General features: G+C 61.8%; 55 protein-coding genes and 2 pseudogenes (2 of these 57 only partly in view). 27 read left to right on the top strand and 30 right to left on the bottom strand.

Annotated elements, in window-relative coordinates:
• Positions 1 to 196, top strand: partial view of a Cd(II)/Pb(II)-responsive transcriptional regulator gene (cadR, locus tag ACPW74_RS05040; RefSeq protein ID WP_004364961.1) — the final stretch only. It extends 212 nt beyond the left edge of the window; 196 of the gene's 408 nt are visible here — the last part of the coding sequence; its start codon lies beyond the left edge, outside the window; its stop codon occupies positions 194 to 196.
• Positions 197 to 301: 105 nt separating this feature from the next.
• Positions 302 to 628, top strand: a complete 327-nt coding sequence (locus ACPW74_RS05035) for a hypothetical protein (RefSeq protein WP_425858619.1) — start codon at positions 302 to 304, stop codon at positions 626 to 628.
• Here ACPW74_RS05035 and ACPW74_RS05030 read toward each other — a convergent pair.
• Positions 584 to 1,327, bottom strand: a complete 744-nt coding sequence (locus ACPW74_RS05030; protein ID WP_229038580.1) for an IS3 family transposase — start codon at positions 1,325 to 1,327, stop codon at positions 584 to 586. The genes ACPW74_RS05035 and ACPW74_RS05030 overlap by 45 nt on opposite strands.
• A gap of 74 nt (positions 1,328 to 1,401) precedes the next feature.
• The gene (locus tag ACPW74_RS05025) at positions 1,402 to 1,716 is read right to left on the bottom strand and encodes a transposase (protein WP_039026396.1); all 315 of its coding nucleotides are present in this window, start codon (positions 1,714 to 1,716) and stop codon (positions 1,402 to 1,404) included.
• Between the two features lie 54 nt (positions 1,717 to 1,770).
• Here ACPW74_RS05025 and ACPW74_RS05020 point away from each other — a divergent pair.
• A pseudogene (locus tag ACPW74_RS05020) lies at positions 1,771 to 1,920 on the top strand (H-NS family nucleoid-associated regulatory protein); the annotation flags it as partial.
• A gap of 241 nt (positions 1,921 to 2,161) precedes the next feature.
• Here the strand turns inward: ACPW74_RS05020 and ACPW74_RS05015 are convergent.
• Positions 2,162 to 3,142: an IS5-like element IS5 family transposase gene (locus tag ACPW74_RS05015; protein ID WP_026141181.1), complete on the bottom strand. Its 981-nt coding sequence runs from the start codon at positions 3,140 to 3,142 to the stop codon at positions 2,162 to 2,164.
• A 160-nt stretch (positions 3,143 to 3,302) separates the two neighbouring features.
• On the opposite strand from ACPW74_RS05015, the gene ACPW74_RS05010 reads away from it, so the two are divergent.
• The 4 genes and pseudogenes from ACPW74_RS05010 to ACPW74_RS04995 form a co-directional block, all read left to right on the top strand.
• The gene (locus ACPW74_RS05010; protein WP_411597808.1) at positions 3,303 to 5,210 is read left to right on the top strand and encodes a hypothetical protein; all 1,908 of its coding nucleotides are present in this window, start codon (positions 3,303 to 3,305) and stop codon (positions 5,208 to 5,210) included.
• A gap of 64 nt (positions 5,211 to 5,274) precedes the next feature.
• Positions 5,275 to 5,499, top strand: coding sequence for a hypothetical protein (locus tag ACPW74_RS05005; RefSeq protein ID WP_134695860.1), 225 nt, complete (start codon positions 5,275 to 5,277; stop codon positions 5,497 to 5,499).
• A 12-nt stretch (positions 5,500 to 5,511) separates the two neighbouring features.
• Positions 5,512 to 5,676, top strand: a complete 165-nt coding sequence (locus ACPW74_RS05000) for a hypothetical protein (RefSeq protein WP_157835327.1) — start codon at positions 5,512 to 5,514, stop codon at positions 5,674 to 5,676.
• A gap of 54 nt (positions 5,677 to 5,730) precedes the next feature.
• Positions 5,731 to 6,170: pseudogene (locus tag ACPW74_RS04995) on the top strand (DDE-type integrase/transposase/recombinase); the annotation flags it as partial.
• Positions 6,171 to 6,186: 16 nt separating this feature from the next.
• Here ACPW74_RS04995 and ACPW74_RS04990 read toward each other — a convergent pair.
• Positions 6,187 to 7,482, bottom strand: a complete 1,296-nt coding sequence (locus ACPW74_RS04990; RefSeq protein WP_017781097.1) for a methyl-accepting chemotaxis protein — start codon at positions 7,480 to 7,482, stop codon at positions 6,187 to 6,189.
• Between the two features lie 423 nt (positions 7,483 to 7,905).
• Between ACPW74_RS04990 and ACPW74_RS04985 the strand changes: the two genes are divergently transcribed.
• The gene (locus ACPW74_RS04985; RefSeq protein ID WP_425858617.1) at positions 7,906 to 8,937 is read left to right on the top strand and encodes an IS630-like element ISAhy2 family transposase; all 1,032 of its coding nucleotides are present in this window, start codon (positions 7,906 to 7,908) and stop codon (positions 8,935 to 8,937) included.
• A gap of 260 nt (positions 8,938 to 9,197) precedes the next feature.
• On the opposite strand, the gene ACPW74_RS04980 is transcribed toward ACPW74_RS04985, so the two are convergent.
• The 5 genes from ACPW74_RS04980 to ACPW74_RS04960 form a co-directional block, all read right to left on the bottom strand.
• Positions 9,198 to 10,550, bottom strand: coding sequence for a tyrosine-type recombinase/integrase (locus tag ACPW74_RS04980; protein WP_029303620.1), 1,353 nt, complete (start codon positions 10,548 to 10,550; stop codon positions 9,198 to 9,200).
• A gap of 454 nt (positions 10,551 to 11,004) precedes the next feature.
• Positions 11,005 to 12,000: a sulfate ABC transporter substrate-binding protein gene (locus tag ACPW74_RS04975; protein ID WP_104453163.1), complete on the bottom strand. Its 996-nt coding sequence runs from the start codon at positions 11,998 to 12,000 to the stop codon at positions 11,005 to 11,007.
• 329 nt (positions 12,001 to 12,329) lie between these two features.
• Entirely contained in the window at positions 12,330 to 13,745 is a 1,416-nt protein-coding gene (locus ACPW74_RS04970) for an efflux transporter outer membrane subunit (RefSeq protein ID WP_104453164.1), read from the bottom strand.
• Complete coding sequence (locus tag ACPW74_RS04965; RefSeq protein ID WP_104453165.1) at positions 13,738 to 16,887, bottom strand: efflux RND transporter permease subunit; 3,150 nt, start codon at positions 16,885 to 16,887, stop codon at positions 13,738 to 13,740. Before ACPW74_RS04965 ends, ACPW74_RS04970 begins: the two co-directional genes overlap by 8 nt.
• Positions 16,888 to 16,904: 17 nt before the next feature.
• Positions 16,905 to 18,086, bottom strand: coding sequence for an efflux RND transporter periplasmic adaptor subunit (locus ACPW74_RS04960; protein WP_104453166.1), 1,182 nt, complete (start codon positions 18,084 to 18,086; stop codon positions 16,905 to 16,907).
• Positions 18,087 to 18,240: 154 nt separating this feature from the next.
• Between ACPW74_RS04960 and ACPW74_RS04955 the strand changes: the two genes are divergently transcribed.
• The 3 genes from ACPW74_RS04955 (at position 18,241) to ACPW74_RS04945 (ending at position 20,876) form a co-directional block, all read left to right on the top strand.
• Positions 18,241 to 18,876, top strand: a complete 636-nt coding sequence (locus ACPW74_RS04955) for a TetR family transcriptional regulator (protein WP_010673709.1) — start codon at positions 18,241 to 18,243, stop codon at positions 18,874 to 18,876.
• 90 nt (positions 18,877 to 18,966) lie between these two features.
• A complete protein-coding gene (locus ACPW74_RS04950) occupies positions 18,967 to 19,530 on the top strand; it encodes a class I SAM-dependent methyltransferase (protein WP_223929906.1) in 564 nt (187 codons plus the stop codon).
• A 167-nt stretch (positions 19,531 to 19,697) separates the two neighbouring features.
• Entirely contained in the window at positions 19,698 to 20,876 is a 1,179-nt protein-coding gene (locus tag ACPW74_RS04945) for a dicarboxylate/amino acid:cation symporter (RefSeq protein ID WP_104453167.1), read from the top strand.
• 63 nt (positions 20,877 to 20,939) lie between these two features.
• On the opposite strand, the gene tesB is transcribed toward ACPW74_RS04945, so the two are convergent.
• From tesB to rnm, 7 genes are all read right to left on the bottom strand, one after another.
• Positions 20,940 to 21,803 (bottom strand): acyl-CoA thioesterase II, encoded by an 864-nt coding sequence (gene tesB / locus ACPW74_RS04940; RefSeq protein WP_043155558.1) that lies wholly within the window; start codon positions 21,801 to 21,803, stop codon positions 20,940 to 20,942.
• A 181-nt stretch (positions 21,804 to 21,984) separates the two neighbouring features.
• Positions 21,985 to 22,356 (bottom strand): endonuclease domain-containing protein, encoded by a 372-nt coding sequence (locus tag ACPW74_RS04935; protein ID WP_104453168.1) that lies wholly within the window; start codon positions 22,354 to 22,356, stop codon positions 21,985 to 21,987.
• A gap of 213 nt (positions 22,357 to 22,569) precedes the next feature.
• Positions 22,570 to 23,493 carry a 23S rRNA pseudouridine(2605) synthase RluB gene (gene rluB, locus ACPW74_RS04930; protein WP_010673705.1) on the bottom strand — a complete coding sequence of 308 codons (924 nt, stop codon included), beginning with the start codon at positions 23,491 to 23,493 and terminating at the stop codon, positions 22,570 to 22,572.
• The gene (gene scpB / locus ACPW74_RS04925; protein WP_104453169.1) at positions 23,486 to 24,178 is read right to left on the bottom strand and encodes an SMC-Scp complex subunit ScpB; all 693 of its coding nucleotides are present in this window, start codon (positions 24,176 to 24,178) and stop codon (positions 23,486 to 23,488) included. The genes rluB and scpB overlap by 8 nt, the downstream gene beginning before the upstream one ends.
• Positions 24,179 to 24,219: 41 nt before the next feature.
• Positions 24,220 to 25,095 carry a segregation and condensation protein A gene (locus tag ACPW74_RS04920; protein WP_199770494.1) on the bottom strand — a complete coding sequence of 292 codons (876 nt, stop codon included), beginning with the start codon at positions 25,093 to 25,095 and terminating at the stop codon, positions 24,220 to 24,222.
• A complete protein-coding gene (locus ACPW74_RS04915) occupies positions 25,088 to 25,708 on the bottom strand; it encodes an L-threonylcarbamoyladenylate synthase (RefSeq protein ID WP_104453171.1) in 621 nt (206 codons plus the stop codon). Before ACPW74_RS04915 ends, ACPW74_RS04920 begins: the two co-directional genes overlap by 8 nt.
• Positions 25,709 to 25,840: 132 nt before the next feature.
• Complete coding sequence (gene rnm, locus ACPW74_RS04910; protein WP_104453172.1) at positions 25,841 to 26,722, bottom strand: RNase RNM; 882 nt, start codon at positions 26,720 to 26,722, stop codon at positions 25,841 to 25,843.
• A 430-nt stretch (positions 26,723 to 27,152) separates the two neighbouring features.
• Here rnm and ACPW74_RS04905 point away from each other — a divergent pair, with 430 nt between their 5' ends.
• The 6 genes from ACPW74_RS04905 (at position 27,153) to trpA (ending at position 34,093) form a co-directional block, all read left to right on the top strand.
• Positions 27,153 to 28,787, top strand: a complete 1,635-nt coding sequence (locus tag ACPW74_RS04905) for an anthranilate synthase component 1 (RefSeq protein WP_104453173.1) — start codon at positions 27,153 to 27,155, stop codon at positions 28,785 to 28,787.
• Positions 28,780 to 29,379: an aminodeoxychorismate/anthranilate synthase component II gene (locus ACPW74_RS04900; protein WP_039039194.1), complete on the top strand. Its 600-nt coding sequence runs from the start codon at positions 28,780 to 28,782 to the stop codon at positions 29,377 to 29,379. Before ACPW74_RS04905 ends, ACPW74_RS04900 begins: the two co-directional genes overlap by 8 nt.
• Positions 29,380 to 29,389: 10 nt before the next feature.
• Positions 29,390 to 30,403 (top strand): anthranilate phosphoribosyltransferase, encoded by a 1,014-nt coding sequence (trpD, locus tag ACPW74_RS04895; protein WP_010673697.1) that lies wholly within the window; start codon positions 29,390 to 29,392, stop codon positions 30,401 to 30,403.
• Positions 30,403 to 31,908 carry a bifunctional indole-3-glycerol-phosphate synthase TrpC/phosphoribosylanthranilate isomerase TrpF gene (gene trpCF / locus ACPW74_RS04890; RefSeq protein WP_102948673.1) on the top strand — a complete coding sequence of 502 codons (1,506 nt, stop codon included), beginning with the start codon at positions 30,403 to 30,405 and terminating at the stop codon, positions 31,906 to 31,908. Before trpD ends, trpCF begins: the two co-directional genes overlap by 1 nt.
• 188 nt (positions 31,909 to 32,096) lie before the next feature.
• Entirely contained in the window at positions 32,097 to 33,290 is a 1,194-nt protein-coding gene (trpB, locus tag ACPW74_RS04885; RefSeq protein WP_041214833.1) for a tryptophan synthase subunit beta, read from the top strand.
• Complete coding sequence (gene trpA / locus ACPW74_RS04880) at positions 33,287 to 34,093, top strand: tryptophan synthase subunit alpha (protein ID WP_102948674.1); 807 nt, start codon at positions 33,287 to 33,289, stop codon at positions 34,091 to 34,093. The genes trpB and trpA overlap by 4 nt, the downstream gene beginning before the upstream one ends.
• A gap of 572 nt (positions 34,094 to 34,665) precedes the next feature.
• Here the strand turns inward: trpA and ACPW74_RS04875 are convergent.
• On the bottom strand, positions 34,666 to 34,938 hold the full coding sequence (locus ACPW74_RS04875) for a hypothetical protein (RefSeq protein ID WP_425858610.1): 273 nt from the start codon (positions 34,936 to 34,938) through the stop codon (positions 34,666 to 34,668).
• A gap of 120 nt (positions 34,939 to 35,058) precedes the next feature.
• On the opposite strand from ACPW74_RS04875, the gene ACPW74_RS04870 reads away from it, so the two are divergent.
• From ACPW74_RS04870 to ACPW74_RS04860, 3 genes are all read left to right on the top strand, one after another.
• Positions 35,059 to 35,205 carry a hypothetical protein gene (locus ACPW74_RS04870; protein ID WP_158656315.1) on the top strand — a complete coding sequence of 49 codons (147 nt, stop codon included), beginning with the start codon at positions 35,059 to 35,061 and terminating at the stop codon, positions 35,203 to 35,205.
• A 45-nt stretch (positions 35,206 to 35,250) separates the two neighbouring features.
• Positions 35,251 to 36,231 carry an IS5-like element IS5 family transposase gene (locus ACPW74_RS04865; protein ID WP_026141915.1) on the top strand — a complete coding sequence of 327 codons (981 nt, stop codon included), beginning with the start codon at positions 35,251 to 35,253 and terminating at the stop codon, positions 36,229 to 36,231.
• 790 nt (positions 36,232 to 37,021) lie between these two features.
• Complete coding sequence (locus ACPW74_RS04860; RefSeq protein ID WP_010673692.1) at positions 37,022 to 37,264, top strand: DUF3297 family protein; 243 nt, start codon at positions 37,022 to 37,024, stop codon at positions 37,262 to 37,264.
• Between the two features lie 272 nt (positions 37,265 to 37,536).
• Here the strand turns inward: ACPW74_RS04860 and ACPW74_RS04855 are convergent, their stop codons facing one another.
• A complete protein-coding gene (locus tag ACPW74_RS04855; RefSeq protein WP_045524056.1) occupies positions 37,537 to 37,971 on the bottom strand; it encodes a DMT family transporter in 435 nt (144 codons plus the stop codon).
• A gap of 98 nt (positions 37,972 to 38,069) precedes the next feature.
• On the bottom strand, positions 38,070 to 38,558 hold the full coding sequence (locus ACPW74_RS04850; protein WP_102948677.1) for a DMT family transporter: 489 nt from the start codon (positions 38,556 to 38,558) through the stop codon (positions 38,070 to 38,072).
• Positions 38,559 to 38,658: 100 nt separating this feature from the next.
• Between ACPW74_RS04850 and ACPW74_RS04845 the strand changes: the two genes are divergently transcribed.
• The 6 genes from ACPW74_RS04845 to tauD all read left to right on the top strand — a co-directional run bounded on the left by ACPW74_RS04845 (position 38,659) and on the right by tauD (position 44,631).
• Complete coding sequence (locus tag ACPW74_RS04845) at positions 38,659 to 39,552, top strand: LysR family transcriptional regulator (protein ID WP_102948678.1); 894 nt, start codon at positions 38,659 to 38,661, stop codon at positions 39,550 to 39,552.
• A gap of 149 nt (positions 39,553 to 39,701) precedes the next feature.
• Positions 39,702 to 40,805, top strand: a complete 1,104-nt coding sequence (locus tag ACPW74_RS04840; RefSeq protein ID WP_069785308.1) for an ElyC/SanA/YdcF family protein — start codon at positions 39,702 to 39,704, stop codon at positions 40,803 to 40,805.
• A gap of 309 nt (positions 40,806 to 41,114) precedes the next feature.
• Entirely contained in the window at positions 41,115 to 42,089 is a 975-nt protein-coding gene (tauA, locus tag ACPW74_RS04835; RefSeq protein ID WP_042014206.1) for a taurine ABC transporter substrate-binding protein, read from the top strand.
• 16 nt (positions 42,090 to 42,105) lie between these two features.
• A complete protein-coding gene (gene tauB / locus ACPW74_RS04830; RefSeq protein WP_042014207.1) occupies positions 42,106 to 42,873 on the top strand; it encodes a taurine ABC transporter ATP-binding subunit in 768 nt (255 codons plus the stop codon).
• Positions 42,870 to 43,700 (top strand): taurine ABC transporter permease TauC, encoded by an 831-nt coding sequence (gene tauC / locus ACPW74_RS04825; RefSeq protein ID WP_102948679.1) that lies wholly within the window; start codon positions 42,870 to 42,872, stop codon positions 43,698 to 43,700. Before tauB ends, tauC begins: the two co-directional genes overlap by 4 nt.
• A 79-nt stretch (positions 43,701 to 43,779) precedes the next feature.
• Positions 43,780 to 44,631, top strand: coding sequence for a taurine dioxygenase (gene tauD / locus ACPW74_RS04820; RefSeq protein ID WP_052815882.1), 852 nt, complete (start codon positions 43,780 to 43,782; stop codon positions 44,629 to 44,631).
• 139 nt (positions 44,632 to 44,770) lie between these two features.
• On the opposite strand, the gene ACPW74_RS04815 is transcribed toward tauD, so the two are convergent.
• The 9 genes from ACPW74_RS04815 to ACPW74_RS04775 all read right to left on the bottom strand — a co-directional run bounded on the left by ACPW74_RS04815 (position 44,771) and on the right by ACPW74_RS04775 (position 52,616).
• A complete protein-coding gene (locus ACPW74_RS04815; RefSeq protein ID WP_102948680.1) occupies positions 44,771 to 45,139 on the bottom strand; it encodes a DUF1428 domain-containing protein in 369 nt (122 codons plus the stop codon).
• An 83-nt stretch (positions 45,140 to 45,222) separates the two neighbouring features.
• Entirely contained in the window at positions 45,223 to 46,584 is a 1,362-nt protein-coding gene (locus ACPW74_RS04810) for an MFS transporter (RefSeq protein WP_102948681.1), read from the bottom strand.
• Positions 46,585 to 46,749: 165 nt separating this feature from the next.
• Complete coding sequence (gene cyoE, locus ACPW74_RS04805; RefSeq protein WP_010673685.1) at positions 46,750 to 47,643, bottom strand: heme o synthase; 894 nt, start codon at positions 47,641 to 47,643, stop codon at positions 46,750 to 46,752.
• Positions 47,644 to 47,651: 8 nt separating this feature from the next.
• On the bottom strand, positions 47,652 to 47,981 hold the full coding sequence (locus ACPW74_RS04800; protein WP_010673684.1) for a cytochrome o ubiquinol oxidase subunit IV: 330 nt from the start codon (positions 47,979 to 47,981) through the stop codon (positions 47,652 to 47,654).
• Positions 47,982 to 48,677, bottom strand: coding sequence for a cytochrome o ubiquinol oxidase subunit III (locus ACPW74_RS04795; RefSeq protein ID WP_080560441.1), 696 nt, complete (start codon positions 48,675 to 48,677; stop codon positions 47,982 to 47,984).
• Complete coding sequence (cyoB, locus tag ACPW74_RS04790) at positions 48,598 to 50,574, bottom strand: cytochrome o ubiquinol oxidase subunit I (RefSeq protein WP_102948682.1); 1,977 nt, start codon at positions 50,572 to 50,574, stop codon at positions 48,598 to 48,600. Before cyoB ends, ACPW74_RS04795 begins: the two co-directional genes overlap by 80 nt.
• A gap of 3 nt (positions 50,575 to 50,577) precedes the next feature.
• Positions 50,578 to 51,666, bottom strand: a complete 1,089-nt coding sequence (gene cyoA / locus ACPW74_RS04785; protein WP_102948683.1) for a cytochrome o ubiquinol oxidase subunit II — start codon at positions 51,664 to 51,666, stop codon at positions 50,578 to 50,580.
• Positions 51,667 to 52,172: 506 nt separating this feature from the next.
• Positions 52,173 to 52,355: a hypothetical protein gene (locus ACPW74_RS04780; RefSeq protein WP_223929938.1), complete on the bottom strand. Its 183-nt coding sequence runs from the start codon at positions 52,353 to 52,355 to the stop codon at positions 52,173 to 52,175.
• Between the two features lie 36 nt (positions 52,356 to 52,391).
• Positions 52,392 to 52,616 carry a carboxymuconolactone decarboxylase family protein gene (locus ACPW74_RS04775; protein ID WP_223929937.1) on the bottom strand — a complete coding sequence of 75 codons (225 nt, stop codon included), beginning with the start codon at positions 52,614 to 52,616 and terminating at the stop codon, positions 52,392 to 52,394.
• Positions 52,617 to 52,735: 119 nt separating this feature from the next.
• On the opposite strand from ACPW74_RS04775, the gene ACPW74_RS04770 reads away from it, so the two are divergent.
• Positions 52,736 to 53,644, top strand: a complete 909-nt coding sequence (locus tag ACPW74_RS04770; RefSeq protein WP_039039206.1) for a LysR family transcriptional regulator — start codon at positions 52,736 to 52,738, stop codon at positions 53,642 to 53,644.
• Between the two features lie 90 nt (positions 53,645 to 53,734).
• Here ACPW74_RS04770 and ACPW74_RS04765 read toward each other — a convergent pair whose 3' ends face one another.
• Together ACPW74_RS04765 and ACPW74_RS04760 are read right to left on the bottom strand one after the other, a co-directional pair.
• Positions 53,735 to 54,064 (bottom strand): DUF3634 family protein, encoded by a 330-nt coding sequence (locus tag ACPW74_RS04765; protein ID WP_039039207.1) that lies wholly within the window; start codon positions 54,062 to 54,064, stop codon positions 53,735 to 53,737.
• A gap of 95 nt (positions 54,065 to 54,159) precedes the next feature.
• Positions 54,160 to 54,403 carry the 3' end of a nucleoside hydrolase gene (locus ACPW74_RS04760; protein ID WP_425858603.1) on the bottom strand. 728 nt of this gene lie beyond the right edge of the window, so 244 of the gene's 972 nt are visible here — the last part of the coding sequence; the start codon falls outside the window, past its right edge — the gene reads right to left on this strand; the stop codon is at positions 54,160 to 54,162.

Genomic DNA, 54,403 nt, shown 5'->3' with positions numbered 1-54,403 from the left:
CGACCCTCATCAGCCTTGTACCGCCGTCAACGCCTTGCTCGATGATCACATCTCTCATGTGCGGTCGCAGATAACCGCTCTGCAAGCGCTTGAGAAACAACTCGTTTCACTGAGAGCGAGTTGCAACGATGACCGGGAAGTTGAGGCGTGTGGGGTTCTTGCTGGAATTAGCGAAGGAAACATGCACCAGCAGTAGGTGAAGCATCAACCAGATAATCCGATGAGATGCCGGTCTGTCTCACTCTCATGCAAAGGTAAGATCAACCATTTAATCCGCTTACCCTTTAATTTAAGGATATCTATGAGTGAATTTCTGAAAGTGCTGTTGAACATCCGTAGTCTACGTGCAGCAATGCGTGAGTTGTCTCTGGAACAACTCCAAGAAGCCCACGAGAAGATTGAATCGATTTATCTGGAGCGTCTGGAGCACGCAGAGAAAGAGCAAGCAGCCAATGCAGAACGTCAGCAAAAGCTGGCTGAGTTCCAAGCGATGTTGGCTCAGGCTGGTATTGACCCGACTGAGTTGGTAGGCTGTGCCCCAGCAGCAGCGACTGCGTGTAATGACCCAGCCGTTCCTGCACAACTAAGCGGCTTCGGCATAGGCCTGCGCCGGTGTTTTCATCTTTAGCGCCTGGTGAGGACGCTTCTGGTTGTAAAACTGGATCCAGTCGCCAATCACCCGACTGGCATGCTGCAAGGTCTCGAACCTCTGCCGATGGGCACACTGCTCCTTGAGCGTTCTGATCACCCGCTCGACCATGCCGTTTTGTTCCGGCGTGTACGGCGTGATGAACTCCTGCTGCAACCCATAGCTCTTCACCAGTGCTGTGTAGTTGCGGCTGGTAAACACCAACCCATTGTCGCTACGTAACAAAAACGGCGATGCAACTCGTCCCAAGCTGCCGAAGCGAGCAATTAAGGCTTGCTCCAGCGCTGCCTCGGCCGTTTTCGATTTACCACTGCGCGAGAGATGCCATCCCAGTAGTTCACGGGTATGGCAATCAATCACCAGCGCCAAGGAACACCAGCCATCGCGACCAGCCCAGATCCGGCATAGGTCCGTCGCCCAGCGTTGGTTAGGCGCTGAGGCCACCGAAGGCAGGGCCTGGATCCGGGGGCGAAACCCAACCGGACGCTTGCGAACTTGCCAGCCCTTGAGCTGGAAGATGCGCTGTACCGTGTTCTTGTTGAACCCCAACAGGGCTGCAACCGTCCGGTAACCGAACGATGGGTTCTCCTCAATCATGTTTTTGATCGGGGTGACCAGATGCTCCTGAAGCTTGGGCGCGGCCTTGACGCTGCGGTAGTACCAACTACGACGCGGCAGGCCAAACCAGCGGCAGAGCTTGCTGACGGAGACATCAATACCTTCTGCGCGTAATCCCTGCTGAACATCGGCGACTATCTGTCGTCCTCGCCCAGCAGGGAGGCCAGCTTTTTTCTGGCGCGTAACTCCAGCATGGCCTCGCCATAAGCTTCCTGGAGTTCCTTGAGCTGCTTCTCGTACTGCTCGCGAATATCCAGTGGCTTGGCCCGTAAGGCGTTTTCCATGCCCCGTTTGGCGTCATCTACCCATTCTTCAATCTCGGAGGGCGGCAAATCAAAGGCTCGAGCCGCTTCGGCGACGGTGGTCTTGCCCTGAATGATTTCCATGACCAAGGCGGACTTGCGCTTGGCCGTCCAACGTTTGATTTCTTCGTCCATCGTGATGCTCATGTCTGTGATCTCCACTCATTATGACCTGAGCAGGATTTCAGTGGGTCATTACATGCGGCTAAAGCGAAACGAGCACCTCGGCCCCCGAAATACCGTTATGTTGAAAATGGCGTAGAGAAAACCTGGACCGGTCAGGGCCGTACACCCAAGTTCTTGGCTGAGCAACTCGAGCAAGGTCGTCAGCTGGATGACTTCCTCATCTAAATAGACAAGGCCATGCCCTCACGGTGTGGCCTTCCTTTTTACGTGCTTCGTGGCTAATTAGTGCCAGCTCTCGTTGTGACGAACCAGGAATACTAGGGAAGGTGCGAATAAGCGGGGAAATTCTTCTCGGCTGACTCAGTCATTTCATTTTTTCAGTTTGAGCCGATCTTTTCTCCCGTAAATGCCTTGAATCAGCCTATTTAGACCGTTTCTTCGCCATTTAAGGCGTTATTCCCAGTTTTTAGTGAGATCTCTCCCACTGACGTATCATTTGGTCCGCCCGAAACAGGTTGGCCAGCGTGAATAACATCGCCAGTTGGTTATCGTTTTTCAGCAACCCCTTGTATCTGGCTTTCACGAAGCCGAACTGTCGCTTGATGATGCGAAACGGGTGCTCCACCTTGGCCCGGATGCTGGCTTTCATGTATTCGATGTTGATGGCCGTTTTGTTCTTGCGTGGATGCTGTTTCAAGGTTCTTACCTTGCCGGGGCGCTCGGCGATCAGCCAGTCCACATCCACCTCGGCCAGCTCCTCGCGCTGTGGCGCCCCTTGGTAGCCGGCATCGGCTGAGACAAATTGCTCCTCTCCATGCAGCAGATTACCCAGCTGATTGAGGTCATGCTCGTTGGCCGCGGTGGTGACTAGGCTGTGGGTCAGGCCACTCTTGGCATCGACACCAATGTGGGCCTTCATGCCAAAGTGCCACTGATTGCCTTTCTTGGTCTGATGCATCTGCGGATCGCGTTGCTGCTCTTTGTTCTTGGTCGAGCTGGGTGCCTCAATGATGGTAGCATCGACCAAGGTGCCTTGAGTCATCATGACGCCTGCTTCGGCCAGCCAGCGATTGATGGTCTTGAACAATTGGCGGGCCAGTTGATGCTGCTCCAGCAGGTGGCGGAAATTCATGATGGTGGTGCGGTCCGGCAAGGCGCTATCCAGGGATAACCGGGCAAACAGACGTATGGAGGCGATTTCGTACAGAGCATCTTCCATCGCGCCATCGCTCAGGTTGTACCAATGCTGCATGCAGTGAATGCGTAACATGGTTTCCAGCGGATAAGGTCGCCGGCCATTACCAGCCTTGGGGTAAAACGGCTCGATGACTTCCACCATGTTTTGCCATGGCAGGATCTGCTCCATGCGGGACAAGAAAATCTCTTTTCTGGTCTGACGGCGCTTACTGCTGAATTCACTGTCGGCGAAGGTAAGTTGATGACTCATGATGAACCCTGTTCCATGGCTCCAGATGACAAACATGATCTCATATCAGGGACTTGTTCGCACCTTCCCTAGGTTATACCCGGATTAACTTGGCCCCCGGGATGGGGGCGTATTTTTTACATTTGTTCGGGTGATAAAAATGAAAAAGAACGTGTTGAGTATGGCTGTGGCTTGTGTGTTGTCCGGTGTCATGTTGACCGCTTGCGGGGGCGGTGGTGACGATAACGGGGGCGGCAGCAATGGTGGCAACAATGGTGGTGGCACCGACACCGGCAGCAAACCTCTTCACACCGCCGTCTTCCTGGATTCCGTCGTGGGTGGCCTCGACTATCGGTGCAACGATTACACCGGTGTCACCAATGCAAACGGGGAATTCCTGTTTGATGATGGCGACACCTGCGAATTCGCATTGGGCAACCAACGCCTGGGGGCGGTGACCCTCAAGGCGGGCAACTCGCTGGTGACCCCTTACACCCTGGCGGGTGACGACAAGGAGAAAGCGATCCGCATTGCGGCATTGCTGCAGACGCTCGACAGCGACAGCAATCCGGAGAACGGCATCACCCTCGACAAGGCGCAGGTCGCGCAACTGGGGATCGTCGAACTGGGTAGCGATGACGCCTTCAACACCTCCCTGGTCGAGGCGCTGAAAACAGCGGGCCTCACCAAGGCCATCGTCTCTCTGGCTGCGGCGAAAGCCCACCTCTCCGCCACCCTGGCTGGCGTCAATGGCCGCTCCGTGGCGGTCGACAAGGTGCTGAGCGATCTGCAGGGACTGACCGATCTGAAAAACCTGGACGTCGAGAGCAAGTTCAAGGAGTACAAGGAGACCCTGCAGGCCGAGACCGGCGAGAGTGGCAAGGTCGATCGCCAGATCGTGCTGGCCATGCTGACCATGCTGGAGGTGACCAACAACCCCGTGGTGGCTGAACGCCTGGGCTTCACCTCGTCCGCCATTGGCAGTGGTTACAGCACCAGCCTGGCCAAGGTGATGGATGTCATCATCCACACCCCCGGCACCGCCTCCGTGGCACTCAAAGGTGGCAAGGGATATACCCGTAACGTGGCCAAGCTGATGGGCGCCTATGCCGACAGCCTGGAAAACGTCGCGGCTGCCCTGGCCGATATCCAGGATCCGGATTACAGCGCCACCTATGGCGATGACGATACCGTCACCCTCAACCTCGACGGTGCCAAGGCACTGCGGGCGTCGGCGATGGCGATGGCATCGGCCCTCAATATCGCCGCCTCCTACCAGTACGGTCCGGACAGCGCCTATGTCACCCAGCAGGAAGAAGTGACCTTGCCGCGTATGCACATCAAGGACACCTGGGGCATGCAGCCGACCACCAACTATGAAGAGAGCAGCAGCACCTTCGAGACCCAGTTCAGTCAGCAGGAAATCGAGCCGGATGCGCTGGTGGCGCACGCCGATTTCTTCCGTTTGACCGACGATGCCAAGGCACGGTTGGCCAAGGCCAAGTCGCAGTTGAAGGATGCGGTGAGCCTCGCTCTGACCATCGATCAGAGCAAGCTGGACGAGTCGTTGACCCAGGATGAGATCGAGGCCAATGCCGCGACCCTCAAGGAGCTGGCGAACCACTTTGCAGGCACTGTGCCCACTATCCAGTGGGAAAGCGTCGAGACCCGATACGTCAATACCGGCATGGGCTGGCAGCCTCAAGAGGTGGGGGTGAAGTACAACATCAATGTGCTGCCGTTCTTCGATGAGATGCTGGATCGCAGTGACATGACAATCAAGGTGACCGGCGGCTGTGATGGCGCCGTGGGGGCGCGGGATGCCGAGCTGTCCAAGGCCATGGGAGAGCCCATGTGTCTCATCACGAGCGACGAGTTCAAGGCACTTGCCCAGAGCGATCGCGGCGCACTGAAGTACATCGGCTGGATGCAGGAAGATCAGGAGAGCCACACCGCCATCTATGCCAAGGGGGTGGGTTATGACTGGTCAACCCAGATGACACCGGTGGCCGGGTCGACCTTTGACAAGGTCTTCGTCTCCTGTACCGACCTGGATGACAACAAGGTCAGCTGTGCTGATCAGCTGTAAACCAGTGGGAGCGCTCCTGACGGGGGCGCTCCTGTTGTGGATGCCGGTGGCACAGGCTGCCGGCATGCTGACGCGCTACACCGATTATCGGGAGCGTGTCTTCGATCGTCAGGGTCAGTTGCAATATCAATTGACCACCCACGAATACTTACAGCGGATGCCCAGCGGGCGTCCGTCATTGTCCAGTCTGTTTGCGTTGCGAGAGATGCAACGAGCATCACTGCAGCTCAAGCAGGGCACCTTGATGGTGAATGACGTCATCGTGCGCTTCGAGCATGGGCATTATTAGGACGGCATGCTGATGATGGGGAACACGGAAGTGACCCTGCCTGAGGGCCGCATGCTGGCCGACTCTCTTCGATTTGATCCCGTCCATCATGTACTGGATGCTCCCCGCGCCCGGCTGCTCAGCTTTTCCGGTGAGGTTCTGGGCCAATACCGGGACTATCACCGCCCCCTTCGTTGACCCTGCAGAATGGTCTACGACGCCTAAGACCGTGTGCATACTGATGGAGCCTGAATCGTCGCGGTACTCGACCTTCATACCCGGCGAGCCATGGGCTGGGCGATGTCTGACAAACCTGATGCAGAGCTGGCAATAAAAGCGCTCGATATGCCCTATCAGCAACGAGGTTGCCTATCAGGCGTGCTGTTTCACTCCGCTCAGGGCAGCCAATATGGCAGCCGTGCGTTTCGGCAGCGGCTGTGGCGCTATAGCATGACCCAGAGAATGAGTTGATGTGGCAACTGCTGGGATACGCCCCGATGGAGCGGTTGTTCAGGAGTCTGAAGACTGAGTGGCTCCCGACAACGTGATACGTGAGCCTGCGGGAAACGAAGCAAGATATCAGTTACTACCGGATGGATTACTACAACTGGCGGCGTCCACATCAATACAATGACGGGATGCCGCCAGCAAAAGCCGAGATTCGGCCTAACCAAGTGTCTGTATTAAGTTGACCACTACATCACTTGCTCAGATGGAGAGTGCCGAGACCGTCTGCGAGACCCGGCTCGCCTCCCGGTGGATGTCGCTCATCAGCTTGTCCACCTCGCTGATTTGCTGCTTGCCGAGTTCGGCGCTGCCCGCCACCCCGGCCATGTCGTCGGTCACCCTGGCGGTCAGCTCGCGGTTCTTCTGCACCACCTTGGCTATCTCGCCGGTGGAGAGGGAGGTGCGGGCCGCCAGTTGGCGCACTTCGTCGGCCACCACCGCAAAGCCCCGTCCCTGCTCCCCCGCCCGTGCCGCCTCGATGGCCGCGTTGAGGGCCAGCAGGTTGGTCTGATCGGCAATGGCACTGATGGTCGAGACGATGGCCTCGATGCTCCTGGACTGCTCGTTGAGCTGAGCTATGAGGGCGATGGCCTGATCCACCTGGGCGGCGATCAGAGAAGAGGTATCGACCACGGCGCGCAGCAGCTCGGCACCGGCCTCGGCGCTGCTCAAGGTCTCCTGCGCCGTGCTGTGGGCGAGGTGGGCCGCTTCCCGGGTGGCGTGGTTCTGCTCAATGCGGGCCGTGATGTCGCTGGCGAACTTGACGACCTTCACCACCTTGCCGCTTTGATCCCGAATGGGGTTGTAGGTGGCCTCCAGCCAGACCGACTCCCCCCGGCTGTTGTGGCGCATGAAGAGGCCGGACTTGAACTGGCCGCGGGCCAGCTCCTCCCAGAATCTGGGCTGCTCGCGCAGGAAGGCCTCATCGCAGAAGATCCTGTGATGCTTGCCCACGATCTCGTTCAGGCGATAGCCCATGGCGTCGAGGAAGTTGGCGTTGGCGCCGATGATCTCGCCGCTCGGGGTAAACTCTATCATGGCCCGGGAGCGGTCCAGCGCCTGGGAGAGCGCCTCCAGGTGTTGCAGCCGCTGATGGCGGGCCGTCACGTCGCTGGCCAGCTTCACCACCCGGGTCACCCTGCCCTGGTTCTTCACCGGGAAATAGCTCGCCTCCAGCCAGCGCGTCTCCCCCTGTCGGTTGACCCGCTCGAAGGTGCCGGACTGCGCCTCCCCCTGGGCGAGGCGGCGCCAGAACTGCTGATAGTCGGTGGAGCCGGTCCAGCCTTCGGGGCAGAGCCGGCTGTGGGGCTGACCCGTCAGCTCACCCGCCTCATACCCCATCAGGCTCAGGAAGAGGGGACTCGCCTCCAGGATGATCCCCTCCGGGCTGAAGGTGATGGTCGCGGCACCGCCCTTGATCCCCTGGGCGAAACCCTGCTCTTCATCGAGCCGGGTCTGACAGGCCTGCAGCTGCGCCTTGAGTTTGTGATTGAACATGACACTCCTACCTCGTTGACGATCCGGATCGGCACCACAGCCTCACCCACAGAGGGTATCGGCACCGCCAGCCCCGATATGAGTATTTAGATGACTTTGGGCCATGGGGCGCGCAGTGTATAAAAAGCCACTATGCTGCCAAATATCGCCAGTACGTAAAATATTTTATCCCTGCTTACCCTGGTATCAATGCTCAAACCAAGTAAAACAACTCGCAGTGATGATGGTTTATGTGAGTTCGATGAACAAACTGAACACCCTTGGCCTGCCGGTCAGCAAGCCCCAAGTGTAACCGGCACTTGGGGTTGGGGAAGCTAAATAGCTGTTCCGAATAGTAGATCACTGGAGGAAGGGAACTCAGTCCAGTTTGTGCGATCTCATTAGTCGCCAAACAAAACAAGCCACACCCAAAGGACTGAGTTGATGCCTATCCTACCACCCCTGCCACGACCACAACGGCGCCGCATTCACAAAATCATCCATGCCACCCGTGATAAAGGGCATGCTCGTCGCTTGATGGCCATCTTGCTGTTACATGAAGGACGCACGATCACCGATGTTCATCACCTTACCGGCGCTGCGCGCTCGACCATCGGTCGTTGGCTTCGGTGGTATCGAGATGAAGGCATAGATGCGCTAGAAGCCTTACCGGCTGGCCGTGCCCCAGTCTTACCTATCGCCAAGATTGTCACCTTACTGGTGCTGCTCATGCAGTTTTCTCCGCAAGATTTTGGTTATCAGCGCAGCCGTTGGTGTACTGAACTATTGGCTATAAAAATCAATCGGTTAACAGGGCTCAATGTGGCAGCCTCCACGCTCCGCCGATGGTTACCTCGTATGGGCATTGTCTGGCGCAGGCCCGTGCCGACCTTGCGGATAAAAGACCCAGCCTATCAGGAAAAAATGGCGAATATCGACGCCGCGCTGGCCCGCTGTGATGCCGATAATCCGGTGTTTTATGAGGATGAAGTCGATATAGACCTCAATCCCAAATTAGGAGCCGACTGGATGTTCAGAGCGCAGCAAAAGCGGGTTGTCACACCGGGGCAGAATGCCAAGCATTATCTGGCAGGCGTTCTCCACGCAGGCAACGGAAGGGTACTTTACGCCAGCGGGATCAAGAAAAACTCATCGCTGTTTATTGCCATGCTGGAAAAGCTGCGCCACCACTACCGACGAGCCAAAACCATCACGTTGATCCTCGATAACTACATCATTCACAAAAGCAAACAGACCGAGCGATGGTTGAAGAAGAATCCCAAGTTCTGCCTGGTGTTCCAGCCAGTTTACAGCCCTTGGGTTAATCACATAGAACGGCTATGGCACAAGTTACATGAAACCATCACGCGCAATCATCAATGCAGAGGGATGGCAAACCTGCTGGCCCGAGTGAAACACTTCATGGATACCGTGTCTCCTTTCCCGGGGAATGGCTATGGCACAGCGAAGGTGTAGCACTATTGGGATCAGTTATTTAGGGTTTGCTCCCGGTGGGTATGTCGAGGTGTTTTTAACCAATCCTAACAATTGGTATGATTGTACAGATCTAGTTATCACCAGCAACAGACCACCTGACAGGCAAGGCTAATGGCTAGGGAAGGCGCCGCATCAGCTATATGCCCATCAGGTGGCTGCGTAGCATATCAGGCTAAACAGGCTCATAGAAGGAAGCGGCAATCGGCCGCTTCCTTCTTAGGTCTGATTGAGCTGAAAACTCAGCGTTTACCGAATGTCCCTTGGATTACGTTCCCCATAACATCAGATGATTTTTCTACTTCATATTGGGCTATTTGATGTTTCACAATATCCCCCCACCGAAGAAATAAACTCCTCAGTTTTTCAGGGTTACGTAAAGCACCCGCCTGATAAGTTCGCAGGAGTTTGTCACTGATCTGGTGGTTCAGCATATGCTCTATCTCTAGAGGTCCTGCACCAAGTTCAATTCCACAGCAGTTTGCAACACTGCGCCGCAGGTCGTGTACGCTAAAAGGCTCAAGTTCAGCCAGCTTACGCTTCTGTAGCCGGTCAAGGGCGCGCATAAGTGCGTCACCGGTGATGGCATGACCCAGCTTCGTCGTCGATTCGAACACATATGGACTGGTAGAGGAGGTTATCATTCGCTGCTCTGAAATGATTTCCTGAGCCAAAGGCGACAAGGTCACCACATGCGGGCGCCCATTTTTGGTTTCCGGAATCGTCCAGCGATCACCATCCAAGTGTGCCCACTGCATCGATATCACTTCACCTCGACGAACCGCGCTCAATATGACGATTTTAATTGCATTGGCGACACTTCCAGAAAGAACAGAAGTCGTAGCAATGCCACGGCCACCAGCTGTTAACGCTCCGCCACCTTCAACGCCCTCTTCTAATGCATGCCACAAGGCTCGTAATTCAGAGATTGGTAGCCAACGCTCTCGAGGTGGATTGGGGGTCGCATTGTAAACTTTGGGTTTGAGTGCCAACGTGGGACTAATCTCGATAAGCTGTCGTCGCATAGCCTCCTCCATCACCTGGTTCATTATCCCCATTGCTTTACGAAGTCCTTCAAGAGAGACCTTCTGTAGCTTCTGATAGTGTTGGTGGAGGACGGCCATGGTGATATCGCAAACTCGATATTTACCAAGGACCTTTTGCAAGTGTGTTTGGTAGATTCGACGATAATCAGTGACGGTTCGAAGGCTAATCTCTGATCGAACGCCATCACGGCGTTTTACGCTGGCTTTGTGGCTAAGCCATTGCTCAAACAGTTCATCAAGCACGAGCATCTGTTCGTTCTTTTGTTTAGCTTCTGCAACAACCTGACGGGGATCGATGCCCTGTTTGACTTGCCCCACCGCAACACAATGTCGCTCACGAGCTTGAGCAAGTCCCATCGCAGGGTATAGTCCAAGTACCATGGTTTGTTGCTTGCCAAGTAGCCTAAATCTATACACGAAGCGTTTTTGCTTACCGGCCCGAACCTCGAGTGATAACCCGTTACCATGTTTAGAGCTGATAGCAAATCGGGTTGCGGTTGCACCTTCTTTAAGCTCTGCTGCCGCGACTTGTCGATCTTGAGAAATCATCCTAAAACCTCGTATTGGGGTACCACATGGGGTACCACATTTGGCATCGTATAGGGTTGTATGTCGTTGGACAAGAGTGAATTTGACATGTGCTTAAGTTATTGAATTTAATGTAAATGAATTTGTTTATTGGATTTATCAAGACAGGATTAAACGTGAGTTTATTGACTTCGTAATGCGAAGGTCGTAGGTTCGACTCCTATTACCGGCACCAGACAGACGAAGGGTTGGCCTCAGTGCGAGGCCAACCCTTCGTGCCTTTTGTCCCGGGTCTCGGGCCAAGACGCCGGTGTAACTGCGCCAGAACACCCTCCCCTTCCAGGACACCACCATCCGCGACGGTCCTGTTCATCTTTCAGAGCCTGACGCACCAACCTGGCCCCACCATCAGAGAGGGCAGCCAGGCAGCCACGCCCCGGCTGCACCTGGGTGAGCATCGTTATCCCGGGGCCCCTCAGCGCTGGGCATAGATCTGGTCGAACACCCCGCCCTCCTTGAAGTGAGTGCGCTGGATCACAGGCCACTCGCCGAAGGTCTTCACCACGTCGAGGAAGGTGGCGTTCGGGAAACGGTCTGCAAACTCGGCGAGGATCGCCGGGTTGCGCGGGCGTAGATAGTTGCTGGCAGCAATGCGTTGGCCTTCGTCGGACCAGAGATAGGCCAGATAGGCTTCGGCCTCCTTGCGGGTACCCTGCTTGTCGACCACCTTGTCCACCACTGACACCGGCAGTTCGGCCACGGCAGTGACGCTCGGATAGACCACCTCGAAGCTGCCACGACCGAACTCCCGGGCAATCATCTCGGCTTCGTTCTCGAAGGTGACCAGCACGTCGCCTATCCGGTTCTGGATGAAGGTGGTGGTGGCGGCGCGGCCGCCGGTGTCGAGCACGGGAACCTGCTTGAACAGCTTCCCGACAAATGCCCTGGCCGCATCTTCATCGCCCCCCTGCTCCAGCACATACCCCCAGGCAGACAGGTAGGTGTAGCGGCCGTTCCCCGAGGTCTTGGGGTTGGGCACGATGACCTGTACCCCCTCCTTGAGCAGATCAGGCCAATCCTTCAACCCCTTGGGGTTGCCCTTTCGCACGATGAACACGGTGGCCGAGGTGAAGGGGGCGCTGTGATCCGGCAGGCGATCCGCCCACCCCTTGGGCACCAGGCCCCCATGCTCGGCGAGGGCGTTGATGTCGGTGGCCATGTTCATGGTGATGACATCGGCGGGCAGGCCGTCGATGACGGCGCGCGCCTGCTTGCTCGATCCGCCGTGGGACATGTTGATCTGCAGTGGCTCCCCGCCTTCTGCCTGCCAGTGCTTCAGGAAGGCTCCGTTGTACTCCTTGTAAAAATCGCGCATCACGTCATAGGAGGCGTTGAGCAGGGTGGCCGCCTGGGCCAGCGGGGCGAGAGCCAGTCCTGCAACAAGCAGGGTGGCGGGCACGAGTCGTTTCATTTCACATCCTTGGAATGAGGGGCGAGTGACTGACTATAAGAGTCGACCATTTATTCTTTGAAAGAATAATTACGGCACAGCTTATGCGATAAATGGCATCGCCTGGGTCCGTCGCAACGGATGACGGCGATGAGGTGGTCACCTCCAGGCGGGTCATGATGGTTGCCGAGGGCGGCGCCCATGAACGTGGGGCTCCTTCTGCCCGCTCCCTGCCCCGGACAGGGAGCGCCGTTGTCACCTGCCTCAATTTGGCTTCTCGACATGACAGATAAAAAACGGGGCGAACCTAATGGTTCGCCCCTGATGCTTTTTACGTCAACCCCGAGGGGTCAACCCTGTTTGTCTGATGCCGGCTCTGCGTCCTTCGGCGCCTGCCAGCCGCCACCGACGGCCTTGTAGAGGGCGACCTGGTTACTCAGCTGGGCGAGCCGGGTGCTGATGAGCCCCTGCTTGGCGCTGAACAGGGAGCGCTGGGCATCGAGGCGGGTCAGGTAGCTGTCCACCCCTTGCTCGTAACGCACCTCCGCCAGCCTGAAGTAGGTCTGATTGGCATCCACCAGCGCCTGTTGCGCCTGCAGTTGCTGCGCGTAGTCCGCCTGGGCACCGAGGGTGTCCGCGACCTCCTTGAAGGCGGTCTGGATGCTCTTCTCGTAGCTGGCCACCGCCTGCCTGGTCCCCACCTCGGCCACGTCCAGATCCGCAACGCGCTTGCCGCCATCGAAGATGGGCAGATTGATCTGGGGCATGAAGGTCCAGGTGCCGGTGCCGCCGTCAAACAGACCGCTCAACTGGTTGCTGGCGGTGCCCGCCGTCGCGGTGAGCGAGATGGTCGGGAAGAAGGCTGCGCGGGCCGCTCCGATATTGGCGTTGGCCGCCTTCAGGTTGTGCTCCGCCGCCAGGATGTCCGGGCGTTGCTGCAACAGGCTGGAGGGAGCCCCCACCGGGATCGGCGCCAGTTTCACCTCGGCCAGGGTGGCCGGTTGTGCCGCCAGCACCGGAATATCGGTGCCAAGCAGCAGGGCCAGACCATTTCTGTCCTGCTTCACCAGACGCTGGTATTGCGCCTGGCTGACCTTGGCGTTTTCCAGTGCCGTGCGCCCCTGGGCCAGCTCCATCTCGGAGGCGGCGCCCAGGCGGTATTTGTGCTCGGTCAGGGCATAGCTCTCCTGCTCGGTGGCGAGGGTCGCCTGGCTCAGGGCCAGCAACTCCTGATCCGCCAGCAGGGTGAAGTAGGCATTGGCCACCGAGGCCACCAGCGCAATCTGGGTGCTGCGCTGGGTGTCGATTTGCGCCAGATAGGTCTCAAGGGCCTGATCTTTCAGGCTCTGGATCCGGCCAAACAGATCCAGCTCATAGGCGGTGATGCCGATGTTGGCGCCGTACTGGCTGCTGATGGTGCCCTGCCCCGTACTACTGAGATCATCGGATCCCTGCTGGCGGGTACCGCTGCCACTGGCGGCCAGGGTCGGCAACTGGGCCGCCCGCTGGATACGGTATTTCGCCTCGTAGGCCTCGACGTTGAGGGCTGCCAGGCGCAGATCCCGGTTGCTCTCAAGAGCGGTGCCGATCAGCGTCTGAAGGGCCGGGTCCTGGAACTGCTGGCGCCAGGGGGCAAGTTCCCCCTTGGCGGCCAGGTCAGCTTGCCAGGAGGCGCCTTGGGGCAGCTCGGGGCGCTGGTAGTCGGGGGCCATGGAGCAGCCCCCCATCATCAGGGTCACGCCCAGGGCGATCAGGGTCTTAGTCATGGTTGATCTCCTTGGTGTGGACACTCTCTTCCCCGGCATGCTTGCGTTCGGTGAAATAGCGCATCACCAGCACAAAGAACAGCGGCACGAAGAAGATGGCGAGCACGGTGGCACTGATCATCCCCCCCATAACGCCGGTCCCGATGGCGTTTCGGCTGCTGGCGCCCGCCCCGGTGCTGATCACCAGGGGCAGTACCCCCAGGATGAAGGCGAGCGAGGTCATCAGGATGGGGCGCAGGCGCTGACGCGAGGCCTCCACCACCGCATCCCCGAGCCTCATCCCCTTGTCGTGCAGCTCCTTGGCGAACTCGACGATGAGGATGGCGTTCTTGGCCGACAGCCCGATCGTGGTGAGCAGGCCTACCTGGAAGTAGACGTCATTCTCAAGCCCGCGCAGGGTCGCGGCCAAAATGGCCCCCAGCACCCCGAGCGGCACCACCAGCATGACCGAGAACGGAATGCTCCAGCTCTCGTAGAGGGCCGCCAGACAGAGGAAGACCACCAGGAGCGAGATGGCGTACAGGGCCGGCGCCTGGGAGCCTGCCTGACGCTCCTGGAAGGAGAGGCCGGTCCACTCGATGCCGATCCCTTCCGGCAACTGTTTCACCATCTCCTCGATGGCCGCCATGGCATCACCCGTACTCTTGCCCGGGGCCGCCTCACCGACGATCTCCATGGCGGAGACACCGTTGTAGCGCTCAAGACGGGGCGAGCCGAAGCTCCACTCCGTGCTGGCAAAGGCGGAGAAGGGCACCATCTGGCCCGCGCTATTGCGCACGTACCACAGCTTCAGATCTTCCGGGTTCATCCGGAAAGGGGCATCTGCCTGCAGATAGACCTTCTTGACCCGGCCTCTGTCGACGAAGTCGTTCACATAGGAGGAGCCCCAGGCAGCCGACAGGGTGTTGTTGATGTCGGTGATGGAGAGCCCCTGGGCCAGCGCCTTCTCGTAATCGATCTTGATGTCGAGCTGGGGCGTGTCTTCCATCCCGTTCGGGCGTACCCGCACCAGGTTGGGATCCTGCGCCGCCATGCCGAGCAACTGGTTGCGCGCCTGCATCAGCTTCTCGTGACCCAGACCGCCGCGGTCTTGCAGGAAGAAGTCGAAGCCGGTGGCCGTGCCGAGTTCCGGAATGGGGGGCAGGTTGAAGGCGAAGACCTGGGCTTCCTTGATGCTGAACAGGAACCCCATGGCGCGGCCGATGATGGCATTGGCGCTGCGATCTTCTCCCTTGCGCTCGCTCCAGTCCTTGAGCTTGATGAAGGCCATGCCGCTGTTCTGACCGCTACCGGCGAAGCTGAAGCCCGCCACCGTCAGCACGGAGTCCACGTTCTCCTTCTCGTTCTCGAGGAAGTAGTCGCGCATCTCCCCGAGCACCACCTCGGTCCGCTCCTTGGTCGCCCCCACCGGGAGCTGCACCATGGACATGATGACCCCCTGATCCTCTTCCGGCAGGAAGGAGGTGGGCATGCGCATGAAGAGCACCGCCAGCACCGCCAGCATGGCCAGATAGATGATGCCGTAGCGGGTGCCCTGCTTGATCACCTTGCGCACGCCGTTCTGGTAACGGTTGGCGTTGGTGTCGAAGAAGCGGTTGAACCAGCCGAAGAAACCGCGCTGGGCGCCGAATTCACCGTGCTTCATGGGTTTGAGCAGGGTGGCGCACAGGGCCGGGGTCAGGATCAGGGCCACCAGCACCGAGAGCACCATGGCCGAGACGATGGTGAGGGAGAACTGGCGATAGATGGCACCGGTAGAGCCACCGAAGAAAGCCATGGGCACGAACACCGCCGACAGCACCAGAGCGATGCCCACCAGGGCGCCGGTGATCTGGGTCATGGACTTGCGGGTCGCCTCGAGGGGGGAGAGATCCTCCTCGCTCATCAGACGCTCCACGTTCTCCACCACCACGATGGCGTCATCCACCAAGAGGCCAATGGCGAGCACCAGACCGAACATGGTCAGGGTGTTGATGGAGAAGCCGAAGGCCGCCATCACCCCGAAGGTGCCGAGCAGGACCACGGGCACCGCGATGGTCGGAATCAGGGTTGCCCGGAAGTTCTGCAAGAACAGATACATGACGCAGAAGACCAGGAAGATCGCCTCGATCAGGGTCTGCACCACCTCCTCGATGGAGATCTTCACGAACGGCGTGGTGTCGTAGGGATAGACGATCTCCATGTTGGCCGGGAAGTACTCGGAGAGTTCACCCAGCTTGGTCCGCACGTGCTCGGCGGTGTCCAGGGCGTTGGCACCGGTCGCCAGCTTGATGGCGACGGCGGCGGTGGCCTGGCCGTTGTAGAGCGCGGTCGCGTCGTAGTTTTCACCGGCAAGTTCGACCCGGGCCACGTCCTTGAGCTGGACCTTGGATCCGTCCTGGTTCACCCGCAGCAGGATGTTGTTGAACTCCTCCACGGTGGAGAGCCGGGTCTGGCCCATGATGGTGGCGGTAAATTGCTGATCGCTCACCGCAGGGGTCCCCCCCAGCTTGCCGAAGGCAACCTGGGCGTTCTGGGCCTTGATGGCGGCCTGAATGTCGGCCGGGGTCATCTGCACCCGGTTGAGCTTGTGGGGATCGAGCCAGACGCGCATGGAGTACTGGCTGCCGAACAAGGTGATGTCACCGACCCCATCCAGACGGCTCAGGGGCTCCTTGATGTTGGCTACCACATAGTCCGCCAGGTCATCGTTGGTCATGGCGCCATCGGTGGAGATGAAGGCGGCCACCATCAGGAAGCTGCTGGAGGTCTTCTGGACCCGCACGCCCTGTTGCTGCACCTCTTGGGGCAGGAGCGACATGGCCTGTTGCAGCTTGTTTTGCACCTGCACCTGGGCGATGTCGGGATCCGTGCCCGGCTTGAAGGTGAGGGTCACGCTGACGTTCCCTGACGAGTCGGATTGCGCCGACATGTAGAGCAGGTGATCCAGCCCGGTCATGTTCTGCTCGATGATCTGGGTCACCGAGTCTTCCACCGTCTTGGCGGAGGCCCCCGGGTAGCTGGCGGAGATGCCAACCGCCGGCGGGGCGATGGTCGGGTACTGGGCCACCGGCAGGCCGATGATGGCCATGGCCCCGGCCAGCATGATCACCAAGGCGATCACCCAGGCGAAAATGGGTCTATCTATGAAAAAACGTGCCATGAGGCGACTACTCCATCCTACTGCTTGGTTGCCGGGGTCTGTTGTGCGCTGTTACCGGCACGTTCAGTGGGCGCCACCACGACCCCGGGTTTGACTTTCTGCAGACCGGCGACGATCACCTTCTCGCCAGCCTTGAGACCGGACTCCACCACCCAGCTGTCGCCGGACATGCGGCCGACCTGCACTTCACGCAGTTCCACCTTGTTGTCCGCCGTCACCACCATGACGGTGGCACCGCCCTTGGGGGTACGGGTCACGGCAGTCTGGGGCACCAGCAGGCCTTGCGGGCGCTCGCCCTCCTGCAAGGTGGCGCGCATGAACATGCCGGGCAGCAGCAGTTGATCCGGGTTGGGCACGATCACCCGCAGGGTCACCATGCCGGTCGCCTCGTCCACGGTCACGTCGGAGAACTGGAGGGCTCCTTTCTCGCCATACTGGCTGCCATCTTCCAGCTGGAAGCTGACACCGGCCCCGTCCTTCTCCCCCTGGGTCAGCTTGCCCTCGGCCACCAGGCGCTTGAGGCGCAGCAGGTCGGCGGTGGACTGGCGCACGTCCACGTACATGGGATCGAGCTGGGAGATGGAGGTGAGGCTGTCCGCCTGCTGGGCGGTGACCAGGGCACCCTCGGTCACCGCCGACTTGCCGATGCGGCCGCTGATGGGGGCCGTGATGCGGGTGTAGGCCAGGTTGATGTTGGCGGTCTGCAATGCGGCCTTGGCGGCCCCGATCTCGGCCAGCTGCTGTTTCCAGGCCGCGTCGGCGTCGTCATACTCCTGGCTGCTGATGGCTTTCACCTTCACCAGCTCGGCGTAGCGCTGGGCCTTGAGGCGGGCGCTGCGCTCGTTGGCCTCGGCCTTGGCGAGGTTGGCCTTGGCGGAAGCCACTTCGGCCTGATAGACGGCGGGATCAATCTGATAGAGCAGCTGACCGGCCTTGACGTCGCTCCCCTCGGTGAACAGGCGCTTGAGGATGATGCCGTTCACCTGGGGACGCACCTCGGCCACCCGCAGGGGGGCGGTGCGGCCGGTGAGCTCGGACAACAGTTGCAGGGGGGCCGTATGGAGGGTGACCACGTCCACGGCGGCGGGAGGCATCTCCCCCATGGCCTGCTGGGCCCCGTCCTTGTCACCACAGCCAGCCAGCAGGCTGCTTGCCAGCAAGGCAAGGCCGACCGAACGTGCGAGAATATGTTTATGCATCAAGTCTCTGAACCTCAGTTTCAATCAAAAAGAAGTGACAAAACCACAGGGTTTATAAGGCCCCTGTTGGTAAAACGGCGAAGATGAGGCAATATACATACATTCATGAATGTATGTAAGAAACTTTTTTCACTTTTAAACAGGACCGGAGTCAATGGCCAGACGCACCAAAGAAGAGGCGCAGCAAACCCGCTGCAACATCATGAGCACGGCCCTGGATCTCTTCTGCCAACAGGGGCTGGCACGCACCAGCCTGACCGATATCGCCAAGGCGACGGACCTCACCCGGGGCGCCATCTACTGGCACTTCAAGAATAAAGAAGAGCTGTTCGTCACCCTGTGGGAGGAGCTGTGTGCCCCCCTCTCCCACCAGCTCGATGCCTGCGTCGACGAGGCGGAGCCGGATCCCCTGGGCAAGCTGCGCAGCTTTCTCAAAGAGGTGATGCTCAAGATCAGCACCGAGCCCGCCCACCAGCAGATGTTCACCATCATGTTCAATCTGGAATCCATGGAGGGAGAGGCCGCCGTCATGCGCGAGCACATGCACCTGCAATCCATGAATTTCTTCCGGGATCTGGAGATCACCCTGGCCAATGCCGTGCGTCGCGGCCAACTGCCCGAGGGGCTGGATCTGCGCCGCGCCGCCACCCTGCTCCACTGCACCCTGGACGGCTACATCATCAACTGGCTGCACTTCCCGGATCGCATCGATCTGATTGAGGAGTCGGACTTTCTCCTCGATACCCTGTTCACCCTCATCGCGAGCCCCACCCTTCGCCGCCACCCCTGAGTCTGCAAGACGCGCCGCCCCCGCCCATGCTCAACAGCCGGGGGCAAACCTGCTAGAGTAACGCCCCCCACCACGATGAGCCCGACACCCTTGCCACACGCCCCCGCGCCGGCGCACGACGCCGCCCCTCGCCCCGCCCTCGTGGCAGGCGCCCATGCCCTCTTCCTGGCCCTGCTGGGCAGCGGCCGTCATCTGCTGGAGGCCGGTTGCGGGGCAGGAGAGGATCTGCGCCTCTTTCGCCAGCAAGGCCTCACCGTGACCGCCTTCGATGCGAGCCGGGCGCAGGCCGCCGCCGCCTCGCGCCTGTGCGGCCAGCCGGTGCGAGTCTGCCGCTTTGAGCAGATGCAAAGCGTCGTTCCCTATGACGGCATCTGGGCCAGCGGCTCCCTCCCCTGTCAGCCCGAACACGAGATAGTCCCGGCGCTCGGTCATCTGGCCACCCTGCTCAAGGCCGGGGGCCCCCTCTACGCCTCCTTCCCCCACGGGAAAGGCGAACCGCTGCCACGGTCGGGGGAATATCCCCTGCAGACCCGGCTCGACGAGGCGGGGCTGCGACGCCTGATCGCTCCCCTCCCCTTCACCCTGCACCATGGCTGGGTGGGGGAAGATGAGGTGAACGGCCCCTGGCTGCACGCCTTGCTGGTGCGGCGCTGATCCGCGACCCCCCCGAGGGCAGTGACACCTCACGGCATTCAGCCCATTAACAATATTTAACCCTGAGTTAACCACCATAAAGCAGACAAGATGCGGTGTTTGTGTTAAAAAGCGGCATTAAAATCAAAATTAAATAACAAATCAGACACCAACACCTGGATTCCCCCATGAAACTCGTTCTCAATCTGGTTGCCGGTATCCTCGCCGGCCTGCTGCTCGGTCTCTATGCCCCCGAATGGGTCGCCCGCGTGCTGTTCACCGCCAAGACGGTGATCGGCCAGCTCATCACCTTCACCATCCCGCTCATCATCCTCTTCTTCATCATGAGCGGCATCGCCAGCCTGCCGAAGAACTCCGGCAAGCTGCTGGGCAAGACGGTGGGGCTCTCCTACTGCTCCACCATACTGGCGGGCCTGTTCGCCTTCACCGTGGCGAGCCACCTGATCCCGCACCTGACCACGGCCGCCGAGCCCACCGCCGAGGCAGCCACCAAGCTCGCTTCCTATATCAACCTCGAGATCCCGCCCCTGTTCGGGGTGATGTCGGCCCTGGCCGCCGCCTTCGTGTTCGGCATCGGCATCAGCGCCACCCAGGCCACCGACCTGCGCCGGGTCGCCGATCAGGGCCGTGACATCATCGACCGCCTGCTGGCACGCGTGATCATTCCCCTGCTGCCCTTCTACATCGCCGGCGTCTTCGTCGAGATGACGGTGGAAGGCACCGTCTTCGCCACCCTCAAGACCTTCGGGGTAGTGCTGGTGATGGCCATCGTCATGCACTGGATCTGGCTCTGCGTCCTGTTCGTCGGCACCGGCCTCGCCCAGGGGCGCTCCCCCGTCATGCTCATCAAGAACATGCTGCCCGCCTACTTCACCGCCCTTGGCACCATGTCCAGCGCCGCCACCATTCCGGTGGCCCTGCAAGCCAGCAAGCGCAACGGCGTGAGCGACGGCATCGCCAACTTCACCGTGCCCCTGTGCGCCACCATCCACCTGTGCGGCTCCACCATCACCCTGGTGACCTGCGCCACGGCGGTGATGTTCCTCTCCGAGCACCTGGCCATTCCGGGCTACGGCACCATGGTGCCCTTCATCATGATGCTGGGCGTCATCATGATTGCCGCGCCGGGCGCACCGGGTGGCGGTGTCATGTCCGCGCTCGGCCTGCTCACTTCCATGCTCGGCTTCGGTGAGGCCTCCATCGCCCTGATGATCGCCCTCTACCTGGCCCAGGACAGCTTCGGCACCGCCTGCAACGTCACCGGTGACGGCGTCATCGCCCTGTGGGCCGATCGTTTCGCCCAAAGTGGCGAGCCAGCACTCAGCACCGAGCAGGACGCAGCCTGATAGCGCAGACAATAAAAAACGGGAGCCATCGGCTCCCGTTTTTCGTTGGCGCAAGGGGGCGTCTCAGCCCCGGCGACGGATCACCCCTTCCTGCATGGTGCTCGCCACCAATACCCCATCCCGGGTGAAGAACTGGCCGCGCACCAGACCCCGACCGCCGCTGGCGCTCGGGCTGTCCACCACGTAGAGCAGCCAGTCGTCCAGCCGGAACTCCCGGTGGAACCACATGGAGTGATCGATGGTGGCCACCTGCATGTCCGGCTCCCAGTAGGAGACCCCGTGGGGCTGCAGGGCGGCGAACAGGAAGTGGAAGTCGGAGGCATAGGCCAGCAGGTAGTTGTGGACCCGCTGATCGTCCGGCACCGGGCCATTGGCCTTGAACCAGGTGTAGCGAAGGGGCTCGTGGACATCCGGGCGAATGGGGTCCACCAGGGTCACGGGGCGAATTTCGATGGGCTTCTCGCACAGGATCTTGTCCCGCAGGGCCGCCGGGATCATCTGCTCGTAGGGACGCACCAGCTCCAGCTCGCTCTTGAGCTGCTCCGGGGGCGTGATGCTGGCCGGCATCTTCGCCTGGTGCTCGAAGCCCTCGGCTTCCACCTGGAAGGAGGCGTTGAGGTAGAAGATGGGCTTGCCATTCTGGATGGCCTTGACCCGGCGGGTGGAGACGGTCTGGCCGTCGCGGATGTTCTCCACGTCGTAGACGATGGGCTTGTTGGCATCCCCGGGGCGCAGGAAGTAGGAGTGGAAACTGTGGACCTGGCGGTCGCTTGCCACCGTCTGCTTGGCGGCTGACAAGGCCTGCCCCATCACCTGTCCGCCAAACACGGATCGCAACCCGAGATCCTGGCTCTGGCCCCGAAACAGGCCCTCCTCGATCTTTTCGAGCGCCAGCAACGCCAGCAGCTCATCCAGTACCTTGCTCATTGGTTTCTCCTGTCTTTGTGCGCGAAAGGCTAACAAGCCCGTCCCGACAGGGCAACCATCCTGATGCACATCCCCGTCTGCAACCACCTCCCCTTCAAAAAAGGGAAGTGTATGACGCTTTCCAGCCCGTACAGAGGGCACTCTGGCCCCCTCCCCTGGCAAGGGGAGGGCTGGGGTGGGGTCAGACGCGATCAAGCCATGCCCGAATAGAGACAACCACCCCGGGTAGATTTTCCATCACCTCCCTGTTGCTAAATCTCAGTACCGTCAGCGACAGGGCCGCCATGTAGGCATCCCGTCGCTTGTCATGACGCAGACCCCGCATGTCGAAATGGCTGTTGCCATCAACCTCAATGACCAACAACCGCCCGGGGCAGTAAAAATCCGCAATGTATGGGCCTATACCTTGCTGACGGCGAAACTTGACTCCGAGTTGCCCAGCCCGAAGCGCCTGCCACAATCGCCGTTCAGGCTCTGTTGGATTGTTTCGTTGTTCACGCCGTTTATCCAGCGTGGCCTCGCGGTTGAAAACACGAACTGGCTTCTCGTTCATGACAGTATTCCTCCGACTATGACCCTTGTCAGCATAACAACTACTCACCCCCTCCCAGCCTCCCCCTTCAAAAGGGGGAGGAGCTTGTCTGGCCCTTTCTCTCCCCTGTGCGATTCAGTCTCAAGGAGCCCGGCAGGAGCAGAAAACAAAAAAGCCCGCACCTTGGGGTGCGGGCTTGTGGCGTGTCCGGGGCGAGCGGCCCGTGGTGGCGGCTTACTTGCTGCCGGTGCCGGAATTGCGGGTGGAGGAGGTCGGCTTGCGACGGGCGGTGGTGGCACGGGCGCGCGGCTCCTTGCCCTGCATCTCCTTGTGGCGCTTCACGGCGCGACGGATCTGGGCGGCCTGCTTGTGGCGGGTGCTCTTGCCATCCTGCTGCAGATCGACCTTGGATTCGGTCTCGTTGGGCAGGTTGACCAGGCCGCGCAGGTAGTTCACTTCGGGCAACTTCAGCTCCTGCCAGCCGCCGCGGGGGATGCCGCGATCCAGGGTGACGTCGCCGTAGCGGATACGCATCAGGCGGCTCACCTGCACTTCCTGGGATTCCCACAGGCGGCGCACTTCCCGGTTGCGGCCCTCGGTCAGGGTGACGTTGAACCACTGGTTCAGCCCTTCACCGCCGGCCGGCTTGATCTTGTTGAACTTGGCCATGCCGTCTTCCAGCTGCACGCCCTTGCGCAGGCGCTGCAGCATGGCTTCGGTGATCTCGCCAAAGACGCGCACCGCGTATTCCCGCTCCACTTCGTGGCTCGGGTGCATCAGCCGGTTCGCCAGCTCGCCGTCGGTGGTGAACAGCAAGAGACCGGAGGTGTTGACGTCCAGACGACCCACCGCAATCCAGCGGGCGCCATCCATCTTGGGCAGACGATCAAACACGGTGGGACGTCCTTCCGGATCGTGGCGGGTGCACATCTCCCCTTCGGGCTTGTGGTAGGCCAGCACGCGGCAGATCACTTCCTCTGCGGCGCGGGTCTTGACCTGGTGGCCATCCACCCGGATCACGGCGTTCACTTCGACGCGATCCCCCAGCGTGGCGACCTTGCCATCCACGCTGACCCGACCTGCGGTGATCAGGGCCTCCATCTCACGACGGGAGCCTTGACCCGCGCGGGCCAATACTTTTTGCAGTTTTTCACTCATCGGGGTTACCTGATTGTTGATCGCTGCCCGCCGACATCGCGGACAGCATGGATGTCTGTGAGGCCGCCTCGCGGGCATCCTCACCATGTTCATGCGCAAGACGGCCCGCGGCGGGCCGCCCATCGCCTCCCTCGTCCGGCATGAGCGACAAGGGATGGGGCAGTTCGGGATCCAGCTCGGGGAGCTGCTCCAGACTCTGCAGATTGAAATAGTCCAGAAATTCGCGGGTGGTGGCGAGCAGCTCGGGACGACCCGCCACCTCCTTGTGTCCTATGCTGCGCACCCAGCCGCGCTCTTTCAAGGTGTTGACGATCTGGCTCGAGACCGCCACCCCGCGGATGGCTTCTATCTCTGCCCGGGTGATGGGCTGACGATAGGCAATCAGGGTCAGGGTTTCCAACACGGCGCGGGAATAACGGGGCGCCCGCTCGCTCCACAGGCGAGAGAGCTCCTCGGCATACTCCTGGCGGGCCTGGAAACGCCAGCCGGAGGCGACCTCCTTGAGCTCGACCCCCCGCGTCTCATAGTCTTTCTTGAGCTCCGCCAGCAGCAGCTGGACGTAGCGGCCGGTGACCGGGTAATCCGCCAGCACGCTGCCCTTGAGCTCGCTGACGTTGAGCGGGCGCCCGGCGACGAACAGGGCCGCCTCGATCAGGGTCTTCAGCCGTTCAGCGGGCAGCGCCACGACAGGCCTCCTGGGCTATGCCCATGGCCGTGAGCGGCCGCTCAGTGTACATGCTCATGCGCCGTCTCCTGACTTGCCAGGGCAAAGTGGATGGGCCCCAGGGGCTCTGCCTGCAGGATCCAGATAAGCTGCTCCTTGCACAGCTCCAGCAGGGCCAGGAAGGTCACCAGTACCCCCATGCGCCCCTCCTCGGCCCGCAGCACCTGCTCCAGGCGCAGGGTCTGGCCCAGGGAGAGCATGGCGAGGATCTCCGCCATCCGCACCCGGGTCGGGATCTGCTCCCGGCGGATCTGGTGATGCTCAAAATGAGTCGCGCGTTTTACCACACTTTGCATGTAAAGGGCGAGCTCAACCAGTGAAACATCGGGGGCCAGCGGCTTCAGGGCACCAAAATCCGGCGGCAGGGCCGCGGCGACGAAGATCTCCCGTTCCACCCTCGGCAGGGCATTGACCCGCTCCGCCCCCAGCTTGTAGCGCTCGTACTCCTGCAGGCGGCGAATGAGGGTGACGCGAGGGTCTTCCCCCTCCTCCTCGTCCTCCAGCTCCGGGGCCTTGGGCAGCAGCAGGCGGGATTTGATCTCCGCCAGCCAGGCCGCCATCAGCAGGTACTCCGCCGCGAGCTCGAGGTTGAGCCCCTGCATCAGCTCCACGTACTCCATGTACTGGGCGGTGATCTGCAGGATCGGCAGGTTCAGGATGTCGAGCTGCTGGCGCCGGATGAGGTAGAGCAGCAGATCCAGCGGCCCCTCGAAGGTGTCGAGAAACACCTCCAGCGCATCGGGGGGGATGAACAAATCCTGGGGCAGCTCGTGGTAGGGCTGCCCCAGCACAGTCGCGATGGGCGGGGGAAGGGAGCTTTCCCCAGCCGTGCCCGGTGCGCTCAGCGCCTCGGGCACGGGGTCGGCAAGATCACTCAAACGGCGTCGGATCCCCGGCACCGCGACGGCGCAGCACGGGCTCGTCGTCGGAGAAGTCCACCACAGTGGTGGGCTGCTCGCCGAGATACCCGCCGTTGACCACCAGATCCAGCTGCTTGCCGAGCTTGTCGGCGATCTCCTCGGGGTCGAACTCCGCCATCTCGGAACCCGGCAGGATCAGCGTGGTAGAGAGCAGCGGCTCGCCGAGCGCCTCGAGCAATGCGAGCGCTATGTTGTTGGCAGGCACCCGGATACCGATGGTCTTCTTCTTCTCGTTCATGAGGCGACGCGGCACCTCCTTGGTGGCCTTGAAGATGAAGGTGTAGGGGCCGGGGGTGTTGTTCTTGATCAGACGAAACGCGCTGTTGTCCACCTTGGCGTAGGTGGAGATCTCAGAGAGATCACGGCACACCAGGGTGAAGTCATGGTTCGGTTCGATGCGGCGGATGCGGCAGATGCGCTCCAGCGCGTCCTTGTTGCCCATCTGGCAACCCAGGGCGTAACCGGAGTCGGTGGGATAGACGATAACGCCGCCACTTTGCAGGATCTGCACCGCCTGGCTGATGAGGCGAGCCTGGGGATTGTCCGGGTGTACGTAAAAATGCTGGCTCATATGTTCTTCTCGCGATTGGGGCACGCTCGTTGCCCGCTTCATGGTCAAGGGCCACCTGGCCCATGACACTACCTTAACCTGTTTGACGCAGACTCGCCCGCATCAAAGACGCTCTCCCGCCGGTGGCAACCCTCAGCGGCTGGCCAGCAGGCCCGCATGCTCCTCCGGGGTCAGCCCGAAATGGCCGGGGTGGCCGAGCCAGAGCGGCATGCCCTCCTTGGGCAGCCAGAGGTGGCGGCCAAGCTCGGTCCAGTTGGAGGGGAAGTGAAAATCGGACCCCACCGAAATATAGAGATCGTGCTCCCTGGCCCACTGGCCGAGATTCGCCCGCTCCTGGGGGCTCTGCTGGGGCAGGGAAACCTCCATGGCATCCCCCCCGACGGCCTTGAAGGCCACCAGCAGCCGCTTGATCCACTTGGCGGTGAGATTGTAGCGGCTCGGGTGAGCCAGCACCGCCAGCCCGCCTGCGGCGTGGATGGCCTCGATAGCCTCTCCCATCCCGGGCCACTCGGCGGGCACATAGCCCTTGTTGCCCCGGCTCAGGTACTTCTTGAACACCTTCTGCATATTGTCGGCCACCCCGCGCGCCACCAGCACCCGGGCAAAGTGGGCCCGGGTCACGGCGGCGTCACCGGCAAGCTGCTTGGCCTCTTCATAGGTGCCCGGGATGAGGCACTTCTCCAGACGACGCCCGATCTCCTCGGCGCGCGCCTCCCGGCGAGCCCGCTGCCCTGCCAGAAAGGCGAGCAACTGGGGATTTTTCTCGTCCACCCCGAGGGCCACGATGTGGATCTCGTGATGCTCCCACCCGGTGGAGATCTCCACCCCGCTCACCAGGCGCAGTGGCAGCTGGTCAGCCGAGATGGTCTGGCGCACTTCTTCAAGCCCGTCGAGGGTATCGTGGTCAGTGACCGCTAACACCTCCACCCCTTTTTCGGCGGCGCGGCGCACCAGGTCGGCGGGGCTCAGCACCCCGTCCGAGGCGGTGGTGTGGCAATGAAGATCGAATATCATCGGCGTGTTTCGCTCTTGTTTGGGACCTGCCTGGAAAAGGCCGGCAAAAAAGCGACTTGACTTGGCCGCGGCTTTATCGTTTTCTGTAGGCACTTCATTGCAAACATCTTTTTACAGGACTCAATCTCATGCAAGCGACTTCCATTCTGACCATCTGGTGGTGGCACACTCCCTGACATGCGGGCGTGTGGTCGTTGCTGTACCTGTAATCTGACAGCAAGTTAAGAACCCAAAGAAAAAGCCCGCTGACCCCAGCGGGCTTTTTTATTATCCGGCAAATGGACCTGTGATGAAACCGACAATTCAGAGAAGCACACTGACATGGCGATGGCGATGGCGAACTCGCTGACGTGACCCGAACCCGACCCATTTTCAAGAGAGACAGCGCCATGACCATCGGTGACACACAACACATGCAAGGGAAGGCATTATGACAGGCAACAAGACCCGTTTGCCCCTGGGCGAATTCGATACCATCCGGCTCAATGCCCCCTATGTGACAGACCCCCTGGCACTCTATACCCGACTCTGCCAGGACAGACCCAACAACCTGCTGCTCGAATCGGTGGAGATCGACTCCAAGGCCGGTACCCAGAGCCTGCTGCTGGTGGATGCCTGCCTGCGCATCGAGTGCCGCGGCCGCGCCGTGCAGGTGCGCCCCCTCGGCGACAACGGCGCCGCCCTGCTGCGCCTGCTGGAGCAGCGCCTGCCCACCGTCATCACCCAGACCCGGGTGGCGGACGAGCTGCACCTCGACTTCCCGGCGTCCGATCGGGAGCTTGACGAAGACAGCCGCCTCAAGGGCAGCAGCGTGCTGGACGTGCTGCGTACCCTGCAGCGGGAGCTGCAATGCCAGCAGGGCAAAGAGGCCCTCTTCATGGCGGGCAGCTTCGCCTACGACCTCATCGCCTCCTTTGAAGACTTGCCCGAGGTGCCAGAGGGGAGCAACGACTGCCCTGACTACTGCTTCTATGTGGCCGAGACCCTGATCACCATCGACCACATCAAGCAGAGCACCCAGTTGGTGGCCTGCCTGTTCGGCGGCGAAGAGGATGAGCAGCTGGACGCGCGCTACGCCCGCCTGACCGCTCGCCTCGAGTCCTTCAAACAGGCCTGTCAGCAGCCGCTGCCTGCGCCACAGGGCACGGCGCCGCTGACCGGCGCCCTGGCCGTCGACAAGGGGGACAAGCAGTTCTGCGCCGAGGTCGAGAAGCTCAAGGGCTTCATCCGCCGTGGTGACATCTTCCAGGTGGTGCCGTCCCGCAGCTTCTCCCTCCCCTGCCCGGATCCCGTCGCCGCCTATCGCCGCCTCAAGCAGACCAACCCCAGCCCCTACATGTTTTACGTGCAGGACGAGGGCTTCACCCTGTTTGGCGCCTCCCCCGAGAGCGCGGTCAAGTTCTGCGCCAACAGCCGCCAGGTGGAGATGTACCCCATCGCCGGCACCCGCCGCCGCGGCCTCAACCCGGACGGCAGCATCAACCTGGATCTGGACGGCCGCATCGAGCTGGAGCTGCGCCAGGACGAGAAAGAGGTGGCCGAGCACCTGATGCTGGTGGATCTGGGCCGCAACGACATTGCCCGCATCTCCGCCCCCGGCACCCGCTACGTCAAGGATCTGCTCAAAGTGGATCGCTACAGCCACGTCATGCACCTGGTCTCCCGGGTGGTGGGCACCCTTCGCGCCGACCTTGACGCCCTGCACGCCTACCAGGCCTGCATGAACATGGGCACCCTGACCGGTGCCCCCAAGCTGCGCGCCAGCGAGCTCATCCGCATGGTGGAAGGCAAGCGTCGTGGCAGCTACGGCGGCGCCGTGGGTTACCTGAACGGCGCAGGGGAAATGGACACCTGCATCGTCATCCGCTCCGCCTTCGTGAAAGAGGGGGTCGCCCATGTCCAGGCCGGCGCCGGGGTGGTCTATGACTCCAAACCCCAGGCCGAGGCAGACGAGACCCGCGCCAAGGCGGCGGCCGTGCTGGCCGCCATCGCTGCCAGCCATGGCACCTCCCTGCAGGCCCTCAGCGCCCAGCAGGAACAACACAAGGACGTGATCCATGACTAACATCTTCCTGCTCGACAACTTCGACTCGTTTACCTACAACCTCGTCGACCAGTTCCGCACCCTGGGCTACCCGGTGCGCATCTACCGCAACAGCCTGCCTGCGAGCCGCATCATGCAGGAGATCGACGCCTGCGAAGGGGACGCCGTGCTGGTGCTCTCCCCGGGGCCGGGCGCCCCCCATGAGGCGGGCTGCCTCATCGACCTCATCAAGCTGGCCCGGGGCCGGGTGCCCATCCTCGGCATCTGTCTCGGTCATCAGGCCCTGTGCGAAGCCTACGGCGGCACCGTCGGGGCGGCGGGGGAAATCGTCCACGGCAAGCGCTCCCTCATCGAGCACAACGGCCATGGCGCCTTCGCGGGGCTGCCGAGCCCCTTGCCGGTGGCCCGCTACCACTCCCTGGTGGCCACCTATGTGCCACAAGAGTTGCAGGTGATTGCCCACTATCAGGGCATGCCCATGGCCATCGAGCAGCGTGACGAGCGGGTGCTGGGCTTCCAGTTCCACCCGGAATCCATCATGACCAGCGAAGGGGCCCGCCTGCTCACCCAGGCCCTCGCCCATGTCACCCGTCCAGAAAGCCACGTGCGGTAAGGAAGAGACCATGCATCAACATCTCAACACCCTCTATCAGGGTCAGTCTCTCACCCGCGACGCCGCCCGCGACGCCTTCGGCCAGGTGGTTCGTGGTGAAGTGGATCCCATCGTGCTCGCGAGCCTTCTGACCGCCCTCAAGATCAAGGGGGAGACCCCGGAGGAGATCGCCGGCGCCGCCGAGGCGCTCTTGGCCGAAGCCCGCGACTTCCCGCGCCCGGACTATGCCTTCTGCGACATCGTCGGCACCGGAGGGGACGGCCTCAACACCATCAACGTCTCCACCACCTCGGCCCTGGTGGCCGCCGCCTGCGGCCTGAAAGTGGCCAAGCACGGCAACCGCTCGGTCTCGAGCAAGTCGGGGTCGAGCGACCTGCTCGATAAGATGGGCATCAAGCTCGACATGAGCCCGGCCCAGGCCCGCCGCTGCCTGGACGAGCTCGGGGTCTGCTTCCTGTTCGCCCCCCAGTACCACGCCGGGGTGCGCCACGCCATGCCGGTGCGCCAGGCCCTCAAGACCCGCACCCTGTTCAACGTGCTGGGGCCGCTCATCAACCCCGCTCGCCCCAGCTTCCAGCTGATGGGGGTCTATGCCCCCGAGCTGGTGCGCCCCATCGCCGAAACCCTGCTGGCACTCGGCCTGAAAACCGGTATGGTGGTGCACGGCGCCGGCCTCGACGAGATTGCCATCCACGGCCCGACCCAGGTGGCGGAGATCCGCGACGGCGAAATTCGCGAGTACTTGCTCACCCCGGCGGACTTTGGCCTCGACACCTACCCGGTCAGCGCCATCCAGGGCGGTGAGCCCGAGGAGAACCGCGCCATCACCGCCGCCATCCTGGAAGGGCGCGGCAGCCCGGCCCACAACGCCGCCATCGCCGCCAACGTGGCGCCGCTCCTGGTGATGGCGGGCGAGGCCCCGGACTTTAGGCAGGCCGCCGCCCGGGTGCTGGCGGTGCTGGCAAGCGGCCAGGCCGCTCTCCTCGCCCGGGATCTCGCCACCCTGAGCCATCAGGAGGCATGATGTCAGCCACCACCACAGCGTGCCCCAGGGGCACTCACCCAGAACGCCCGACGGGCAACAGCCAGCTTCGCAAGGATAACGAGATGTCAGATGTCATTGCTCCCCACGCCTTTCTGAACATGGCCTCCATCAGCCAGACCATTCTCGGCAAGATCGTGGCGGCCAAGCAGGAGTGGGTCGCCGCCCGCAAGGAGAGCCAGCCCCTGGCGAGCTTCCAGGACGCGCTGACCCCAAGCGATCGGGACTTCGAGGGGGACCTGCGCAAAGGCTCCACCCGCTTCATTCTGGAGTGCAAGAAGGCCTCCCCCTCCAAGGGCTTGATCCGCAACGACTTCAGCCCGGAGGCCATCGCCGACATCTATGGCCACTACGCCACCGCCATCTCGGTGCTGACGGACGAGAAGTTCTTCCAGGGGGATTTCGCCTTCCTGCCCCGGGTACGGGGCCGCGTCCAGCAGCCGGTGCTCTGCAAGGACTTCATGATTGACCCCTATCAGGTCTATCTGGCCCGCCACTATCAAGCGGACGCCATCCTCCTGATGCTCTCCGTGCTCACCGACGAGGGGTATCGCGCCCTGTTCAACGTGGCGAAAGAGTTGGGCCTGGGGGTGCTCACCGAGGTGAGCAACGAGGAGGAGCTGACCCGCGCCATCGACCTCGGCGCCCCGGTGATTGGCATCAACAACCGGGATCTGCGGGATTTGAGCGTCGATCTTGCCCGCACCCGGCAACTGGCGGCCAGGATCCCGGGGGATCGGGTGGTGATCAGCGAATCCGGCATCAACCACCGCGCCCAGGTGGCGGCCCTGCGCCACCACGCCAAGGGCTTCCTGGTGGGATCTTCCCTCATGGCGGAGCCGGATCTGGAGGCCGCGGTGCGCAAGCTCGTGCTCGGCCAGAACAAGGTGTGCGGCCTGACCCGTCCCGAGGACGCCGCCGCCGCCCATCAGGCGGGCGCCGTGTTCGGCGGCCTCATCTTTGTGGCGAAAAGCCCGCGCTACGTGGACATTCCCGCCGCCCGCGCCGTGATGGCGGGCGCGCCGCTCTCTTACGTCGGGGTGTTTCGCAATGCCCAGCCCGCCACCATCGCCAAGACGGTGGATGCGCTGGGGCTCGCCGCCGTGCAACTGCACGGGGACGAAGACGCCGCCTATATCGAGACCCTGCGCCCCCTGCTGCCGGCGGGCTGCCAGATCTGGAAGGCCGTCGGAGTCACAAGTGGCGAGCCCCTGCCCACCCTCGACTACCCGGCGGATCGCCTGCTGCTTGATACCAAAGTCGGCAGCCAGAGCGGCGGCACCGGCCAGGCGTTCGACTGGACCCTGCTGGCCGGGCTCGACAAGAGCAAACTGATGCTGGCGGGGGGCCTCAACCCCGACAACGCCCTCGAGGCCGCGCAAGTGGGCTGCCTCGGCCTTGATTTCAACTCCGGGGTGGAGAGTGCCCCGGGCAGGAAGGATGCTCACAAGCTGGCGGCTGCCTTTGGGGCCCTGCGCCAACTGTGAGCGCCTCCGTGACTCATTCAACGAATTAATGAACTGCGTTTGCCCATAAGCACAAGGAATAATGTATGACCCTGCTCAATCCGTTTTTCGGTGAATTTCGTCGATGACATGTATGTGCCCCAGCCATACGCCTCAGCCCGCCAAGGCTCATACCTGATCTCAATTGCAGAATGTAAAGGAAGATAACCATGACCCTGCTCAATCCGTTTTTTGGTGAATTTGGCGGTATGTATGTGCCCCAGATCCTCATCCCCGCCCTGCTCCAGCTGGAGAAGGCTTTTGTCGATGCCAAGGATGATCCGGCTTTCGTCGCCGAGTTTCAGGCGCTCCTGACCGAGTACGCCGGTCGCCCGACACCGCTCACCCTCACCCGCAATTTGACCAAGGGCACCAAGACCCGCCTCTACCTCAAGCGTGAAGATCTGCTGCACGGCGGCGCCCACAAGACCAACCAGGTACTGGGCCAGGCCCTGCTTGCCAAGCGCATGGGCAAGCACGAGATCATCGCCGAGACCGGCGCCGGTCAGCACGGTGTGGCGACGGCGCTGGCCTGCGCCCTGCTCGGCCTCAAGTGCCGTGTCTACATGGGGGCCAAGGATTGCGAGCGCCAGAAGCCGAATGTGTTTCGTATGAAGCTGATGGGTGCCACCGTGATCCCGGTGCACTCCGGCTCCAGCACCCTGAAAGATGCCTGCAACGAGGCGCTGCGGGACTGGGCTGCCAACTATGAAACCGCCCACTACCTGCTCGGCACCGCCGCTGGCCCCCACCCCTTCCCCACTATCGTGCGGGAGTTCCAGAAGATGATCGGGGAAGAGGCCAAGGCCCAGTGCTTCGAAAAAGAAGAGCGCCTGCCGGATGCGGTGATCGCCTGCGTCGGCGGCGGCTCGAATGCCATCGGCATGTTCGCGGACTTTATCGATGAGCCTTCCGTTCGCCTTATCGGGGTCGAGCCGGGTGGTCACGGCATCGAGAGTGGCGAGCACGGTGCGCCGCTGGGTCACGGCAGCAAGGGGGTCTTCTTTGGCATGCACTCCTTCCTGATGCAGGACAACCAGGGCCAGATCCAGGAGTCCTACTCCGTCTCGGCGGGGCTGGACTTCCCCTCCGTCGGCCCCCAGCACGCCCACCTGGCCGCCATCGGCCGCGCCGAGTACCCCTCGGTGACCGACAAGGAGGCGCTGGACGCCTTTCAGGAGCTGGCCAAATCCGAAGGCATCATACCGGCGCTGGAGTCCTCCCACGCCCTGGCTCATGCCCTCAAGATGGCCCGCAGTGAACCGGAAAAAGAGCAGGTGCTCATCGTCAACCTCTCCGGCCGTGGCGACAAAGACATCTTCACCGTTGCCGACATCTTTGAAAAAGAAGGAACCTTGTCATGAACCGTTACGCACAACTCTTCTCCCGTCTGGACGAAGCCAATCAGGGCGCCTTTGTGCCATTCGTGATGCTGGGTGACCCCACCCCCGAATTGTCCCTGGCCATCGTCGATGCCCTGGTCGAAGGGGGCGCCGACGCCCTCGAACTCGGCATTCCCTTCTCCGATCCGGTGGCAGACGGCCCCACCATTCAGGGCGCAGCCCTGCGTGCCTTTGCCAGCCACACCACCCCGGACGACTGCTTCGGCCTGCTCGCCCGCATCCGCGCCAAGTACCCGGAACTGCCCATTGGCCTCCTGGTCTACGCGAACCTGGTCTATGTGCGCCACATCGACGGCTTCTACGAGAAGTGCCAGCAGGCAGGGGTGGACTCGGTGCTGGTGGCGGACGTGCCGGTGCAGATGTGCGAACCCTACAAGGCGGCCGCCGACAAGTTCGGCATCGACAGCATCTTTATCGCCCCGCCCAACGGCGATGCCGAGACGCTCAAGGCTGTTGCCGAGCTCGGCTCCGGTTACACCTATCTGGTGAGCCGCGCCGGCGTGACCGGTGCCGAGACCAAGGCCGGTATGCCGGTGGAGGGTCTCATCAACACCCTGCGCGAGTTCAATGCCCCCCCCGCCCTGCTCGGCTTTGGCATCAGCGAACCGGCTCAGGTGCGTGAGGCCATCGCCGCTGGCGCCGCCGGTGCCATTTCAGGCTCCGCCGTGGTGAAGATCATCGAGACCCACCACCAGAACCCGGAACATATGCTCACTCGTCTGAAAGAGTTTGTGGAAGGGATGAAGGCCGCGACCAATCGATAAGGGGCGGCATTGGTCAAATGCCATTGACCATGTCTGAGAAAAGGGAGCCTGATAGGCTCCCTTTTGTTATCCGGCGTCAGCGATTCGCTTCTCTGTAGGTCTGATTAGCGAAGCGTAATCAGACGTTCGCGACGTTGATGTGATGGCGCGGCTTCGCCACGCAGGACGCGAGGGCTCTGCCCTCGACGGGGTTTCGCCCGCCCTTCGGGCTGGGGCGAGTGACTTTGGAAAGACCCAAAGTCACCAAAGGTCTTCTCCCCCGCTTATTCGCCCGACTGAAGTCGGGTACCTTCGGCTCACCCTATTGTCCAACGGCACGCGCCGATGGGCCGTCCATGGCCCAGCGCCGCTCGCTCGGCATCCTGCCTCGCGGCCTGGACAAGAGGGCTTGCCTCAGCGAATAAGAGGGGGATCAAAACCGCGCCAGCCCTAAGCTCCCGCCTAACCGCAAGCAAGCCCCCTCTCCCTCCGGGAGAGGGTTGGGGTGAGGGGATTTCCCACTATTCTGCTCACCCAACAGCCAACTAGAACGACAGTTGCTCACTAATTGGTTGAACCAGCTCAGATTTCTATCAACCACCCCTTCCCATGCCTCGATCAGAGCCATTAAGATAGCCAAACGGCAATCCATCTCTCGGGAAACGCCATGGAAGCGATTGTTGACATAGCGCAGGTGACGAACAGCGAATTGGGAGCTGAAACTCAGGGGCGGTAGCGTATCCGTCGCTTTCAATATCCAACTCTCTATCTGTGTTTTTTACAATTGAAACAGAGGAAGATAAGCGAATACTTTCAGGCATCAGAGGCAGACTGGTAATACCATGATTATATTTTAATTTTTTCATGGTGACGATCAGCGCAGAACAGCGTTATATGAAAAGCCTTAATCATCATTTAGTTCCGCCTTCCATCTAATCACCGTTACCCCTGAAAACTCACTACAGGCCCAATAAAGGAAACTTGAAATGGCAGATGAAAAAGAAATAGCAGGAAAGGCTAAAGGAAAACCACGAAATGTGAAAAATATCATTCCGGTTGGGGATCAAGAAATTGCTGTCTATGCAACCCCGAAGGTTTCTAAAGCTCTAGGGAAGGTGCGAACAAGTCCCTGATATGAGATCATGTTTGTCATCTGGAGCCATGGAACAGGGTTCATCATGAGTCATCAACTTACCTTCGCCGACAGTGAATTCAGCAGTAAGCGCCGTCAGACCAGAAAAGAGATTTTCTTGTCCCGCATGGAGCAGATTCTGCCATGGCAAAACATGGTGGAAGTCATCGAGCCGTTTTACCCCAAGGCTGGTAATGGCCGGCGACCTTATCCGCTGGAAACCATGCTACGCATTCACTGCATGCAGCATTGGTACAACCTGAGCGATGGCGCGATGGAAGATGCTCTGTACGAAATCGCCTCCATGCGTCTGTTTGCCCGGTTATCCCTGGATAGCGCCTTGCCGGACCGCACCACCATCATGAACTTCCGCCACCTGCTGGAGCAGCATCAACTGGCCCGCCAATTGTTCAAGACCATCAATCGCTGGCTGGCCGAAGCAGGCGTCATGATGACTCAAGGCACCTTGGTCGATGCCACCATCATTGAGGCACCCAGCTCGACCAAGAACAAAGAGCAGCAACGCGATCCGCAGATGCATCAGACCAAGAAAGGCAATCAGTGGCACTTTGGCATGAAGGCCCACATTGGTGTCGATGCCAAGAGTGGCCTGACCCACAGCCTAGTCACCACCGCGGCCAACGAGCATGACCTCAATCAGCTGGGTAATCTGCTGCATGGAGAGGAGCAATTTGTCTCAGCCGATGCCGGCTACCAAGGGGCGCCACAGCGCGAGGAGCTGGCCGAGGTGGATGTGGACTGGCTGATCGCCGAGCGCCCCGGCAAGGTAAGAACCTTGAAACAGCATCCACGCAAGAACAAAACGGCCATCAACATCGAATACATGAAAGCCAGCATCCGGGCCAAGGTGGAGCACCCATTTCGCATCATCAAGCGACAGTTCGGCTTCGTGAAAGCCAGATACAAGGGGTTGCTGAAAAACGATAACCAACTGGCGATGTTATTCACGCTGGCCAACCTGTTTCGGGCGGACCAAATGATACGTCAGTGGGAGAGATCTCACTAAAAACTGGGAATAACGCCTTAAATGGCGAAGAAACGGTCTAAATAGGCTGATTCAAGGCATTTACGGGAGAAAAGATCGGCTCAAACTGAAAAAATGAAATGACTGAGTCAGCCGAGAAGAATTTCCCCGCTTATTCGCACCTTCCTTAGGCTCTCACGAGTTATTTGTACCGTTCCGAGATAATAAAAACCTTGTCGGCGGGCTTGCTTCAACCGTTTACTCCAATGTCCAAAGAATAGAGCTCAATCTATTAAAAGCGGCTAGAGATGTAGAGGCGGCAGTTAAATTAGGCATAGGAAATAAAGCTTCAATATTTATATTAATGCCCGGTGACGAAGTCGAGAGCTTAAATAATGAGCAAGTGATCTCAATTGAGAATGCACTTGATAAATTTAATTGGCATATGAATAAACAGGGTATTTCAGTTGGTGGACATACATCTATTAGTGGCTTAGCGGACGAAATATGCTCATGGGCTAATGTGGCATAGACATAACACAACATTTAAGAGTGACTCCCAATACTTTGCATTTTTCATTCAATTGTTGAGCTTCATACTGATCAATAGAAAAATAGGCCCGCCACCTTATTGAACAAGCCTCTGCCCAAGGCAGAGGAGTACGGCGGCGTGAGTGACTATGGTGGGCATATCGTAAAGCTCCAACTGAAAACGTTGGCCTACCTTATCCCCGCTCGGTGAAGTGAAGGTGAAGTTGCGGGTCGCCAGCCTTGAGCCCACGGCAGGCATTGCCTACAATGACCCACTTTTTATCACTCTCAGGTCTATAAAATGAGCGACAACAAACCTGCACTGCCCGACCGTCTGGCGGCCAACCCGCGCAGCCCGCACCATGTGGCGGAGTGCTTCGAGCACGAGATCGGCATTCGCGTGAACGGCAAGGAGCGCACCAATGTCGAGGAGTACTGCATCAGCGAAGGTTGGGTGAAGATCCCCTCCCCCAAGGCCAAGGATCGCTACGGCAACCCCATGCTGATCACCGTCAAGGGCACCGTCGAGGCTTTCTACGCCTAAGCGGCCCTGACCGCGCGCCCCGCCGGGCCCGCCGCCATGCTGTTCAGAACACCGGCCTTGCGCCGGTGTTCTGCTGTTAAGGGCGGCCCAGGGTGACAGGCACCTCTCTTTCTTTGCTCTCTGTTGCCTTCCTGTTTCTTCCTTTCCCTCCCTTGCTTTCGCCTTTTCCTTTTCATCTGGGCCCTGATCCGGCAGGCGAGCCGCCTTTGGCATCCAGGCAGGGCGACGCTCTTGTCATCCCTGCCGGTTTACCCAGGCCATCACCGCCCCACTCACCCTCGGGAGCGCGACTTACCGCCCTGCCAGCGTTGCAGCGCAGCCCCCGCCAGCACCAGCAGGATGCCGAGCAGATCGCTCGCGGCCAGCCGTCCGGCCAGGGCATCGAGCAGGGCGCCCCCCGCCAGCTGGCCCGTGACGATGAGCAGGGCGCAGGCCAGGGCACCGATCCGGCCGATGGCCCAACTGCTGATGGCGACAAACAGCGCCCCCAGCACCCCGCCGAGCAGCAGCCAGGGATCGAGCCCGGCGAGCCGCTCCCAGGGTGCCCCTTTGAGGATGAGCAGGGCGCCGAGCAGCCCGAAGCCGAGCAGGTGGTTGGCAAGGGACGCCGTCATGGCGCCCCGGGCGCTGGCGAGGCGGCCGTTGAGGGTGCGCGACAGGCTCACCGCCACGCCGTTCAGCAGTCCCAACAGGATCAGAAGGGTCATGGTGTTTCTCCTAGCCGAGCACGATAAACAGGGCGCTGGCCATCACCAGCAAGGCGGTGAGCAGTCCCATCAGGATCAATAAGGTCATGGTGTCTCTCCTAATGCAGCACGATAAGCAGGGCGCCGGCCATCACCAGCAGGGTGGCGAGCGCGTCCTTTCCCGAGGGGCGGCGGCGAGCCAGTCCGAGCCAGCCGAGGCCATCGCACAGGGCACCAAACAGCAGCTGGCCGAGCAGCAGCAGGGCCAGGGTGCCCGCCATGCCCAGGGGCGAGTTGAGGCACAGGGCTGCCAGCACCACGGTGAGCGCCCCCGGCAGACCGCCGAGCCAGGCCCAGGGCGGGGCAGCCTCCGGCGTCGGGGGCCTTGGGGAGAGCCACCACAGGAGCCCGGCCACCAGGGTGCCGACCCCGTGGGCCAGCCAGCTCGCGAGCCAGGGGTCGGTGGCGCGGGACAGGGCGCCGTTCTGGGCGATCATCAGCGCCAGCAGCAGGCCGGCGGCGAAGGCGGCCAGGGCACCCAGGGTCTGGCCAAGTGTCTGGCCGAGGGCGGGGCGGCCGGGGCCGCCGTCAACAAGCGGGGGGATCATGGGGTTGCTCCTTGGTTGAACTGACGAGCAGGGTAAATTGTTTTTGATTTGGGGATAATCTACCCTCCTGGAACAACATTGTTTCCATATCGAGAACAACATGAACCAGGACGCCTTCGCCCTGCTCCCGGCCTTCGTCGCCGTGGTGGAGTCGGGCACCTTCTCCGGCGCCGCCCGTCAGCTCGGCCTCAGCAAGTCGGTGCTGAGCAAGAAGGTGAGCCAGCTCGAGCAGGCCCTCGGCTGCCAGCTCCTCTATCGCACCACCCGCTCCCTCACCCTCACCGAGGCGGGGGAGCGCGACTTCGAGACGGTGCGCCATGCAGTGCGCCTGGCCAGCGACGGGGAAGATGCCATCGGCGCCCTGCAATCGGCCCCCCGCGGCCTGCTGCGGGTGACGGTGCCCATGGTCTATGGCCGGCGCCACATCGCCCCCCTTGTCCCCGAGTTTCTCGCCCTTCACCCCGAGGTGCAGTTGCAGCTGGAGATGAGCGACGCCCGGCAGGATCTGGTGGCCGAGGGGTTCGACGTGGCGGTGCGCATCGGCGAGCTGGAGGATTCGAGCCTGGTCGCCCGCCGCCTCGCCCCCTGTCTCAGCACCCTGTGCGCCGCCCCCGCCTACCTGGCGCAGGCCGGCACGCCCCGCACCCCGGCGGATCTCGAGCGCCACAACTGCCTCTTCTACTCCCTGTTTCGCGGCGGCACCCAGTGGCGGCTGCACGGGCCCGAAGGAGAGGTGGCCATCACCCCCAGGGGCAATTTCGAGGTCAACAACAGCGATGCCATCCACACCGCGCTGCTGGCGGGGCTTGGCATCGGCAACATGCCGGACTTCATCGTGGCGCGGGATCTCGCCATCGGGCGGCTGGTGCCCGTCCTGCCAGACCATGCCCTGCCCGAGCACGGCATCTGGTGCGTCTATCCCAAGCGCCGCCACCTGCCCGCCAAGGTGGAGGCCTGGCTGGCCTTCCTGCAGGAGCGTCTGGGGCTGCGCTGAGGGGGGCATCGGGATAACCGGAACGGTTCACGTTTTTTTCATCGGGAAGGGAGTAGAGTAAGCAGCAAACCAAGCATCTGTTTTTATTGGAAAAGCATTCAGGGGACGAGCCACGGCATCGCGCCCCGCACCCCAGAGGGAGCCCCATGATGAAGAAAACCGCGATTGCCCTGACCCTCACCAGCCTGCTGACGCTGCCGCTCTTTGTCTCATCCGATGCCTGGGCCGCCCCGGTGCGCTCCCTGCAAAAGGAGCAGAATTACGAGCAGTTCATCAGCAAGCGCCAGGTGGTGGATCAGCTGCTGGCAGACGCCGCCCGCATCTTCCACTCCCCCGCCCGGGTCTCCGATGCGGGCTTCACCGCCAAGATGCCGAGCAACATGGAGCAGGTGACCACCCTGCTGCTGGAGGCCCACCAGCTCGAGCCCTATCGCACCGATCTGCTCATCTCGGCGGCCAACGCCCAGATCTACAACGGCAACGTGGACAGGGCCATCGCCCTGTTCGAGCAGGCCCTCACCGCCGCCCCGGACGATCTGGACATCAACACCTATCTGGCCACCTGGCAGCGCTTCAAGGGCAACCAGGCCAAATCCGATGGCTACCTCAAGCGGGTCGGCGAGCTCAATGCCGGTCGCGCCGCCGACTTGCAGCGGCTGTTCGCCACCGTGGACAGAGTGGTCGCCACCCCCCTCAAGGAGCGTCAGGGACGGGGCGAGAAGAAGGGGCGCCGCGCCATCGTCACCCTAGGCTATGCCCTCAATCCCGATGGCTCCATGCACGACATCCTGCTGGGACGCCTCGAGACCACCCGCGCCCTGGCCCAGGCCGATCCGGCGGCCCTCGTCATCCTCACCGGCGGAGTGCCCCAGAACCGCCAGACCGAGGGCAAGCTGATGGCGGACTGGCTGGCGAAAAAGGGCATCGACCGCTCCCGTATCATCGAGGAGAACTACGCCACCAGCACGGTGGAGAACGCCCTCTACAGCGGCTATGCCCTCGCCCGCCACGAGATTGAGTTCGCCACCCTGGTGAGCTCGGCGAGCCATGTGCGCCGGGGCCAGACCCTGCTGGAAATCGCCTGTTGGCAGAGCGGCCCGGCGAACATCCGCATCGACAGCGTCGCCTACCCGGACAAGCCCCTCTCGGCCCTGGCCAAGGCAAGCCCGGAGGAGCTGCTTGGCATCTACCGGGACGCCCTGCGCACCTATGGCCTGTGGAGCTACCGCTCGGCCCCGCTGGTGGAGCGCTGATCCCCCGGCCCCGCCACCCTGGCGGGGCCTTTTCCTCTCTTCCCCCTGCCAGTCACTGCCCTCCCTGTTGGCCAGCCCCTGCACGCACCTGCCGGCCCCTGGGGGCTGGCCCTTGGCCCCTTGCGCCAGCCACCCGATAGACGGCGGGTGAGCAAGCTATCCACTTTCTGGCATATCTCAATCAGATCATTGATTTACCGTTCTTTTTCTAAGAACCAAACGGCATGAGAGCACCCTTCTCGTTCCTTCGCCCCCGGGGATGTTCAGATAAAGATGTGGCTTCCAACACCCCCAACAAGGAAGTGCATCATGACAGCAAAAGGCATCTCTCTGTGGCTCGCAGCCTCCATGCTGCTCGGCCAGTCCGCCCAGGCTCTCGACGTCACCGTGGCCTACCAGACCTCCGCCGAACCCGCCAAGGTGGCCCAGGCCGACAACAGCTTCGCTAGGGAGAGCGGCGCCACCGTGGATTGGCGCAAGTTTGACAGCGGCGCCAGCGTGGTACGGGCGCTCGCCTCCGGCGACGTGCAGATAGGCAACATCGGCTCCAGCCCCCTGGCGGTGGCGGCGAGCCAGAATCTGCCCATCGAGGTGTTCCTGCTCGCCTCCAAGCTCGGGGAGTCCGAGGCCCTGGTGGTGAAGCAGGGGCTCGCAAAACCCGAGGATCTCGCGGGCAAGCGCATCGCCGTGCCCTATACCTCCACCACTCACTACAGCCTGCTGGCGGCCCTCAAGCACTGGAACGTCGACCCCGCGACGCTGCAGATCGTCAACCTGCAACCACCGGCCATCATCGCCGCCTGGCAGCGGGGCGACATCGACGGCGCCTATGTCTGGGCCCCCGCCCTCAACCAGCTCACCAAGGAGGGCAAGGTGCTGACCGACTCCGCCCAGGTGGGTGACTGGGGAGCCCCAACCCTGGACGTCTGGGTAGTGCGCAAGGACTTTGCCAAGGCCCACCCCGAAGTGGTGCAGGCCTTCGTGAACAGCACCCTGGCCGCCCAGCGCGACTACCTGGCCAACCCTGACGGCTGGCTCACCAAGCCGGACAACCTCGCCAAGCTGGCCAAGCTGAGCGGCGTTCCCGAGGCGGACGTTCCCGCTCTGGTGAAGGGCAACACCTACCTCGATGCGAAGGCCCAGAGCGCCGAGCTCGGGCGCCTCGTCAACCAGACCATCATCGACACCGCCCGCTTCCTCGAGAGCCAGGGCAAGGTCGCGAACGCCGCCTCGGACTACCGCCAGTTCGTGACCGATCGCTTCGTGAAAGCCGTGGCCCAGTAAATCCAAGGAGACGACCATGCTGCAGCTCTCTCATGTGTCCGCCGAGTACGCCGGCAGGCGGGTGCTCGACAACATCAACCTCTCCCTGTCCGAGGGGGAGCTGATGGTGGTGCTGGGGCCCTCGGGCTCGGGCAAGACGACCCTCCTCAACCTGGTGGCGGGCTTCGAGCCTTGCCACCACGGCCAGATAAGCCTTGAGGGCAAGCCGGTCACCGGCCCCGGCGCCGAGCGCGGCGTGGTGTTCCAGAGCGAGGGGCTGCTGCCCTGGCGCAACGTGCGAGACAACGTGGCCCTCGGCCTGCAGCTGGCGGGCGTGCCCAGTGCCGAGCGCACCGAACAGGCCCAGGCACTGCTGCGTCAGGTGGGGCTGGAGGGGGCCGGCGATCGCGCCATCTGGCAGCTCTCCGGCGGCCAACGCCAGCGGGTCGGCATCGCCCGGGCCCTCGCCACCCAGCCCCGCCTGCTCCTGCTGGACGAGCCCTTCGGCGCCCTGGACGCCTTCACCCGGGAGCAGATGCAGACTCTGCTGCTGCGCCTGTGGCACGAGCACCGGCGTCAGGTGCTGCTCATCACCCACGATATCGAGGAGGCCATCTTCATGGCCACCGATCTGGTGCTGCTCTCCCCCTCCCCCGGGCGGGTGACGGAGCGGCTGACCCTGGATTTCGGTCGCCGCTTCGCCGCCGGGGAGCCCTGCCGCAGTATCAAGTCCGATCCGGCCTTCATCGAGCGCCGTGAATACGTGCTGGAACGGGTGTTCGCAGAGCGGGAGGCCTTCGCATGACCCTCGCCCTCGCCCGGCAACGGGATCTCACCCACGCACGGGCAGCGGGCTGGCCCCTGTCCCGCCGTCTGACCCTGAGCCTCGCCACCCTGCTCGTGCTGCTGGCCCTGTGGTGGCTGGTGGCCCACTTCGGCTGGGTCGATCCCCTGTTCCTGCCGCCCCCACAGCGGGTGCTGGCACAGCTCATCACCATCGCAGGCCCAACGGGCTTTATGGATGCCACCCTGTGGCAACACCTGGGGGCCAGCCTGGGGCGCATCCTGGTGGCGCTCGCTGCCGCGGCGTTCTTTGGCATCACGGTGGGCATCGCCATGGGGCTCTCCCCCACGGTGCGCGGCGTGCTGGATCCCCTCATCGAGCTCTACCGCCCGGTGCCGCCGCTCGCCTACCTGCCACTCATGGTGATCTGGTTTGGCATCGGTGAAACATCGAAGGTGCTGCTCATCTATCTGGCCATCTTCGCGCCCGTGGCCCTGGCGACCCTGGCGGGGGTGCAGAGCGCCAATGCGGTGCGAGTGCGGGCAGCCCAGGCGCTGGGCGCATCCCGGTCCCAGGTGCTCTGGCACGTGATCCTGCCAGGGGCCCTGCCGGACATCCTGACCGGGCTGCGCATCGGGCTCGGGGTGGGCTGGTCCACCCTGGTGGCGGCCGAGCTTATCGCCGCCACCCGGGGGGTGGGCTTCATGGTGCAATCCGCCGGCGAGTTTCTCGCCACCGACGTGGTGCTGGCGGGCATCCTGGTGATCGCCCTGATCGCCTTCGTACTGGAACTGGGCCTGCGCGCCTTGCAGCGCAGGCTCACCCCCTGGCATGGAGAAGGACAATGAGCCACAGGCTGACCTCTTTCCTTCGCCCCCCTTTCCTATTGGTATCGGGCCTTCACGCCCCCAGACATGGAGCAAAACCATGACCGACAAGTTGACCATTACCCCCCTCGGCCCCCACATCGGCGCCGTCATCGCCGGCGTCAATCTGGCCGAGCCCCTGAGCCAGGAGCAGTTCGAGCAGCTCCATCGCGCCCTGCTCAAATACCAGGTGCTGTTCTTTCGCAACCAGCCCATCACCCCGCGAGCCCAGCGGGCGCTGGCGAACCGCTTCGGGGATCTGCACATCCACCCCGTCTACCCCCACACGGAGGAGGCCGAGGAGATCATCGTGCTCGATACCCACGACGACAATCCGCCGGACAACGACAACTGGCACACCGACGTGACCTTTATCGAGACGCCCCCGGCACTGGCCATTCTGGCCGCCAAGCAGTTGCCCCCCACCGGGGGGGACACCCTCTGGGCCAGCGGCATCGCGGCGCTGGCGGCCCTCTCCCCGCCCCTGCAAACCCTGCTGGCAGGGCTGGAAGCCGAGCACGACTTCACCAAGTCCTTCCCGGCCCATCGCCATGATGACAGCGAAGAGGCGCGCCAGCGCTGGCAGGCGGCCGTGGCCCGTCACCCGCCCCTGCGCCACCCGGTGATCCGCACCCATCCGGTGAGCGGCCGTCAGGCCCTGTTCGTCAACGAGGGGTTCACCACCCGGCTGCCCGGGCTGCCCCCCAAAGAGAGCGAGGCCCTGCTCGGCTTTCTGTTCGAGCACATCACCCGCCCCGAGTTCCAGGTGCGCTGGCGCTGGCAGGAGAACGACATCGCCATCTGGGACAACAGGGTGACCCAGCACTATGCCAATGCCGACTACCTGCCGGCCCGCCGAGTGATGCACAGGGCCACCATTCTCGGGGACAAGCCCTTCTGGCGCCCGGGCTGAACGTCCCCCATGGAGAGCGACCATGAGATAACGCCCAGCAAAAAGCCCGCCGGCTGGCGGGCTTTTTCATCATCTGACGGGCCTGGGTGTTGCTATCGGCCCTTGCGCTCCGGCCACCTGGGTGACCCGATGGCAGGTCTCAGCCCTTGAGCTCCAGCATCGTGGTGAAGCCTCCGAAGATCATGCGGGCGCCGTCAAACGGCATGGTCTGGTGCAGGGGATTGGCGGGGTCCATCCTGGGGTCCTGCATCATCTTGCCCATGGCGTCGTCCCGCACCGCCTTGCTCGGCCACTCCACCCAGGAGAAGACCACGGTTTCATCCTCCCTGGCCGCCACCGCCCGGTAAAAGTCGGTCTGCTTGCCGTGGGGCACGTCGTCCCCCCAGCACTCCAGCACCCGGGTGGCGCCGTATTCGAGGAAGATGGGGTCAAACTGCTCCGCATGATCGATCAGGGCCTGCTTGTTGGCCGTCGGCACGGCGAGCACGAATCCGTCCACGTATGACATCAGAGGTTCCTCCTGTGAGTGAGGATCTCAGCATAGCAGCCGCCCATCAGCCCGCGCTCTGCGCCGCCCCGCGCCGCCAGCCATCACAAAGAGACCAGCCGCTCCAGATCGCTGCGGGTCAGGCGCTTGCTGTCCACCTTCACGTAGAGGGAGTGCTCCTCGCGCACCAGCAGCACGTCGCTTACCCCCTCGCAGGCGCGGATCCGCTGCTCCAGGGCCGGGGTGGCATCGACCCCTTCCGGCAGCACGATGCGCAGGCTGCTCACATAGGGGGGCTCGGCCATGGTGAGGCTCACCCCGAGCCAGGCAAGGGCCAGCGCGGCACAACCGCCAAACACCAGGGGGCCGCCCCCCAGGCTGTAGAGCAGGCCGCCGAGACTGCCGCCGATGGCGACCCCGAGGAACTGACTGGTGGAGTAGACCCCCATGGCGGTGCCCTTGTAGCCCGGCGGGGACTCCTTGCTGATGAGAGACGGCAGCAGCGCCTCCATCACGTTGAAGCCGATGAAGAAGAGCTGCAACCCGGCGAGCAGACCCCACAGCTGCTGGCCGCTCTGCCAGAACACCAGCTCGGCGGCCAGCATCACCACCACGCACCCGATGAAGACCCGCTTCATCCGGCGGTGCTTCTCGGCATAGATGATGAAGGGCACCACGCTCACGAAGGCGATCAGCATGGTGACCAGATAGGCCTGCCACTGGCTGTCACGGGGCAGGCCGGCACGCTCCAGCAGGGGCGGCAGGGCCACGAAGCTCGACATCAGCAGGGTGTGGACGCAGAGGATGCCGAGGTTGAGCTTGAGCAGGCGAGGGTTGGTGAGCACGGTACGAAAGCTGCCTCGCACCATGGCGGACTCGCGATTTTGCAGGTGGGCCGCCGGGGTCGGCACCACCCAGAGCACCATGGCGATGGCGGCCAGGGCCAGCAGGGCGATGAGCCAGAAGAGGCCGGACAAGCCCAGGGCATGGGTGATGAGGGGGCCGGTCACCATGGCGATGGCGAAGGTGATGCCAAAGCTCACCCCGATGAAGGCCATGGCCTTGGTGCGATTCTGCTCCCGGGTGAGATCCGACAGGAGCGCCATGACGGCGGCGGAGATGGCGCCGCTCCCTTGCAGGGCGCGCCCGACGATGACCCCCCAGATGGCGTCGCTCAGGGCGGCGATGACGCTGCCAAGAGCAAACATCAGCAGGCCGCCGACGATGAGGGGCTTGCGCCCCACCTTGTCGGAGAGCAGGCCGAAGGGGATCTGGAACAGGGCCTGGGTCATGCCGTAGATGCCGATGGCAAGCCCGATGAGCGCCTCGGAGGCGCCCGCCAGGGACATGCCGTAGGTGGTCAGCACCGGCAGCACCATAAACATGCCGAGCATGCGCAGCGAGAAGACGGAGCCGAGCGCCCAGGTCGCGCGTCGCTCGCCCCTCGTCATGGTGAAATCATTCATGAGGGCCTCGATGAGTCAAAAAGAAGAGAGAAAGAAAGGGGTGACAGGCGCCCGGCCGCCCCCGAAAAATCGGCGATGCCCCTCGCAGGGCGGCGCCCATAATAGCAGAGCCGGGAAGATTCCCGGCTCTGGATTTCATGCATTTCAGGGGTGCAGTTCACACTATCAGGGCAGCATGCTCACCAATACAGGCGCTGCGTCCGGCTGGAAGTCCACCGACATCATTACGCTCAGGCAAGTAATGGTGACGATGGAGAACATGAACAGCTTGCGCGCCCAGAGGGAGTCGTCCACCGCCGCCTTGTAGCCCGACAGCGCCATCCCCAGCCACCAGACGCTCACCGCGGTGGCCACCACCAGATACTTGTACCCGGCGTAGCCGCCGAGGAACAGCATCAGGGTCGGCACCATGAACGCCAGGATGTAGAGGGTGATGTGGAGCTTGGCCACCGGGATCCCCTTCACCACCGGCAGCACCGGGATGTTGGCGGCTTGGTAGTCCTTGAAGCGGAAGATGGCGATCGCATAGGAGTGCGGCATCTGCCACAGGCTGAAGATCGCCAGCAGGATCAGGGCCCCCGAGTCGAACTGCCCGCTCACCGCGCAGTAGCCGATGACCGGCGGCGCGGCGCCGGAGAGGCTGCCGACCAGGGTGCCATAGACCGAGTGGCGCTTCATGTAGAGGCTGTAGACCCCCACATAAACCAGGAAGCCCAGCACCGCCAGCAAGGCGGCCAACGGATTGGCCGCAAAGTAGAGCAGTGCAATGCCCGCAACGCCCAGCGCCGTCGCATACCAGAGGGAGACACCGGGGGCGATGAGCCCCCGCACCAGGGCGCGGTTCTTGGTGCGCTCCATGATGCAGTCGATGTCCCGGTCGATGTAGTTGTTGAACACGCAACCGGAGGCCACCACCAGTGACACCCCCACCATGGTCAGGATGAACAGGGGCACATCCAGGCTCCCCTTCGAGGCCAGCAGGAATCCCCCGATAACCGAGATGAGGTTGCCGAAGATGATGCCCGGCTTGGTCACTTGCAGGTATTGCTTCATCATCATCAACCCGCTCAGTGAACCATCATGTTGATGTTGAGGTTGTACATGATCCACAGGGAACCCACGACCACGATGGCGATGATGAGCACGGTAAAGACCAGTGCCACCAGGTTCCAGCGCTCCTCGGAGGAGGTGTTCATGTGCAGGAAGTAGACCAGGTGTACGAAGATCTGCACCACCGCCATGGCCACCACGGTGCCGAGCACCACGGCGTGGGAGGCGGAGCCGTCCATCACCATCCAGAACGGCACGGCGGTCAGGATGAGTGACAGCACGAAACCGATCATGTAGGACTTGACGCTGCCGTGGCTGGCGCCGTGATTGTCAACGGAATGACTCATTTACATGACCCCCATCAGATAGACCACGGTGAAGACGCAGATCCATACCACGTCGAGGAAGTGCCAGAACAGGCTCAGGCACATCAGGCGAGTGCGGTTGCGCTCGGTCAGCCCCTTCTTGGTGATCGACACCATCATCACGATGATCCAGACCAGGCCGCTGGTCACGTGGATACCGTGGGTCCCCACCAGGGTGAAGAAGGCAGAGAGGAAGCCGCTGCGATCCGGGCCCGCCTCGTGCACGATCAGGTGATGGAACTCGTAGATTTCCATCGCGATGAAGCCGGCACCCAGCAGGAAGGTGACGAACAGCCAGGTGTTGACCGCCGCGACCTTGTTCTTGTTCATGGCCAGCATGCCGAACCCGAAGGTGATGGAGCTCAGCAGCAGCAGCATGGTTTCGGCGAACACGAACGGCAATTCGAAGATGTCCTTGCCGGTGGGGCCGCCGGCAGTGCCGTTGACCAGGACCGCATAGGTCGCGAACAGGGTCGCGAACAGGATGCAGTCACTCATCAGGTAGATCCAGAAACCGAATACCTTGGTGGCACCGGCATCGTGGTGCCCATCCTCATGGGCACCGTGAGAGTGATGTAGTACGTCAGTCGCCATGGAATTAAGCCACCTTGTTGATGTTGTCGAAATGCTGACCTTCGATGCGCTCGATCTCGTCAACCTGTACGTAGTAGTCCACATCGTCGTTGAAGCTGTGGATGATCCAGGTGGCGATCATGCCGATGAAGCCGGCGATGGCCATCCACCAGATGTGCCAGATCATGGCAAAGCCGAACAGGGTGCTGAAGGCAGCGATGATGACGCCGGCACCGGAGTTTTTCGGCATGTGGATCGGGTCATAGTGCTTGGGCTGCTGATAGGCAGAACCGTCCTGCTTGGCTTCCCAGAACGCATCCAGCCCTTTGATCTTCGGCTCGATGGCGAAGTTGTAGAAGGGGGGCGGCGAGGAAGTGGACCACTCCAGGGTACGGCCACCCCAGGGATCGCCGGTCAGGTCGCGGTTCTTCTCGCGGTCGCGGATGCTGACCACGATCTGGATGACCTGGCACAGCACGCCCAGGGCAATCAGACCGGCGCCGCAGGCGGCGACCACCAGCCAGCCGTGGAACTCGGGATCGATGTTCTGGCTGACACGACGGGTCATGCCCATGAAGCCCAGCACGTAGAGCGGCATGAAGGCCACGAAGAAGCCGGTGATCCAGCACCAGAAGGCACGCTTGCCCCAGACGTCATCCAGCTTGAAGCCGAACGCTTTCGGGAACCAGTAGGTGATACCGGCGAAGCAGCCGAACACCACGCCGCCGATGATGACGTTGTGGAAGTGGGCGATGAGGAACAGGCTGTTGTGCAGCACGAAGTTGGCGGCCGGCACGGAGAGCAGTACCCCGGTCATGCCACCCACGGTGAAGGTGATGATGAAGCCGACGGTCCACAGCATGGGCGAGGTGAACTCGATGCGACCGCGGTACATGGTGAACAGCCAGTTGAAGATCTTCACCCCGGTCGGGATGGAGATGATCATGGTGGTGATGCCGAAGAAGGCATTCACGTTGGCGCCGGACCCCATGGTGAAGAAGTGGTGCAGCCAGACGATGAACGACAGCACGGTGATCGCCACGGTCGCCCACACCAGGGAGGTGTAACCGAACAGCTTCTTCTTGCAGAAGGTCGCCACCACTTCGGAGAAGATCCCGAACACCGGCAGCACCAGGATGTACACCTCGGGGTGACCCCAGGCCCAGATCAGGTTGATGTACATCATCATGTTGCCACCCATGTCATTGGTAAAGAAATGGGTACCCAGGTAGCGGTCTGCGGTGAGCAGGGCGATGGTGACGGTCAGGATCGGGAAGGAGGCGATGATCAGGATGTTGGCACACAGGGCGGTCCAGGTGAAGACCGGCAGGCGCATCATGGTCATGCCAGGGGCACGCATGCGGATGATGGTGGCGAAGAAGTTCACGCCGGTCAGCAGGGTCCCCAGACCCGAAATCTGCAGACTCCATATCCAGTAATCGACCCCGACCCCGGGACTGAACTCCAGCCCCGACAAGGGCGGATAGGCCAGCCAGCCGGTCTGGGCGAATTCACCGACCCCGAGGGAGACGTTGATCAGCACCACGGCCGCGGCAGTGAACCAGAAGCTTAGGTTGTTCAGGAAGGGGAAGGCCACATCACGGGCACCGATTTGCAGCGGCACCACGATGTTCATCAGACCGATCACCAGCGGCATGGCCACGAAGAAGATCATGATGACGCCGTGGGCGGTGAAAATCTGGTCGTAGTGGTGCGCATTCAGGTAGCCTTCGCCACCCCCGGAGGCGATGACCTGCTGGCCACGCATCAGCACGGCGTCGGCAAAGCCACGCAGCAGCATGACCATGCCCAGAATGAGATACATGATACCGAGGCGTTTGTGGTCGACCGAGGTCAGCCACTCTTTCCACAGATATTGCCACTTGCCGTAGTAAGTGATGAGACCGGCGATGGCCAGGCCCCCCAGAATGATACCGGCTATCGTGACCATGATGATGGGTTCATGGTACGGAATAGCCTCGAGTGTCAATTTTCCAAACATCGATTATTCCTCGGATCCTGCTTTCACACTCTTGTCGGCCGACATGGCCATGTGTCCGGCATGGGCGTCATGGTTCATGGCCTGGTTCTCCATGGCGTCCTCTTGCGAGGCCTCATGGTTCATCCCTTCGTGGTCCATGGCACCCGCTTTCGGGGCGGCGTCATGGTTCATGGCCTCGTGGTTCATGCCCTCGTGATCCGCGGAGCCCGCAGCCGGGGTGGCGTGACCACCATGGGACATGCCGCCCATGAACTTGTTGATGATGTTGACGAACAGCTTGGGATCGGCGCTGGCGAAGTACTCCACCGGGTGGTTTTCGCTCTTCTTGGCCAGGGAATTGAACTCATCCATGGTGCTCAGGGCCTTGGAAGAGGCCTTCACCTTGGCTACCCAGGCGTCGAAACCGGCTTGGTCCTGGGTCGCGATGGCCTTGAACTTCATGCCGGAGAAACCGGCACCGCTGTAACCGCCGGAGATGCCCTTGTACTCGCCCGCCTCGTTGGCAATCAGGTGCAGCTTGGTCTGCATGCCGGCCATGGCGTAGATCTGGCCGCCCAGTTGCGGGATGAAGAAGGAGTTCATCACGGTGTCGGAGGTCACCCGGAAGTTGACCGGGGTGTTGACCGGGAAGGCCAGCTCGTTGACCGACGCAATGCCCAGCTCCGGATAGACGAACAACCACTTCCAGTCCAGGGAAATAACATCCACCTGAACCGGTTTGACGTCCGATTCCAGCGGCTTGTAGGGGTCGAGGGAATGGGAAGTTTTCCAGGTGATCACCGCCAGGATGACGATGATGATGACGGGTACAGTCCAGACGACTGCCTCAATCTTGTTGGAGTGGGCCCAGTCCGGCGCATAGGTGGCACTGGTGTTGGACGCCCGGTATTTGTAGGCGAACGCCACCGCCATGACAATCACGGGCACCACCACGATCAGCATCAAGCCGAGTGCGGTGAGTATCAGTGACTTCTGCTCCATACCGACCTGCCCCTTGGGGCTCATCAGTGCCATGTCGCAGCCACTCAGCAAGCTGGCGGTCGCGAGCAGCAGCAAAGCGCCCAAGCCCCTCTTCACATCAAAGAGTCTCATGCAATGTCCTCATCTTTTGAAGGCTTATTGGTATAAAAAAATGCAGCATTTTATTGCATCAGACCGGCATGTGAACAACATGAAAAATTAATCCCAAAAATGTTCAAAAGGTGATGGAAAGCGGCATCAGATGTTAATCCCTTGACAATGACCAATTTATTCAAGTTACACCGCGGCAATTCATCTTCCGTTAATCTCTCGCGCCACCAAAAGTGACCACCAATTAACCAAAAAGATCCATCTGGTCTGTTTTTAACCCGCCATTGCGATCAAAAAAGAGCCATACAGCCCCTTTTCGACTCACAGGTCATTTTTCCACACCTTGATCTGGATGGGTATTTTTCGGGGAAGATTAAAAAAATAATTAATCAAACGAATGTATGATTAACTTCCCTCCCCCCGACAACGGTCGCAACCCCTGGCGCCAGAAGGCACACTTCGTAACAAAACGGGCCCTTGTGCGGGCCCGTTGACACTCGTTTTCTCTCACTCACTCGGAGTCGGAGTCAGGAGTGATCGTGTTCCATCCGGGTCGCCACGGCGATCCGGTTCCAGGCGTTGATGGTGACCACCTGCACCAGACACTGGGCCAGCAGGGTTTCCCCCAGTTGGGCCAGCGCTGCCTCATAGGTCTGCGTCGTGAGCCCCTTGTCGGCGATCAGGGTCACCTCGTCGGTCAGGGCCAGCACCGCCCGCTCCCGGGCGTCGAACAGCGGCGACTCCTGCTAGGCGGCCAGCGCCAGCAGACGCTGGGCGCTCTCCCCGTGCTTCATCGCCACGTCGGCGTGCATCTCGATGCAGTAGGCGCAGCCGTTGATCATGGAGGCGCGCAACTTGATGAGCTCCTTGAGCGACAGGGGAATGTCGGTGCTCCCGAGGTAGGACTCAAGGCCCATCATGGCCGAGACGGCGGCGGGCACCTGGTTGGCGAGCTGGATACGGTGTGACATGGCAAGACTCCGGTGATGGACCCCGGATGGGGCGGTGAGCTGATTGTTCACTTTTTCATTGTTGATTAGAATATCGTCATAACCTGCAACAGTTTTGCGTTTATAGCAAAGGTGAATCCATGCTGGATCGCATCCGCATCCTGGCCCAGGTGGTGGAATCGGGCAGTTTCTCCCGTGCCGCCCGCGCCCTCAACCAGGCCCCCTCCTCCGTGACCCGTGCCATCGACGCCCTGGAGCAGCAGCTCGGGATCCCGCTCTTCAAGCGCAGCACCCGCCAACTGGTGCTGACCGAGCAGGGCGCCTATTTTCTCGCCCGCTCCCTGCCCCTGCTGGAGGAGGCGGATCAGCTGGTGCAATCCCTGCAACCCCTCTCGGTGGCGCCAGAAGGGCCGCTGCGGGTCTCGGTGTTCGAGAGCTTCGGCGCGTCCTGGCTCTCTCCCCGCCTGCCCGACTTCCTCGCCCGCTACCCCGGGGTGCGCCTGGAGGTTGCGCTGGACAACCGCATGGTGGATCTCGATGCCGAGAACGTGGACGTGGCGGTGCGCATCGGCAAGCCCGCCGACAGCAGCCTGCACACTCGCCATCTGCTCACCAACCGCTCGCTGCTGGTCGCCTCCCCCGCCTATCTGGCCCGCCATGGCGAACCCGCCCATCCCGCCGAGCTGGCCCACCACAACTGCCTCATTCGCGGCCATGGGCGCCAGCGCCAGCACTGGTACTTCCAGCAAGGCACGGAGCGCGAGAAGGTGGCGGTGCAGGGCAACCTTGCCTCGGTCGGGGGCACGCCCCTGCTCTGCGCCGCCCTCGCGGGGTGCGGCGTGCTGCTGCTGTCGAGCTGGATGGTGCAGCAAAGCATCGACGAGGGCACCCTGCTGCCGCTGCTGCCAGAGTGGCTCGCCTCCCCCTACGAGGATCGCCAGGACGAGATCCACGCGGTGTTTCGTGGCGGCCGCTTCCTCAAACCCCAGACCCGCGCCTTCATCGACTTTCTGGTCGAGGCGATCAGGCCCCTGCAAGGGCCGCGCTGACCTCAACAGGGCCTCCTGGCGAAACGCTGAAAACGCAGACGCCGGGCACAGGGCCCGGCGTCTGGAAATGAGGGTCGCCACGGCGACCGCTCAGCGTGATTTTCGCCCGTCAGGGCTTGGTGAGAGCCCCCGGTAATCCCCGTAGGGGAAGATGTTGCGCAGGCGCTGGGCCACGGGCTCGGGGATGGAGCGGGAGAAGACCAGCCTCACCCCGTTGCCGTCCCGCAGGCCCAGGATGCGCCCGCGCACCGGCTCATGGTGCAGGATCTGGGTCGCCTGGGTCACAAAGCGCGGCGGCACCGAGCCCCGCTTCACCACCACCTTGCCCGGCGCGAGCCGGACCTCGAAAAGGGCGCCGCGCCCCAGCGTCATCAACCACCCGATCAGGGCTATCGCCACCAACAGAGACAACCAGGCCATTGCGTCTTCCTCCCGTCAACCCGATATTCGCCAGTATAACCGGGGGCGCCTCACCATGACCCGGCCGCCATCACGCTTTCACTCACTGCCGGGCCTTATCGGCGCCCCTTGCCCCAGGCCACCAGGGTATCCCGATAGAGGGCGAGCAAGACCTGATCCCGCACCGCGACCCCGACCTGCTGGGCCGGGCAGTCGGCCCACTCGTCATGGGGATGGCGGGTGTCGTCAAATTTTTGCAGGGTATGGCCGATGGCGGGCCCCTCGGTGATGACCCGCACCGGCCCCTTGCGCAGGGTGAACAGCGCAGGATCGATCACATAGGCGATGGCGGAGGGATCG

The organism is Aeromonas sp. INTO2 (assembly GCF_049860605.1).
Lineage (GTDB): Bacteria > Pseudomonadota > Gammaproteobacteria > Enterobacterales > Aeromonadaceae > Aeromonas > Aeromonas caviae.
This window is presented reverse-complemented; position numbering and strand designations above follow the sequence as displayed.

What these genes read in the sequence shown, in the direction of transcription:
- ACPW74_RS05035 (WP_425858619.1), top strand. Translation starts at nt 302, where the DNA reads ATGAGTGAATTTCTGAAAGTGCTGTTGAACATCCGTAGTCTACGTGCA.
- ACPW74_RS05025 (WP_039026396.1), bottom strand. Translation starts at nt 1,716, where the DNA reads ATGAGCATCACGATGGACGAAGAAATCAAACGTTGGACGGCCAAGCGC.
- ACPW74_RS05015 (WP_026141181.1), bottom strand. Translation starts at nt 3,142, where the DNA reads ATGAGTCATCAACTTACCTTCGCCGACAGTGAATTCAGCAGTAAGCGC.
- ACPW74_RS05010 (WP_411597808.1), top strand. Translation starts at nt 3,303, where the DNA reads ATGGCTGTGGCTTGTGTGTTGTCCGGTGTCATGTTGACCGCTTGCGGG.
- ACPW74_RS05005 (WP_134695860.1), top strand. Translation starts at nt 5,275, where the DNA reads ATGCTGACGCGCTACACCGATTATCGGGAGCGTGTCTTCGATCGTCAG.
- ACPW74_RS05000 (WP_157835327.1), top strand. Translation starts at nt 5,512, where the DNA reads ATGATGGGGAACACGGAAGTGACCCTGCCTGAGGGCCGCATGCTGGCC.
- ACPW74_RS04990 (WP_017781097.1), bottom strand. Translation starts at nt 7,482, where the DNA reads ATGTTCAATCACAAACTCAAGGCGCAGCTGCAGGCCTGTCAGACCCGG.
- ACPW74_RS04985 (WP_425858617.1), top strand. Translation starts at nt 7,906, where the DNA reads ATGCCTATCCTACCACCCCTGCCACGACCACAACGGCGCCGCATTCAC.
- ACPW74_RS04980 (WP_029303620.1), bottom strand. Translation starts at nt 10,550, where the DNA reads ATGATTTCTCAAGATCGACAAGTCGCGGCAGCAGAGCTTAAAGAAGGT.
- ACPW74_RS04975 (WP_104453163.1), bottom strand. Translation starts at nt 12,000, where the DNA reads ATGAAACGACTCGTGCCCGCCACCCTGCTTGTTGCAGGACTGGCTCTC.
- ACPW74_RS04970 (WP_104453164.1), bottom strand. Translation starts at nt 13,745, where the DNA reads ATGACTAAGACCCTGATCGCCCTGGGCGTGACCCTGATGATGGGGGGC.
- ACPW74_RS04965 (WP_104453165.1), bottom strand. Translation starts at nt 16,887, where the DNA reads ATGGCACGTTTTTTCATAGATAGACCCATTTTCGCCTGGGTGATCGCC.
- ACPW74_RS04960 (WP_104453166.1), bottom strand. Translation starts at nt 18,086, where the DNA reads ATGCATAAACATATTCTCGCACGTTCGGTCGGCCTTGCCTTGCTGGCA.
- ACPW74_RS04955 (WP_010673709.1), top strand. Translation starts at nt 18,241, where the DNA reads ATGGCCAGACGCACCAAAGAAGAGGCGCAGCAAACCCGCTGCAACATC.
- ACPW74_RS04945 (WP_104453167.1), top strand. Translation starts at nt 19,698, where the DNA reads ATGAAACTCGTTCTCAATCTGGTTGCCGGTATCCTCGCCGGCCTGCTG.
- tesB (WP_043155558.1), bottom strand. Translation starts at nt 21,803, where the DNA reads ATGAGCAAGGTACTGGATGAGCTGCTGGCGTTGCTGGCGCTCGAAAAG.
- ACPW74_RS04935 (WP_104453168.1), bottom strand. Translation starts at nt 22,356, where the DNA reads ATGAACGAGAAGCCAGTTCGTGTTTTCAACCGCGAGGCCACGCTGGAT.
- rluB (WP_010673705.1), bottom strand. Translation starts at nt 23,493, where the DNA reads ATGAGTGAAAAACTGCAAAAAGTATTGGCCCGCGCGGGTCAAGGCTCC.
- ACPW74_RS04915 (WP_104453171.1), bottom strand. Translation starts at nt 25,708, where the DNA reads ATGAGCCAGCATTTTTACGTACACCCGGACAATCCCCAGGCTCGCCTC.
- rnm (WP_104453172.1), bottom strand. Translation starts at nt 26,722, where the DNA reads ATGATATTCGATCTTCATTGCCACACCACCGCCTCGGACGGGGTGCTG.
- ACPW74_RS04905 (WP_104453173.1), top strand. Translation starts at nt 27,153, where the DNA reads ATGACAGGCAACAAGACCCGTTTGCCCCTGGGCGAATTCGATACCATC.
- ACPW74_RS04900 (WP_039039194.1), top strand. Translation starts at nt 28,780, where the DNA reads ATGACTAACATCTTCCTGCTCGACAACTTCGACTCGTTTACCTACAAC.
- trpD (WP_010673697.1), top strand. Translation starts at nt 29,390, where the DNA reads ATGCATCAACATCTCAACACCCTCTATCAGGGTCAGTCTCTCACCCGC.
- trpCF (WP_102948673.1), top strand. Translation starts at nt 30,403, where the DNA reads ATGTCAGCCACCACCACAGCGTGCCCCAGGGGCACTCACCCAGAACGC.
- trpB (WP_041214833.1), top strand. Translation starts at nt 32,097, where the DNA reads ATGACCCTGCTCAATCCGTTTTTTGGTGAATTTGGCGGTATGTATGTG.
- trpA (WP_102948674.1), top strand. Translation starts at nt 33,287, where the DNA reads ATGAACCGTTACGCACAACTCTTCTCCCGTCTGGACGAAGCCAATCAG.
- ACPW74_RS04875 (WP_425858610.1), bottom strand. Translation starts at nt 34,938, where the DNA reads ATGAAAAAATTAAAATATAATCATGGTATTACCAGTCTGCCTCTGATG.
- ACPW74_RS04870 (WP_158656315.1), top strand. Translation starts at nt 35,059, where the DNA reads ATGGCAGATGAAAAAGAAATAGCAGGAAAGGCTAAAGGAAAACCACGA.
- ACPW74_RS04865 (WP_026141915.1), top strand. Translation starts at nt 35,251, where the DNA reads ATGAGTCATCAACTTACCTTCGCCGACAGTGAATTCAGCAGTAAGCGC.
- ACPW74_RS04860 (WP_010673692.1), top strand. Translation starts at nt 37,022, where the DNA reads ATGAGCGACAACAAACCTGCACTGCCCGACCGTCTGGCGGCCAACCCG.
- ACPW74_RS04855 (WP_045524056.1), bottom strand. Translation starts at nt 37,971, where the DNA reads ATGACCCTTCTGATCCTGTTGGGACTGCTGAACGGCGTGGCGGTGAGC.
- ACPW74_RS04850 (WP_102948677.1), bottom strand. Translation starts at nt 38,558, where the DNA reads ATGATCCCCCCGCTTGTTGACGGCGGCCCCGGCCGCCCCGCCCTCGGC.
- ACPW74_RS04845 (WP_102948678.1), top strand. Translation starts at nt 38,659, where the DNA reads ATGAACCAGGACGCCTTCGCCCTGCTCCCGGCCTTCGTCGCCGTGGTG.
- ACPW74_RS04840 (WP_069785308.1), top strand. Translation starts at nt 39,702, where the DNA reads ATGAAGAAAACCGCGATTGCCCTGACCCTCACCAGCCTGCTGACGCTG.
- tauA (WP_042014206.1), top strand. Translation starts at nt 41,115, where the DNA reads ATGACAGCAAAAGGCATCTCTCTGTGGCTCGCAGCCTCCATGCTGCTC.
- tauB (WP_042014207.1), top strand. Translation starts at nt 42,106, where the DNA reads ATGCTGCAGCTCTCTCATGTGTCCGCCGAGTACGCCGGCAGGCGGGTG.
- tauC (WP_102948679.1), top strand. Translation starts at nt 42,870, where the DNA reads ATGACCCTCGCCCTCGCCCGGCAACGGGATCTCACCCACGCACGGGCA.
- tauD (WP_052815882.1), top strand. Translation starts at nt 43,780, where the DNA reads ATGACCGACAAGTTGACCATTACCCCCCTCGGCCCCCACATCGGCGCC.
- ACPW74_RS04815 (WP_102948680.1), bottom strand. Translation starts at nt 45,139, where the DNA reads ATGTCATACGTGGACGGATTCGTGCTCGCCGTGCCGACGGCCAACAAG.
- ACPW74_RS04810 (WP_102948681.1), bottom strand. Translation starts at nt 46,584, where the DNA reads ATGAATGATTTCACCATGACGAGGGGCGAGCGACGCGCGACCTGGGCG.
- cyoE (WP_010673685.1), bottom strand. Translation starts at nt 47,643, where the DNA reads ATGATGATGAAGCAATACCTGCAAGTGACCAAGCCGGGCATCATCTTC.
- ACPW74_RS04800 (WP_010673684.1), bottom strand. Translation starts at nt 47,981, where the DNA reads ATGAGTCATTCCGTTGACAATCACGGCGCCAGCCACGGCAGCGTCAAG.
- ACPW74_RS04795 (WP_080560441.1), bottom strand. Translation starts at nt 48,677, where the DNA reads ATGTGGACTACTACGTACAGGTTGACGAGATCGAGCGCATCGAAGGTC.
- cyoB (WP_102948682.1), bottom strand. Translation starts at nt 50,574, where the DNA reads ATGTTTGGAAAATTGACACTCGAGGCTATTCCGTACCATGAACCCATC.
- cyoA (WP_102948683.1), bottom strand. Translation starts at nt 51,666, where the DNA reads ATGAGACTCTTTGATGTGAAGAGGGGCTTGGGCGCTTTGCTGCTGCTC.
- ACPW74_RS04775 (WP_223929937.1), bottom strand. Translation starts at nt 52,616, where the DNA reads ATGTCACACCGTATCCAGCTCGCCAACCAGGTGCCCGCCGCCGTCTCG.
- ACPW74_RS04770 (WP_039039206.1), top strand. Translation starts at nt 52,736, where the DNA reads ATGCTGGATCGCATCCGCATCCTGGCCCAGGTGGTGGAATCGGGCAGT.
- ACPW74_RS04765 (WP_039039207.1), bottom strand. Translation starts at nt 54,064, where the DNA reads ATGGCCTGGTTGTCTCTGTTGGTGGCGATAGCCCTGATCGGGTGGTTG.